Below are 53,827 nucleotides of genomic sequence, written 5' to 3'. Positions count from 1 at the left end.
GCAACCCTTCCAGGCCGCCCTGTGTGTCAACCAGCGGTTGACGCGATGCACCCGCCCAACGCCCCGCCACCACAGGAGCCAGCACCGATGACCCTCACCCTGCCCGCCGAGGTGCCCATGTCCCAACAGCCCCGCACGAAGCGCCCTCTGGGTGTCACCCGTGCCCGCCAGCAGGCCCAGCAGGTGGCCCAGCCGCGCGCCGCCGCCCGCGCCGCCCGTGACTACGCCGAACAGTGGCATCAGGCCCTGAAAGCCTGGAAGACCCGTGTGCCGCAAGTGGTTCTGCCCCTGCTGCGCTACGGTCCCGGCGGCAGCTTTGACCTCAGCACCCTGGGCGAGCATCTGCCCGATCTGCCCAGCAGCCTGGTCACGCCGATGGGCGAGGTGCGCGAGACCGAAGTGGCCGACATCATCAAGACCATGCTGGACAGCGGGATTCCCGACACATCGGCCACAGGCGGCTTTCTGGAGCGCTACCGGCGCGGCCACACCACCCCAGCCAGCCTGACCGACCCACGCGGCGGCTGGGAGTTTCCGAAGCCCCGCAGCGTCGCGTATGCCGTGGCCTGCCTCAGTCTGGCTACCCGCCTCGGTGACAAACACCCAGACCTGCCACGCCACCTTGCCACCTGCCGCGCGGCCCTTCGTGCTGAGGATGTTGCAGAAATCCCTAGGTGACCGCATAATTTAGCTAGGCTGGACAACAAGTCGAAATCACCGCCGCTCCGAAGGGGGCGGCGTTGTCGTCACTGTCGTTTGCAGCCCTCCTTTGTGCCCCTGGTGGGTGGAGCGCGAACGTGCGGACAATTTGGTTCCACGTTGCTGGTAGGTTGAACCCGTGAGACTGTTGTTGACCCTTGCGTTTGCGCTCAGCACCGTTGCTGCTGCTCAGAATCAACCCATCCCAATGCCGACTCTGCCCCCACCGACGGCTGCTCAGAAGGCCAAGGCAAATACCCTCGCTAAAAACTTTACTGGTCGCATCTGTCAAGATGAAGGCCTCGAATTTCGTGAATTTAAGCCCCAGGAATACATGAATAAGAGTCTTGACAAAGAGCGCGTTATGGTCAATCAGATGGTTGATGCCTTTGTCAAACAGTTCAAAATGTCTGGCCTCAAAGTTGTGAAAGACACCAAGACGCCATCCGGTCGATACCTGTATATGCAAGGTGGGGGTCTGGCACTGATCACGATTTATGACATCCGAAAAGAAGGCGGCACAAGCCTTCAATGTGTCCTGAAGTAATTAAACCTTCTAAGAAGGAGGTTCGCCGCCCAGTCCTGGGCGGCTTTGTCGTTGTACTGAAATGATTCGCGCCAGCACCCGTGTCACCGACGCACGGCGAAAGACGATCCCCAGCCGCACCGCCGTGGAATGCGCGCGGCTGGGCATTTCTGGTGACTACTCAAAGGGCACGATGAGTGGATTCAGGGCTGATGCCGCCCCGTGACCCGGTTCAAGTCCGGGAGTTGCCACCAATCAATTTCTTGCACGCAGTTTGTCTTCGAGGCCAGTCGCAATGTCTTCAATCGTGTTGGCCGAGCAGCCGCTCTGGTGCAGGTAGTTCTTGATTGCAGTAGTTGCAGCTCTAGCTGCTTCTTCAGAGGAGGCGCCACCACCGCGAAGGGCGTTGTAATGCAATCCCGCGAAGTACTCAGCTGCATCTCGTCCGAAATCTGAAGTCGTCATGTCGCCAACCTACTCCACGTATTGAAGGAGGTGTGCCCCGCCATGCCCCAAACCCACCTACCCCATGGAAGGGACACGCTCCGGAGTACCCCATGAAGGGGACACCGAAACGCCAGCCCCGCAAGAAACCCACCACCCGCGCCGAACGCACCAAGCTGCCCACCTGCGGCGCCAAGACTCGCAGCGGCAAGCCCTGCAAGAAGCCCGCTGGGCACGGCACCAATCACCCCGGCGAGGGGAAGTGCAAGAACCACGGTGGCGTGGGCCAGAAACCCACCACCCGCTACCAGCTGGTCAACGCCAGCCCCACGCTGCAACAGGCCATCCAGGACCAACAGGCGGACCCTGATCCCCTGAACCTGTTGCCCGACCTGCTGCTGGCCCGCTCGCTGCTCCAAGAGGGAATCGAGCGGCACAGCAGAGAGCAGGCGGCGCTGATCGCCTGGCATGCCAGCCACACGACGGGCTACCAAGAAGCCGTGGCTCTCTGGCGTGAACAGTTGGCGCTGTACCTGGAAGCCGTCCGGGCTGCCCACAGTGAACCGGAGATGGACCCGCCCGCACCGCCCATCCCGGAGCATTTCGAGACCAAGCCCAAGCAGCTGCCCGACCTGTCCAGCTTCATCACCCTGATTGATCGGGTGACGGGCATCGTCGAGCGGATCCAGAAGCGAGAACAGGACCGCAGCATCAGCCTCGCGGAAGTGGACCGTGTGCTGAACGAACTCGGCCTGAAGACCGTGCTGGCCCTGCGGGAGGTGATTGCCGATGACGCAGACTTATCGACGTTCACACCAGCGGAGCTGCGATCTGAACTTGCAGGCGCTGTTGAACGACACGCCCGCAGCGTCCGGTACTGAACCAGTCCTAGCGGCCTCCCCGTTTAGCCGCGGTCTTCAAGCGGGGCTGAATCAGACCATCGCCAAGCCCAAGCAGACCGAAGCTGAGAACCCCTTCCTGCGTTACCAGAACGATCCGGTCGGCTTCGCCACCGAAGTCCTGGGCCTGACCATCTGGGACGCCATGAAGCGCATCCTGACCGCCGTGGTCACTTCCCGCCGCGTCAGCGTGCGCAGCGGCCACAAGGTCAGCAAGTCCACCACCGCTGCTGTGATCGGTCTCTGGCGCGTTTACTGCCGCCCGGACAGCCGCACCGTCCTCAGCGCGCCTACCAGCCGCCAGGTGCGCATCATCATCTGGAAGGAAGTTCGGCGGCTGCACAGCAAGGCCCGGCTGCCCGGCCGCATGCCGCTTGATCCGGGCAGCGGCTTCGTTCATGGGGAGAGCGAGTTGTTCGGCTTCAGCACTGACGAGCCGGAAAAGATGGCCGGTGTCTCCGGGGCCGATCTGCAATTCATCATTGACGAGGCGTCCGGGGTGGACGAAGGCATCTTTGAGGCCATTGAGGGAAATCTGGCCGGCGGCGCGAGTCTGCTGCTGATCAGCAACCCGACCCAAGTCAGCGGGACGTTCTACGACTCGCACACCACCAAGCGGCACTTGTGGAACACCATCCACATCAGCAGTGAGGACACGCCCAACGTCATCAGCGGCGAGATCCTGATCCCTGGCCTCGCCACGCGGGACTGGGTTCAGGAGAAGAAGCTGGATTGGGGCGAGGACAGTCCACTGTTTCAGGTGCGTGTGCGAGGGAACTTCCCGACCCAGGCCGAGAACACCGTCATTGGCCTGGGCCTCGTGGAAGCGGCGCGGGCGCGGTTTGACGCGCAGGACCAGGGGCCCACTGGCGCCTTCACCCTCGGCGTCGATGTGGCCCGGTTCGGGGATGACAGCACTGTCCTGCAGCCACTGTTCGGGAAGCAACCTATCGCCCCTCGCGTGCATGCCAAGCAGGACAACGTGGAAGTGGCTGGCCACGTGATGGACTTCGTGGAGGAGCTTCGGGCAACTCACGACTACCCCGTCACCGCCGGTCCTGTCCGGGTCAAGATTGACGACCTGGGCAACGGCAGCGGGGTCACCGATCACCTCCGGCACAGCAAGCGGGCCCGAGAACTTGGCCTGACCATCCTGCCCATCACGGTGAGCGAGGCCGCCACCAGCGAGGGGTACAGCAAGCTGCGCGATCAGCTCTGGTTTGCCCTTCGCAACTGGTTGAAGGAAGGGGGCCAGCTCCCGCCGGATAGCCATTTGGAAGGCGAGCTGGTGGCGGTGAAGTACTCGTTTGACGCGCAGGGCCGCAGCAAGGTCGAGAAGAAAGAGGACCTGAAGAAGCGTATGGGGCGCTCCCCTGACCGGGCCGATGCGCTGGCACTGGCCATCTATGACCCACCCGCCATAGAAAAACCCACCGCGACAGGGATGCATGCCGTTGCTAAAGCCGCTCTTCGTGCTGCTGAACGGGCCGCTGACACCACCACCCGCACCACACTGGCCGCGCGCCGCGCCGCCCTCGCCCGCCGGAGGTAACCCATGAACCCAGCTGTCCAGCGCCTCCTCGCGGAGAAATACCCACGCGACGACGCGCCCCGCGCCCGGAGCCCCACCGCAGACCGCAGTGCCCTCGTCACTCCCCAGCGCCTCCTGGCCCGCGCTGCTGCGGCCAATCGGCCTATGCCCAAAGGCCGCGTCAGCCGCACCCTGGCCGATGGTGGCTGGACGTGGTTCTGGAGTCCCAGCGTCTTCGGCAGTCGGGGCCGCCGGGAAGCCATTCAGCTCTGCCGCGAGGCCACCGTTACTAATGCCGACGCCAGCGGCGCCATGCAGGACCTCGTGGCGCTGGCCAACCCCCCAGCCCCGGATGGCACACCAGGCGTCCGGGTGGAATTCGAGGGCAGCCCCAGTGCAGTGGTCCGCGCTGAGCGCGAGACCACCCGATTCCTGGATCGCCTGCACCTGCCCCTTCACGAGTTGGTGAATCAGCAGGTGCGCGAGGCCTACCAGGCCGGGGGCTGCGCCGTTGAAGCCTTCCCCAACCGCAGCCGCACTGGCGTGGCCGGCATTGAACTGCTGACCGCTGAGGAGATCAGTCTGCGGCGCAGCGGGGACGTGCGCGAGTACTGGCAGGACGGCAACGCCCAGCCCATGCACCCGGACACGTTCCTCTACACGCCCTACGGTGCGCGCGGCACCGATGAGCTGGGCACCCCGGCCATGATTGCGGCCCTGACCGAAATCGAGCGCCAGGCGGCCATCACGCTGGGCATCGACAAGGTCATCCGCTTGATTGCCCAGGGGGTGTTTCTGGAAGTGGGGGTGCCCAAGCCCACGCTGAAAGAGCTGGGGGTGGAGAGCGAACAGGATCCTTACTACCAGGAGGCTGTGGCCGATCACTACGCCGCCTATCTGGACACCATCACTCAGACCCGTGACCTCGGCGTCGCAGCCGTGGAAGACGGGGCCAGCATCAAGAGCGTGCCCCTGACCGGCAACGTGGGCGGGCTGAGCGACCTAGAAGAGATGAACGCCCTCAAGGTCTGGTCTGGCCTGCTCACCCTGCCCTTCATGCGCGGGAAGATGGACAGCACCACGCAGGCTCTGGCTCAGGTCGTCTACCCGATTCAGCTGGCCCACAGCGCCAACCTGCGGCAGACTGCCGCGCGCGGCATCGTCTTCGCCTTGAATCTGAATCTGCGCTTGGCGGGCATCCCAGCCAAAGCCAGCCTTGCTTTCCAAGAGCCGCCCAATCCCTTCCGCAAGGACCACGCCGAAGCGGCACTGGCCCAGGCGCAGGTGGACGAGAAGTATTCAGTGCTGTACGGGGACAGCTACCTGGAATGGGCGGCAGAGCGAGACGGCTTCGACGGTAAGAAGGTGCTGCGCGACCGGAAGAAGCGCGCGGCTCAAGTTCCAAATCCACCCCCCGGAGGTGATGACCCTGAGCAAGACGACGAGCCCGCCGACGAGTAGCCCGTTCCTGGGCCGCCCGCTGGCCATCCTGCCCAGTGCCCTGAGCGCGCTGGAAGACAGCATTCGGGCTGGACCCGAACACCTGACCCGCCTGGCTGAGACCGCCCCCACGTCCACCCGTGAGGGGCGCGTTGCTGTCATCCGCCTGCATGGCCCCGTGCTGGCCGGCGCACCCAGCTGGTACCGCGAGTACTTCGCCCTGACCGATCCCTATGAACTGGCGGCGGCCGTGCGGGCCGCAGCGGGTGACACTGCCGTGGCTGGCATCGTGCTGGACGTGAACAGCCCCGGCGGCGTGGTGGAAGGGGTGGACCTGGCCGCCGAAGCCGTGCGAGAGGCCGCCAAGGTGAAGCCCGTTATCGCGGCCGTGCGCGACTTGATGGGCAGCGCGGCGTACTGGATCGGGTGCGGGGCCAGCAGCATCCTGACGGGCCGCACGAGCATGGTGGGCAGCATCGGCACGTTCATGCGCTGGACGGATTACAGCGGCATGGCCGCCCAGGACGGCATCAAGCTGCATGTCTACCGCAGCGGCGACCTAAAGGCCCCAGGTCAGCCCGGCGAAGCACACAACGACGCTGTAGACGAGACCTACACCACCCTCGTGGAAGACACCAACGCCGTGTTTCTGCGTGGTGTGGCCCTGGGCCGGAGTGCCACCCCTGAGCAGGTCCAGGACCGCTGGGCCAGTGGCCGGGTGTGGGTGGGTGAACAGGCGATTGCGGCCGGTGTGGCTGACCGTCTAGGCACACTCGCAGACGCCATCACGCTCGCCTCGGCGGGCAAAGCCAAAGGTGGCGCCGCCCGCGCCGCCGCTCTCTCCCCGCCCTCCGGCGGAAAGGTTGGTGTCCCGATGGACGAACTGCTGACCCTGCTCGGCCTGAGTGCCGACGCCACCCCCGAACAGATCAAGGCCGCACTGAACAAGCGCGAGGCGGCTGCGAAGACAGCAGAGCGTGCTTCGCTCTTGGCCGCCATCGGTGTGACCGAGGAAGAGGGCAAGTCCGCCGATCTGGCTGCCGTAAAGGCCCAGGCCGCAGACGGCGCCGCGTACCGCACCGCGCTGACTGATCAGCTCAAGGCCCGCACCATCACGCTGCGCGGCAATGACGAAGCCGGACAGGCTGCGGCTGACCGGGCCGCCAAAGTGTGGGGGAAAGCCGATATTGCTGACCTCAAAGCCGAAGTGGACCGCCTGGACAGCGAGATTGAAGCCGCGCTGCCCGGTGGCCGCATCAGCCGCGCCCCCAAGGAAACGGCGGACCCGCAGCGCCGCCCCGCGCCTGCCGCCGCCTACGGCGTCCGCTGAGCGGCCCGGCCCTTCGCCCTGACTCTCGCCCAGGAGGCACCGCATGAAGCAGATTCGCGTTGGTAAGGCCGGATTCAACGGCCAGGACCCCAAGCTCGGCATCACCTACAAAGTCGCCACCAGTGCCGTGAAAGGCGACATCGTTGGTCCCACCACGAACGCCGGCGAGGTGGGCCGCCCGGCCGCTGCCGCCAAGTTCGTAGGCCAGCTCATCACGAAGGAAGCGGACGGGTACGGCACCGTCGAGCGCGGCCTGGTGAACGTGGCCCGCCGCACCGGCGCCATCAGCGTCGGGATTCAGAACCTGCAAGCTGATGGCACGGGTGGTGTGCAGGCCGGAACGGGCGTGGAATGCCACGTCATCGCCACGGACAGCGACAGCGTCGCGTTTTACATCCTGTAGTCGCCTCGGCTCTCCACCGGCCCCGCAGCCCTGCTGTGCGGGCCTTTCCCTTGCCCCACGGAGGCACCCATGACCATCAAACGACTGGCTCAGCTGGACGACGGCATCTACCAGGACGCCACCCAGACCGGCGCGACCCACAACCGCAGCTACATCAACCTGAACCTCCACCTCCATGAGATGGCCCGCAAGGGTGACATTGCCCCCGACCTCTACGACCCCGAGCTGCGCGTGAACGGCCAGCCGGTCAGTGCCGTGCGCCAGCTGCTGGTGAACAGCGGCGTGGTGCTGGACGGCCCGAACGCCAGCACCTGCGCGGTGTTCACCCCCAATCACCCGGACTACGTGCGCGGCGCGGACGTCCTCTTTGCCGGACTGAGCCAGGAGATGTTCGAGCACAGCATGGGCATCGGCCGCAGCAGCGACCTGTCGTTCAGCACTAACCCCAGCGCGCCGGGTGACGTGGAATACCCGCTGCAGCTGCGCGGCCTGGTGGACCAGCGCGAGGACGTGGCCCAGGAACTGGTGAGCCTGGACGATCTGGTGGACACCACGACTGGGGTGGACGGCGACGGTTACCGCAGCGCCCAGATCACGGAACCCACTTACGACAGTTACAACCTGACCCGCGTGGCGGAGGCCAGCGACATGCTGCTGTACACCATCGGCAGCAGTGAGCGCGAGGTGCACGTCTACAAGCGGGGCGGCCGGGTGCGTGTGTCCTACGAGGTGCTGCGCCGCCTGAAGCTGCCCCTCTTGCAGCTGACCTTCGACACCATCGCGGAGGGCGAGCGCCGCGCGCGCATCAAGGAAGCCGTAGAAACGATGGTGAACGGGGACGGCAACGGGAACGGGTACGTGCTGTACGGCACCACGCCGGCGGACTGGAGCATTCAGGTGGTGGACGAGTACCGCATCCGCCTGGCCGTCAATGGGCGCAGCATTCGCCTGTACGTGGGAGATCTGGTCGAAGTGCTGCGGATCCTGGCGCTGCGTTACCCCGTGGCGAACCAGAGCCTGACGCCGGACCAGCTGGCCATGTACGGCGCCGACATGCGCGCCCCGGACGGCCGCCGGATGCGCGTGGCCCCGACCGGCAGCATTCTGGACGGCAGCAAGACGCTGCTGGCCATCGTGCGCGGCCTGGAGCGCGTGGTGGAGAACGGCAGCCAGATCCAGGAAACGCAGAAGTTCATTCGGAACCAGACCCAGGAATGGACGATGAGCATCAACGAGGGCTACGCCAAGCCCTTTGCGAACAGCGTCCAGGCCATCCGCCGCGCCTGAGCCTGACCCAATCCATCGCCCCTTCCCGGCCCAGCTGACCTGTTCAGGCTGGGCCGTGCCCCTACAGGAGGCCACTCATGGCCCGAAGCAAAAAAGAGCTGGTGGAGGCGATTGCCGCTGCCGGTGGTGAAACCCTGAACCCTGACGACCACACCGCAGCTGAGTTGGAGGCGAAGCTGGACGAACTCGAAGCACAGGCGGAGGAAGTCGCCACCATCACGGTGAAGGTCAACCCGGACAAGGGGAGCGGCAGCTACCTGCACCCGGAGAGCAAGACAGCCATTGAGCGCGGCGGCAAGGCTGTCGAGGTGCCAGACGATGCCTGGACCCAGGACATGGTGGCCAAGCGCTTCTTGCTTGAAGTGCGGAAGTGAGTCGGGATGGCCCTCACCGTTACCCCGGCTGATGTGGCTGCGTATGCCCCGGATGCGCCCGCCGTGACCACGGGGCAGATTGAAGAAGCGGTGGACTGGGCCGAACCGCAGCTGGCCCGGTACGGCGTCGTCTTGGTGCCGAACAGTGCGCAGGAACGGGCGGCGAAACGGGCGGTGATGAACTACGCCCTGCACCTGCGCACGAGTACTGGGGCCAGCAGCAGCCGCACGAAGACCACAGGGGCCGCTACCAAGAAAATCAAGGCCGGCAAGGTCGAATTGGAGAAGGCGGCTGGGCCTTCTGCTGAGGACGTGGCGGCCAATCTGGTGACCAGCGCCGCTGAGTACCTGTCTCGCGCCTGGCAGGCCTTGTACGCCGCTGGGGTGCCACGTCCGGTGCGGGCTGTTGGGGCGTCGCGATGACCGGCGCCATCACCGCTGAATTTCAGGCTGCGCGACCTGAATTTGACGAGCTGTACGCCGAGATGGGCCAGATGCTGCGTGTGTTCAAGGCTCAGGCCGCTACGTCTGACCCCGGTGCCCAGCCCCTGCCCGAATACGACGAGCGCGGGGAACTGGTGACGCCACCAGCGCCTGACCCCACGCCCACCACACCGGGCGCAGGCACAGCTGTAGGTACTTACCCGTGCATCGCTTACCAGCTTGACGCCAAGGACAAAGCCGACCTAGGCGCCGATATGGCGGTGCCGCTCTGGGAAGTCGTGGCGCACTGGTCCGCCCCGTTGCATGACCCTGGCCTGCTGTTCGAGGTGTTCGGTGGCGAGCTGCCGAAACCGCTGCTGCTGTCTCCACTCGGCGACATCGTGGATGAAGGCACGCAGCGGCTGTGCTGGACGTTTACCGCCCGCGCACCAGAAGGCCGGTCAGTGTGAACGCTCAGCTGCGGCTTCATCCCGACGTAGAAGAGCGGCTCCGGCGCCATCTTCAGCCCGCCCTGGAAGTCATCGCCGACACCACGCTGGTCTTTCTCCGCGAGAAGCTGAACCAGACCGGCAGCGGCACCCACCACCCTGGGCTGCCCAATCCCAGCAGCAACCCCGGCGAGTACCCGGCCAAGCAAGGCGGCGCCCTGCTGGCCTGCCTGGGGAAAGAACAGGGCGTCAACGGCTGGGTGGTGGGCGCCCTGAATAGCGTGGCCCCAGTGCCACCCGAAGCCTGGGCGCTGGAGTTTCCAGAGCCGCCGAACAGCCCGATCAGCCGCGCCACGGGGTACGGCGCCCGGCCCTGGCTCTCCAAAGCGGCCAGCGACACGGAACTGGTGGGGCGTATTCGATCTGCTCTGGCCGCCCTGCAGTAGAAATCCACGCTCTGGAGGTACTTCAATGAAGCCAAGCATCGGCAGAATCGTTCACGTTGTTCTCGCAAGTGGCGCACATCGGCCCGCAACGGTCGTCAACGCTTTTGACAATGATCGTCCAAACGTAGCTGTCTTTCTGGATGTGACAAACGATCTGGGTCACTCCGTTCATACCGAAGAAGGCGCTGACATCTTCCCTGAATCCAGTGCGGCGTTTGTCCGGATTGGAGGTGTCGCGCAATTGGACAGCGTGCCTCATGACGAGGACACCAAAGCGCCCGGCACCTGGCACTGGCCTGAACGCGAGTAGCCGGGTGGCTTCTCGTTCATCGGGGCCGGTCCTGCCGGCTGACCCTCAGAAGGCCCACGCCTTTTTCCGGGAACTGTCCGCGCTGTGCACTCAGCACGGCTTCATCCTGGGCCGCGCGGTCTGGGCCGCACCGGAACGCGCTATCGCTCACTTTGAGGTGCAGATCATCGCACCGACCACGAGGTTCATGGATGACCCTGGATCAACTCCTTGACGCGCTAGGCGTGCGCCTGGCCCGTGATGACACCAATGCTGTAGCCAGCCACATGGTCCCCAACCCCCTGCCAGAACCGGGCACCATCTATGCCGTGACCAGCGAGACCGAGGGCGCCCCGGTTCAAGGTCATGGGTTCCAGCAGCGGCAGCGCCTGGTGCTCGTGATGCTCTACGGCGCGGCGCCTACGGCGGCTGGGAAGCGGCAACTCGACCTCTTGCTGGCCCATCTGAAAGCCCGTGCGGGCGAGGTGGACCGGCACCCGACTCTTCGCCTCCGGCAGGGTGGTGCCTCACCGGCTGACACCATGCCGCCCCGTTACGACCTCATCACGCGCACCCATTACGCCGGGCAGCGCTTCGCCCTCACGTACGTGCACAGCACCTAGGAGCCATCATGCAGACCACGAACCTGCCCACTGCCCTGCCCACTGAAACCACGCCCAAGACCTACAGCGCGAACAAGCTGCGCACATTCATTCTGAGTACGCTGGCCACCACGCTGGTCGTGAACGGCACCATTACCAACACGGCCACGGTGAATGCGAATGCCACGACGGCCCAGCTCTCAGCGACGGTCGATACCTTCGTTCCGAGTGGCACGCTGCTGCTGTTCGGCACGGTGCCCATCACGACCACGGCGGACGTGACCATTGGGACCAGTGCCACGGCTGTAAGTATCCAGGCTGCGCCTGTAGGCGGGGTTGCGTCAAGTACGACGGCGACCTACAGCAACCTGTTGGAGATCCCCACGCCGGAAGAAGTCAGCCCCACACTGACCAGCGACGAGGAAACGATCAAGGTGCACGGTCGCAACACCCCCATCCGCAGTGTGAACGGCACGGACCTGACCGCGAACATCCGCACGCTGGCGGCCATTGATGACCCTGTCGTGAAGCGCCTGATCACTCGGGGGATGAGCCTGAGCCCGAACAACCGGGAGCGCATCCTGTGGCTGTATGACGATGGCTTCGCGCTGCTGGCCACGGTCAACATCGGGGCGCCGAACCGTCAGGCGGCCCCTGGGGGGACGCAGCGGTGCATGTTCACGGCGAACCTGAGCGGCGGACTGCACTGGGCCAACCTGAACGAGACGACGCCCACCTGGAAAGCGCTGAGCTAAGCCCCGGAGGGAGGTGAGTCATGCAGATACCACTGATCGTGTTCGGAGAGCGTGGCCGCCTCCCGCAGCTGAGCCTGCTGGGCTGCACCGTGCATCCCGACCGGATTGAAGCCCAGGGCTACATCCTCCACGCGCCCCTGAAGCGCGGGAAGACCCTGGCCCGGATGCAGAAGGCGGCGCACGGCTGGGGGGTGCCGCGTGGTGCCCTGCAAGCCCGCGCGCCCCGCCTGATGCCGCCAGAAGGGCAGGCAGGGGCCGTGAGTATTCACACTGGGCTGACTTTGCCCATTACACGAGGCGGCATCTGATGGACCAACACGAGAAACACCTTTTACGGACAACGGCACCCGAGGCAGCCCTTGGGGAACCCAATCCCGATTTTTCTGAACTGTACGGCGCCGTCTTGGTGCCTTATCTGGCTCCCAGTTGGCGCGAGATGTCGCTGGTGCGTGCCCTGCACGAGCTGGACCTGGGCGACCAAGCGGCTGTGATTTATTCCCTTGTGCAGCGTCGGCTGCCCACGCTGACCTTTGAGCAGTTCTGCGAGTTGACCGGGCCGGACGGCTTCACCGACTGGTGGCAGGCCAACCGGCCGCCACGGGATGCAGAGGGTGGTGATAGCCGCCCCCCTTCGACTGGGCGGGGGCGCTCGGCACCCTCGCCCTGGTCAGTCCTGCTGTCCGGTGGTACGACGCCCCCCTCGATCAAGTCCAGTCCGCCTTGAGAGCGCACGCGGAGGGTGAACAGCGCCAGTGGCAGCGGCAAGTGTGGGCCGGCGCGCTGGCTTGGGGTGCTGAGGCGCCGAAAGACCTACACCAGCGCATCCTGCCCAACTTTGAGGGTCAGGGCCAGGTGAACGCGCCGCGTGCGCTGCCGTATCCGGTGCCTGCTGGCGTGGCGGCAGGGCTGGCTGAGGCCATGCAGTTGGGGCTATTGCAAGGGCCGGTGTGGACCCAGTGGGCAGCAGCGCGGGATGGGCGGCCACTGCTGAAGATTTGGGAGGGGATTGCGGCGGTGGGGGGTGGGTGAAGGGGACAAACAAATGCGGCCACAATCCGAAAGATATTCAGTACGATGCTGAAACGATGAGAGGTTTTTCCGTAGTTGCTGCGTTTTTAATACTCAGTTTTGGGCAAGCCGTCACCAGTTCAACGGTCTTGGCTGAAGGTCAGATTTGGAGCGTGACAACTGATGACGGCACGTTCGTACTCACATCGAGGGTAGGAGCAAAAGAACAGAATTCGAGAGGATTTTACTTTGGGAATTCTAGCGGAACAGACGAAGAATCGTTTCATTCAGGACTTTTCAATGGAAAAGTTGATCAAAATACTATCTCCTTAGTGAAACATGAGGAAGAGAGTGGGGATTTAAAAACATACACCTGCACTATCTATAAGCCATCTGCAAAAATTGGCGTTGCCCAGAAGGGGCTTTACCGTGTGATCCATATCCTAAATACTGAACAAGGATCTAAAATTATGGCGTCTGGCAAAGACGAAGATTTCAAGCGATTTCAGCAGACGGGTAACCTGATGGGTCAGCGCACCTGCACACTCACCCGTACGAAGTAACCGACGCCGCCTCAATTCACCGCCCCCCGTGGGCGGTTTTTCATTCCCCTTCGGAGGCATCCCCTATGACCCAGACCTCTCTTGGTGATCTGGTCCTCACACCCGTCCTCGACATGACCGACGTGCACACGCAGCTGGCCAAGTACCGGCAGTTTGTGGAACGCGAAACCGGCGTCAAGATCACCGTGGACGCCCGTGAGTCGCTGAACTCCCTAGACCGTGTCAAGCGCGACCTGGCCCAGATGGGCGACCTGAACCGCCAGCAGACCGCACAGCAAACCCAGAACGCCCGGCTGCTGGGCGCGCAGTACCAGGCCAGCATGCGTGCCCTTCAGGAACAGAACGCGGCGGTCATCGCGGCCCACCGCGCCCAGACGGCGGCGGGCCGGGCGGAAGCGGCTGCGGCAGCTGAGCGCACCGCGCGCATCCGGGAACAGCAAGCCCAGCTGCGGCTGACGGCGCAGCTCGCCACCCAGGCCGCGCGTGATGAGAAGCAGCGCTCGATGGCCAGCGTCAATGCCCTCTCGAACGAGATGGTCTCGTACCGGAACATGTATAAAGCGCGCCAAATCGGGGAGGCTGAGCTTCTCGAAGCCCAGCGGCGCATTCATAGTCAGGCACTCTTGCAAGCTCAAGCCGTAGACAAGACGACCGATGCCTACCGGCGCTTGACTGAGGTGGCGGCGGGTGCCCAGCGCTCCATTGATCGTGCGGAAGGCGTGAACCCTAGAGGGGGTTTGGCTGAAGGGGTCTCGATGGGCCTGCAATCTGCTCTGGGCCAGTTCGGCGTGGCCGGTGACTTGCTGGGCGGCTTTGTCCAGTACATCGCGGCTAAACGCGCCGCCGCCGTCAATACAGCCGAAACTCTCGGCTCGGACACGATGGAAGGCCTGATCCGGGGCATGAAGTCTGACCAGGCGCAGGTCAAGGACACCGCTGGAAAGGCTGCTGACGGCATTGAAGCAGCGGTGCGCGAGCGGCTGGATATCCACTCGCCCTCTCGTGTCATGGAGTACCTGGGCCGCATGGTGGGCGACGGCTTTGTCAGTGGTATCCGGTCTCGCTGGGACGATGCCAAGCGCGCGGCCAACGGCCTGAGTGATGCGGCCCGCAGCGGCATTGCCACGAACCTGGGCAGCGGGACCGTGACCGGCAACCTGGGCGGCATGCTGCTGGGTGGCGCGGCGGGCGGCATTCTGGAGTCCGGCAAGATCTCGAACACCTCTCAGGCCCTAGATGGTCTCAACAAGCAGCTGGAGCAGAATGCCGCCGCAAGTGCAGCAGCGGCCACAGCCGGCGCGGCGACCGAGGTGGCCACGGAAGCCCTGGGCGGCGCAGTGGAAGGCGCGGCGGAGCACGTCCAATCGTTTACCGACGCTCGCCGTGAGCAGGACGCGGTGCAGCGTGAGGCCGCCATCAATGACGCCAAGACCGCGCTGGCGTTTACGGCGGTGGCCGCTGCTGCAACGGCCGCCGCTGTCGCCTTGGCTGTCAACTTCAACGCCGCAGCCGACTACGAAGCAGCCATGCTCAAGGCCCAGGCCACGACCGAAGCCACCACGGCTCAGATGCAGCAGCTGAACGACGTGGCCCGCAGCAACAGGCTGGCCAATCTGGGGATTGACGGGATTCAGGCGGCCAAAGGCATCGAGGAACTGGGGAGCCAGGGGCTGAACACGGCGCAAATCATTGACGGCGGGCTGGTCAATAGCATGACGCTGGCCAAAGCGGTGAACACCGACGTAGCCACTGCTGCGGGCGTCGCAGCCTCCAGTACGAAAGCCTTCGGTCTGGAAGCGAAAGAGCTGGCCCGCGTAGGCGACGTTGTGACCAATGCGGTCAACGGCACCTCCGTCAAAATCGACAATTTCAGCGATGCCATCGGGGCCGGTGGGGCTGTGGCGAAATCTGCTGGTGTTGAGTTCGTCGAGTTCACGGCGGCCATCAGCTTCATGACCGACAAGGCCATTGGAGCGAGTGACGCGGGGACCAGCCTGAAGTCTTTCCTGCAAGCCCTGACCCCGAACAGTGCAGCAGCGAAGGTCGAAATGCAAAAACTGGGCTTCAGCGCATTCACGGCTGACGGCCAGTTCAAGGGTTTGGGCCAGATGATCGAAGAGCTGCGCGCGGCTTTCCTGAAGCTTAGTCCGGAACAAAGAGCCGTCACCTCAGAGCTAATTTTTGGGTCAGACGGGATTAGGGCTTTTAACATCCTCGTGGAGCAGGGCAGCGCGGGGCTGGAACGCCGCATCGACATGCTGGACCGCACAGGCAAAATGACCGACGCGGCTAATAAGAAGCTGGAGGGCGTACGCGGCGAACAGGAGCGGTTTAACGCAGCTCTGAAGAACTTTCAGATTCAGGCCGGCGAAGCGTTCCTGCCGGCGGGCGCCAAGATGCTGGAATGGTCAGGGAACTTCCTCAAAGACCTGGTGGCCATCAACCGCGAGTACGGCAACCTCTTCAAGGGCAAGGCGTCGTTCGGCGCTGAGACGCTGGATCTCCCAACCTGGCTGAAGCAGACTGGCCTGCGCGAGAGCGACCTGACGCAGGCCGAACTGGAAAAGGTGAAGCTGAATCTGCAACTGATGCAGAACACCGTCAACCTGGCGGCCAAGAATGCCACGCAGTACCGCACCCTCGGCCTGGAAGGCATGGCGCAAGGTGTAGAGCAGCAGGCGCTGAAGGTCCTGGGGACGCTAGGCGCCACGCTGGGCAAGATTCAGGCCGCCGCCAGTCAGCGCCCCCGCGCCATCGGGCCGGAGCAGGGCGGTACGGGCTCTGCGTCTGGCGTTCCCGATGGCGCCGCGCTGGTAAGCGGAAAAACCCTTGTGACCCTGCTGGGCATGGGTGGGCGCAAAGTGTTGAACGAATATGGCGTCAGCGGCGCCGATTACCACCACGACGGCGCGGTCTCGGCCAATGCCACCCACAACGGGATTGATTACGCAGCACCCAGAGGTGCGCCGATCATTGCCCCGTTCACAGGGCTGCTGACTGTCCGAGAAGACGCCAAGAACGGCAAAGTCTTTGAACTGGTGGACGCACTGGGCCAGAAGCTACTGGGCATTCATCTGGACTCGTTTGATAAGGGCGTGCTGGAAGCGCTGGAAGCCGGTGGAGGAAAAGCCATTATCCAGGCTGGCCAGAAGATCGGCGGCGTGGGGAATACCGGCACGACAGCTGGAAAGACGCCGCACTTACATCTGATGGGGTATGACCGGAGCGGCAACGTGGTCAGCCCTACCTTGCTCCAGTACCAGAGCAAGACCGAAGAGGGCTACTACCAGGGCAGCGGCTATGGCCGTGACGCCCCGACCGTGCCAGAGAAGGGCTTTGACGCCTACATCAAGGAAGCCCAGCGCCTGACTGCTGCCGTGGAGAAATACGCGCCCCGTGGCGCCGCGCCTGACGCTGAGAAGTGGAAAGCGGCCAACGAAACGCTCAAGAAGTTCCGCGAATCCAACGATCTGGCCGCCCAGGCGCTGGAATGGGTGAGCCTTGAGACGGGCAAAAGCGAGAAGGCCGTCTCTCAGTACGGCCAGACCTTCGACCGCCTCAAGGGCCAGCTGGACATTACTCAGGCCTTCAAAGACAAGGGGGGCAGCACTGCCGACTACCTGAAGAACCTTGACGCCATTGCGAAAGCGGCAGAGGCAGCCGCCAACGCTGAACGTGACCGCAATGGGGTGACCAGTGAGAAGTACAAGCAGCTCCTGTCCCTCAGTGCGGATGCCGCCAAAAAAGCACAGGGGGAGCGCGACCGCCAGAACCGCGAACAAGACGCCGCCGACCGCGAAGCCGAACAGCGCCGCAACGAGGCTCAGCAGCGGGCCGCCAAGATCAATGAAGCCCTGCGCCAGGGGCGGATCGAAGCGGCCCGCCTAGAGCTGGGCCGCCTCGACACCATGCGCGAGAACGATCTGCGCGCGGCCGGCGACAACGCCCAAAAGGTTGCCCAGGTGGAACTGCGGTACGCGGAACTGACCTATCAAGCCAGGAAAGCAATTGCTGAGAAAGAGCGTCAGGACCGGGATGCGGAAATCAAGAACAACACGGGCTTGAACGATGCGGCCCGCAAACTCGCCCTGAGCAACAGCAAAAAGGTCTATGACAACGCCATTCTCTCGGCGGACTCTGCTCTGAGAGCGGCCCAGAGCAAGATTGCGGCGGACCTGACCCAGCTCAGCATCGAGACCGGCGGCGCCTTCGCCGTCGCCTTCGCCACTGGTCTGAAAGACGCCCTGGAACTGGACGAGCAGGTAACAGCCGCCGCGATCAAGAACTCCGCCCCCATTCCCCTTGACCTCTCCGAGCTGCGAGACCGTTCCCTGGCCGTCCTCGACATTCAGCGTCAGGGCAATGAAGCCCTGGCCGAAGAGGCCCTGGACTTTGCCGACCAGCTGACCAAGAAGGAGGATTACAGCGGTGCCCTGGGCGTCTTAGAAGCCGCCCTGGAAGCCGTGTTTACGGCCGCTCAAGGCGGTGAAGACGCTGGTGAGGCCATCAACAAACTGACCGTGGCCATCGAAAAGCTGAACGCCACCCGGCGGGAGGCACTGGACCTGCAACGTCAGGAAAACGCCCTCCAGATGGCCGGCGAGTCCCCGCTGAACCCCAACCCGGCGCGCAATCCTGGCCCAATCACGGGACCGGCTATGGAGGGCACACCCGTGGCCGCGCGCGGCACCCGCGCGCCGGAGCCGGCCACGCCTGACCCTGGGGTAGCGGCGCGCGACCCTGGCGCGGCGGAGCGGGCCGAACGCTGGGAAGCCACGCTCCGCGCCGAACGGGTAGACGAGTACCGCGCTTCCCTAGAGCTACTCACCCTGGCGGAGCTGAATGAAGCCAAGGCGAGGGCTATTCAGGGCCAGGACAGTGAGCGGTACGGCCTCATCCTGGCCGAGATCACGCGGCAGACCGAGGCCAACCGGGTGGCCATTGAAGCGGCGGCGCAGGCTGCTGTGGACCTGTACCGCAACCCCGATGAGGACCGCCTGGAGAGCTGGAATGCTCGCCTGACCGATCTGGTCGAAAGCTATGAAGCTGGGGGCATGACCGCGGTGCAGTTTGGGGAACAGGTGCAGGAACTGGCCCCTGAGCTGGACCGCCTGGCTGATGCGGCTGAACGTCAGGGCCAGACCGACCTGGCCCAGATTTACCGGGACGCAGCGGCCGGTCTGCGCGCCATGACCCCCGAGGTCAGCAAGACCCTGGCCAGCTTGAACAAGGTCAGCGAATACGCGGGCTATGTGCGCGACCTCTCCAGCGCCCTTTCCGGGCTGGCCAGCAGCACAGGGAACGATGACCTGGCCGCGAATCTGGATGGGGCCGCCAACGCCGCCAGTCGCATCGGGGACATGGCGGTGGACGTGGCCAAGCTGGTGGCCAGCAGCGGGGCCGACATCGGCGCCTGGGTCAGCCTGAGTGTGAAGCTGATTGGGAGCGTCTCAGACGCGCTCAACGGGTTCCGCCAGGCCTATGAAAAAGCCGACAAGATGCGGGAAGACTTCAACAAGCGCTTCACCCTGATCCGAGGTGACGACTTCGCCAAGACGTTCGTGCGCTCGCGCGGCTGGCTGGCCGATACCTTTGGCGGCGGGCCCGAGGTCCGGCAAGAATTAGACGAGTTCGGTCTGAAGATTGCCCAAGCCATCGAAGGCGGCGTGCTGGGGGCATCAAGAACGGCATGAAGCAGGCCCTCATGACCGGCGACTGGTCAGGCTTCAGCAACACCTTCAGAGAGTCCGCCTACAGCGGCGTGGTGGACGGGTTGATTGAAGCCATCTTCAACGACGCCTTGAAAGAAATCCTGGCGCCGGGCATTAAGGCCCTCACCGACGCCGCAAAGACGGAGGGGACAGCTGACGATGATGCGGCGATGGCCATGGTGGAACGGCAATTAGGCCAAGCGGAGCAATTCGTGACGGGGGTGGGCCAGCGGCTTCAGCCCGGTCTGGACCGGCTGCGCGACAACCTGGGGGTGAAAGTGGACCCCAGCATGACCCGAGGCGTGGACACCACCGGCCTGAGCACCCTCCCAGAACCCATTCAGTTCACACTGGCCACGCCGCTACTGGAAGGGGTGAGGGGCATCAAAGACGCCGCTGGTGTCCTGCTGGAAGGGGCCACGATCATCCGGGACGCGGCCAAAGCGGGCTTCCGGGTCACAGTGGATGGCCCGGCCACCACCGGCGGCTACCGCAGCACCACGGGCACGCTCGTTTGAACTGGGCTTACTCGTAAAACGAAGTTCGGTACGCTGTTATTTGACCCACCCGAAGGAAGTGAAAACCTATGTCCAGACACGGTGAACAGAAGCAGCGCTCTGGCGCATACCTCGAACGGCTCAAGCCCCACGAGCAGGCGGTAGCGGAACAGCGCTTGACCTGGAATTGGACTGAGCAAGCGAAGGACTTGCTGACTCGTTATCCTCGGCGAACAACGATTCACGATAGGGTCTATCCAACATCTGAAGCCATAGAACAGCAGCTCATCGAGCAGTGGGGCAGGACGTTTCCAACAGTGGTTGAGTTTCAACGAGAACTCTGTGGAGTGACCTTCCCTACAGCTGGTCCTGATGGTGATTGGCTCACCTGGGGCTTGAGCCAAGGTTCAATCGATCCGCCACGGTTTTTTGAACCCCAAGAAATTCCTGGCTTCTCGTGCTCCGAATTCAGCACTGCTAGACCGGACTATTACGTCATCACACTGGACGGAAGGCTAACTCAGGGGATCTACATCGCCCAAAGTGCACAGACTGAAATTGAACGACTGGCCTTTCAGATGCATCGTCGGGAAACAATGGAGATCTGCCAGTGGTGGAGTATCTCCATCGAACAACTGCCGCTGAGCATCCACAGTGTCTTCCAGGCTGTTGAGGCTGTGCTGCCGGAAATTGGGTGGTCCGTCTATGCCCCCGGTTCCGACGATTACCACCGGATCTACAGCGGAGGAACAGGGTATGCCAGCTGCCGGTATGGGTTCGAGGATCAGGAGCATCTCTTCTTCCGCTTGAGTGCTCACCATCCTGAGATTGCCGCCCTGGTGTATGCCAGTATCTCCAAACTGATTGACCTGCCGCCACTCAAGTTTGGAGAATCGTTTGGTGCACATACATTTCATTGTGGGTTTCGACGCTGAATGAGGAACAACTCCGCCACACAACCGCCCCACTGTGGGCGGTTTTTCATTCCCCTTTGGAGGTGAGGCATGGAAGAGTACCGAATCCGCGTGCTGTCCCCAGACGGCACGGAAAAACATGTCCGTGAACTGGACCCGCCTACGGGCACGCCCCTGTACCTCGTGGGCGGCCCGCGCCGCATGGAAGTCGGGCCCCTGAACGACTGCCGCGAAGCCACCTTTGAAGGTGATCCCGCCACGCTGGGCATCGGACCCAGGGACACCGTGCAGGTCCAGTACCGGTCAGCAGGCACAGGCCCCTGGCTGAACAAGTACGCCGGCACAGCGGTCATCACGGGCAGCGCGCGCAGCGAGGTGGGCCGCTACAAGCTCCAGGGCTTCAAGATTCGGCGCCTGACCGAAGTGGAAGCCCGCACCCTGCTGCCTGAAGCGGACTTGGGCGCCCAGGTGCGGCAGCTGTTCACCGACCTGATCAGTTCTGGTCAGCTGGGCAGCACGCTGCTGGCCCCCACCACCAGCACCATTCCCAATCTCAGCATCACCAGTGCAGCGCTCCAGTCGAACTTCTGGAAGGTCAGCAAGCTGATCGAGGAGCGCTTGCGCGGCCGGTCCCGCCAGACCCGCACCTATCTGAACCCAGACGGCACCACGCAGTCGAAAGACGTGAATCCCGACTGGGGCGTCAACCCCGATCTGCGCCCGGTGTTCGGCTATCCAACCGGCACGCTGACCATAGACGAGGCCACTGAAGGCGTCGAGATTGACGGTCTCGATACCGACAGCACCCTGCTGGTCACGGACGTTCGGGTCACGTTCGCGCAGACCGTGCTGACCAACGGGGTGGAAAACTTTGCGAATGGTGCGGGCATGGTGCCCTACCGCGATGCCCGCGCGCCGCTGACCCACGCGCTGAACGTGGCCCCTCACAGCTATGGCGAGGCGTGGCGAGGCCTGCCCCTGCCGGCAGACCCCGCGCTGTTTGAGCGCCTGACAGCCAGTACCGTGGAGGTGTACGCCACCGGCTTCGTGCGGCAGGGGGCACCGAACCCGCCAAATACCACCGTGGGGGTCAGTGGGCCGAATAGTGCGCTCTGGGACGGAGACGCCGGTACCAGCCTGACCCTCACGCCCCCGCCGGACATCGTGGTGAGCTACTACAACGTCCTGCTGACCTTTCCCGAGACCGCGCCGCTGCCAGACGGCTGGGAAGTGAAAGCCGAGGGGGGCACCGTCTCTGGCCTGAACATCAGCGCCACGGACGGCAACCTGGCGCCGAACAATGGCGCGCGGCTGGCCAGTGTGGCCAGTGAAGGGCCGCCGACAGCTGCAGGCCTGGCGCTGATGGGGGACCAGAGCCAAGCTCGGCTGGCCGGTGCCTGGACCACGGGCGGGCTCTACGACAAGACCCGCAGCGCCAGCTTTCTGGTCAAGCCCAACGATCCGGACAGCACCGTGAAGCTCTCTGCTGGCACCCTGATCCGCGCCAGTCCCTCGCTCATGGCCGCCAGCGCTACGCCGCTGGCCCGTGTGCCCACCCTGAACCCGGTGGTGGCCCGCTTGCCTGGCTGGAACTACAGCCCAGCAGCGAAGGCCAGCCTCACCCTGCGTGATCCGCTGGGCGCGGTGCTCGAAACCAGGGAACTGCCGATTGAGCTGCTGGTCTATGACACCGCTGACGACGGTGAGCTGTACACGGAAGTCCGCTGTGGGCAGCGAGACGAAGCTGAGGCACTTTCGTTCACGGCCGCCATCAGCACCAAGGACCAGGACGCCACCACGGACGCGGTGCGGGCCAGCACCTGAGGAGGTCTATGAACATCACCCGATTACCGGCGATTCCGCCTCCCCCACAGCCCAGCCAAGCCTTGCCCCCCGCGATCACCTCGGGGGGCGTGACGTATCCCCTCAGCGGTGGGGCGGTAACGGTCACGCGCGGCGCCATCACCACGCCGCTCAACGTGACGCCACGCCAGACCGCGCGAGGCCGGACCTGGGCCAGTGGCAGCCGCACCGCCAAGCCCGTCACGGTACAGCTGACCTTTCAGGTCGAAGCCAGCAGCGCCGCCATGGTCTCAGCTCTGGCGAACCAGTGGCATGCGCTGGCATTGCTGGCTACGGCCTACTGGGAAGGCATCAGCGCCCTGCCCATCCTGGAACCGACCGAATCCCAGGAACCGTTCGGCGAGGGACTGACCCGGACCTTTACTGTCACCTACCTGCTGGCTGGGCCGCTCTGGGCAGCGGAGGGGCATGACCCGCATCCCGCGCCGCTGGCCGGGGACTTGAACCTGCCGCCAATTGGGTCTGGCACACCGCAGTGGGGGAACCTATGGACGTGAAGGCCACACAACTGGATGCCCTGCCTGGGGTGCTTGAGCCGGGCACGATGTACTTCATTCGGCAGTCGGATGGCACGGCCGCGCTGCACGTCACAGGTCTGAACGGCATCCCCTATCGCGTGGTAGGTCCAGCTGACGGCGGAACCCCACTCCCCACCTCGGTGACCCGCAGCGGCCCGATCACAAACCGCCTGACGCTGACTGGCCCCAGTGACGTGCGGCAGATCATCCGGCCTTCGGTCAACATTCCCCTGACCAGCGTGCTGATCGAGAACGCCAGCAAATCGGGCAACGTGGCCATCGCCCTGATCGCCGTGAACAGCGCGGACCCCTCTTATGCGGCAGCGGCGGTCACTGAGGGCGGCAACCTCCGAGGCACCATGCCCACTGGGGCGGTGTTGCTGGCCGGACACGATTACTACCTGCATGTCGGCCAGTTGGGCAACGGCATCAACGGCACCAGCTATGGAGGCTACCTGACCAGCATTCAGCTCTCTGCCGGGCATACCTGGACCGGCCTGGCCACCATTGCCAACCCCAGCTACTACAGCGGTACCGCGCAGACGGTGCCTGCCCCCGACGCCCAGATCATCGCGCAGTACGCGACCGACACGACGGGGGGGGACACCGACACCCCAGTAACGCCTGCCGTTGCCCCTGTAGCCCTCCGCACTGGCCCGGTCACGCAAGCCAGTTTTGGGGCCGCTGGCAGCAGCAACTGGAGCAACGTGGTGGGTGGCTACAACGTCATCCCCATCACCCTGACTGCGGCGCTGACCATTAACCAGATCAGGGTCAGTGCCTACAACCTCACCGAGTTGCGGGTGCGGAACAGCAGCGGCGGTGTGCTGGCCTCCGTCAATCCCCCCGATACGGCGGGCGCTTACTGGGCGCCACAGACCATTGACCTGGGCACCGACCTGACACTGCCGCCTGGGGACTACACCATTGAGACCGCATCTGCGCTCTCGATGGCGCTCTATGGGGCTGGCGCTGTCCCCGCGGCCCCCTACGTGTCGGGGCCGCTGATTTTACGGGCTGTCCCCGACCAGCCATATGGGCGCACGCTGCCGCTGCTGGGCCTCGTGCGGCAGCTAGAAAAGGGCGTTGTTGGCTCGTTGGACCCTGGCGACTTCCCGGTGGTCCCTGACGCCTCAATGGTGCCATCGACCGGTGGCGCCGCCATCGTGGACAGTGGCAGCGGCACACCGCTGCTGGTGTATCAGCGCCCCGGCGGGGGGCGGTACAGCATCGCATTGCCAGAAATGTAAATCACCGCCCCCGCCCCCGTCCTGCCAGCACGGGGGCGTCGTCATTCCTGCTGGCTTGGAGGCCTGATGCACCGAATCCTGTTCCTGGTTGCCCTGCTGTGTGCAGCGGCCGTCGCCCAGCCCATTCCGCCTACGCCTCCCACAGGGACCTACTGTCAACCCGTGGCCCTGCGGGACTTCGCCGTCGTCATCGGTTACCAGGCCGTCGTACAAGCCGCGCCGGGCTGCAAGAAGCCCGCCCTCATTCGCAAGGAAAGCCGCATCAACCACTTCTCAGAGCCGCCCATCCTCGTGCCCGTGGGTCGCCTGCAGCGCATCTGGCTCCTGACCCACCGCCTCTCTTACACGATGGACGGCCAGACCTGGCGTCCGCTGGCGGTGCGCTGATGCAGCGCGCCTTCCTGTTTAGCCGCTGGGACCCGGTCAATCCCACCAACATCATCGCCGCCGTCCTGCTGGGCTGGGCTTGGTGGGTTTATCACCGGCCCTTCCTGCCGGAGCTGCTGCCCTCCTATAGCGCCTTTACCCAAGTGCTGCCCTGGGCCCTGTGGGGCTGGTTCGCCCTAGGTTTTGCCCTGCTGCTTCTTTTTACCCCACGGGGCAGTGTCTGGCGCCTCGGCGCACATCTACTGGCCAGCTTGTATCTCGGAGCTGTTGCTTACGCCTTTGGGGCTGGAGCGGGTGGCACCAGTGGCGTGTCGACCAACACCATCCTCAGTTACGTGTCCCTGGTGCTCATGGCCCGCACAGCGGTCCATCTGGCGGCCAGCAGCGTGTGGTGGGCGCGACTGGTGGACAGCCCGCCACGGTGGCTCCGGCGTCTGGCCCGCATTGACGACGAGGAGCAACGTGGAGGGGTTTGACCTGGCACCAGTGCTGAACCTCGTCACCAAAAGTGGGCCAGCCGGCATCGTGCTGGCCCTGTTCTTCGGGCTGGCCGCGCTGGTGCGCGAGGTGCGAGGGGGGAAAGTCAGTGCGGGGAAAGAAGCGGACTTGCAGGCGCAGGTCGCACAGTTGCGAACGGAGCTACAAGACTTGCGCACCGCCATGACCAAGCTGGAAACCGAATTGGACACCTCTCTCGACCTGAATCACAGCATGCGTTACCAGCGGGACCAGGCACGTGTGCGGGTTGAGTACCTGGAACAGACTTGCAACATTGAGCCCCGCACCGTCTGGCCCCCTGAACTGGGTGGCACTGGAGCCCTGCCATAATTACCCCCCAGCTAATTCGTGTCCTGGTCCCGCAGCACCCCACCGCTGAAGTGACCGCCGAGAAAGCCCAGCGCGCCGCCGATCTGTTCGGCATTACGGACCGCAAGAGTGTGGCCGCCTGGCTGGCCAATATGGCCGTAGAAGCGGGCATCCAGCCCAAACGCGAGAACCTGTTCTACACCACACCACAGCGCCTTCGGGCGGTCTGGCCCAGCCGGTTTGACCCCAGGCACGGCGGCCGTCATGACCCGAACGCTTACCTGCGCAACCCAGAGCGACTGGCCAATCTGGTCTATGCCGGGCGCCTGGGGAACGGGGACACGGCCAGCGGGGACGGCTGGGCCTTCCGGGGCTGGGGCCATCTCCAGATCACCGGGCGGGCCAACACGCTGGCCGTCGAGCGCGCCGTCGACCTGCCCCTCACGGCCCAGCCGGACCTGCTGGAACAGATGGGGGTGGGGCTGCTGGGCGGCGCTTATTACTGGGCCCGCATGAGTCAGGCCAACAGATTGGCAGCCGCCGGGGAGATCTGGGGGACGCGGCGCGCGGTGAACGGGCCAGCCATGCTACATGCCGACGAGATGGTGGCGCTGTACCAAAAAGCCCTGCCACATTTGTAGCTCTCGGACAACTTGCGACGAATCGCCCCGCCCTGGCCAGTGCCAAGAGCGGGGCGCTTTTTCTGCTCGTCAGAGTGCTGCCCTCAATTCTTGAGCACCTCATCCAAACGACCCTCAAAGTTGCTGTCCACCGACCGCTGCGCCCCTTCCAAATAGGAACGCGCGGCGTCGCCCACCAACCCCAAATCACTCAAGTAAATTTCCGCTTGCCGCATCCCAATCACGGCGGCATCCTTCGACGTCTTTTTCTGGGTCAACGCGATGGCATACCACGTTGCGGCCACTTGACGCACCGACGCATAAATCAAACTGTCCATGGCACTCCCTCCCACCTCAAGCAAAGATCAGATAGCCCTGAAAATAAGCGGTTGAAAGCCACGCAGGGGACATCTGCGTCAGCCGCCCTGTCATTCGGCCCAGTTGGGTGCCCACTGTGATCTCGCACTCACCGGCCTGCGCGCAGGCGGAGACAAGATCCAGATAATCCTGATCATTGGACGCCGCTCCTGTCACGATCAGTAAACGATTACGGGCGAGATGATGCCAGGTGCGCAGATGAACCATCGTGCTCCTCCAAGGTGTGCATGAGGGTGCTAGTGACCATTCGAAGGCTGGGATCAATTCATGGCGCTATAGGGTGTCAATTCACGGTACCGCCCTTGAACGGACGCCGCAAATTCTTGGGCTGCGACGGTATTCCACTCGCGAATTGCAGCTGGCAATGACCGTGCCTGATCACCGGGGACCCGCTGCCAGACACCTGCGCCCCAGTCAGGTCCGCAGCCTTTCGTCTGAACGCAAAGTGCAGCTGGATAGCCCCGCGAAGTCAGGCGCACCCTGAGGAGCCCAATGCCTCGTCCAGGCCGTGCGGTCCAAGTCAGGGAGGACAGGAGATCGTCTTCAGCGGCCGAGGTTCCAACGGGCTGGGCTTCGCGGTGAGTCTTCGTGGTCAGGGCCAAATGGCCAGTGAGCTCGGCGAAATGGGCAGCGGTGATGTGGAGGAGGACTCGACCTTTGAGGTAGAGGGCAGCGGCACTGTGGACGTTGGGGCGCTGCACGTCTTTGAGGAGGACCGTGTAGGTGCGGGCGCCCGTGGTGAAGCGCACCTGGTCGGTGGTGCCGGGGACCCAGGAAAACATCAGGGAAGACGAGGGGGGCATGGGTGCCTCACTTTGTTGGAGTCATGAGTTGAAACTCGAACACTTCAGTGTAGGCCCCGTCTGTGAGGGGCAGTGTTGCGGGGACCGTTGATGAGCGTCAAGAGTGACGTAAACCTTTGTTATTGGTTGGGACCATCTGGTCCTGGCAGGCGCCTAAGCTGGCCGGATGATGGATGACGAAGCCCGCACCCTGGACGCTCTGGCCCGCATGAACGAGACGGCCCTGCCCCCGTACGACGGCGCGGACATCTCGGCCATCATCCGCCGTGTGGTCCAGCGCCGCACCCGCATTCAGCAGGACCTGATGGCCATGACCCACGACCTCGCGCTCGTCGCCGCCCAGCTGCGGGTTCTGAGCACCGCCCCCGACGCGGAAGCCTTCACCGCCCGCGAGCAGATCGCCGTGGATTTTGCGGACGGTGCGCTGGCGTTGGAACGCGCCCGGCTGTCGCTGGATATTGCCACCAAGGATCTGGAGTACTTGCGGTACGTGCTGCTCTAAGTGGCTTAGCCGCCCAAGGTGATCTAAAGGGTTGACCTGCCCCTCTTGACCGGTGGCCGCCCCAACGTGATGCCCAGGCGCGTCTGCTGAGGGATGCGACACTTTTAGCTCAGCCCGCTGTTCCTCGGAATCTGCGCGCTGGGCGTGATGTTGTGGACTGAGATGGCCCCGGAGGATCAGACGATCAAGACCTCATGGGCCATGCGGCTGGTCCTGCTGCTGTGTTTCGTGCTGCCGCCCTTGTGGCTGTGTGTGAAGCTGATGGGCGAGCGTTAGCGGACGCTCTGCACGGAGAACCAGCGCTGGGGCGTAGGCTGCCCTGTGATCAGAACCGTCGTGTTGCTGAAAACCGGCGTGTTCTTGTCGGGCGTTCGCGTGGAAGACCGCAGCCTCCTGTGGCTGGTGGACTGGGAAGGCCTGCGCCTGAACCGGATTCTGGCCTTGAGGGACGTGCTGATGCGGGTTCGGGGGTGGGATGAACCGTACGCCAGCGAGTTGGCCATCGCGCGGCAGGACGTGCTGGCGCTGCTGCCGTGGAAGGCGGAAAGAGCCTGAGGCTTGCTTCACGACTGCACCTCACCTTGTGGCTTGCCCGGCACCGCTCCAGCGCAGGTGAAAACCCGCGCCGATGTCAGGTCAGACGACCTGAATCTGCGAGTCCCAACGAGGAAAATTCATGGATACTCTGTTTCATTTCATTCTGACGTATCTGCCTACGGGCGAGTTCCGTACATTTGAAACAACGGCGATGCGTTCGGAGGTGATCCATCATGGATTATTCTCGTGCGCATCCTTCAAAGAATCTTCTGAAGTGGCTCTGCCGCTGCTCAGTTACACGGATCGGTCGCTGATGGTCAGAGGCTTTGAGAAAGGGGATACAGTGGTCAACCTGCCGCGCTGGCAGCTCAAGGTAGAGTCAGTGAACTCACTACGTCATTAAGTGGGTGCGAGAAAGTTGTTGAGGTGGCCTGAATTTCAGGCCACCTCCTCACTGTCCTGCACCAGTGGCAGGGCCTTCTCAGTTCAGGGCGTGCAGCTCAGGCTTCGAGAAACTCTTCCGCCTCAATATCTTCCATCACGGTCCCAACCATTTCGCCAATCGCCTCGCGCATCGCAGTCGGCTTCTCCGGCTTCCATCCCTCAAACCGGACGTCCGCCGCCCGGCTTTCTATAACACTCAGTTCAATGTCTGGGAACTGCTGTGCGACCAGCGGGGCCAGGCCGACTTCCAAGAACTCAATGAGTTTGTCCGTTTTCCAGGCACGCAGGCGTGAAGTGCCTTTGCCAGTGGACACTTTCACGGGTGCGGGTGGAACAAATCGCACAACCACTCTTTTGTTCATGGCGTAATGGTAGCAGGCTGAAATATGCACCTTATATATAAGGTGTATTCGTCGGTACGAGAGCTTTGCTACACGAAGCCGCTACAAAAAGACGAACCCCGGAGAGAATCCGGGGTTTTCTTCGTCTCACTTGGCGCGCTCTCCGTGACTCGAACACGGGACCGACCGCTTAGAAGGCGGTTGCTCTATCCAACTGAGCTAAGAGCGCAAAAAGCCCCCTGAACGGGGGCCAGTTTGGAGCGGGATCACGGATTCGAACCGAGGCCAGAAGCTTGGAAGGCTGCTGTGCTACCACTACACCAATCCCGCACGGCGCGTGGAGGTGCCCAGGATAGGGTCACTGGGCTGCATGGTCGAGGCGACAGGATTCGAACCTGCGACCCCTTGGTCCCAAACCAAGTGCGCTACCGGCCTGCGCTACGCCTCGAACCATCCACGCGCAGGGGGCACTATAGCAGAAAGCTGCCCGCCTCTGTGCGCGCTATGCTGCGTGGTCGTGAGTGATGGCGCAGCCCGCGTAAAAACCTACCTGGACCTGGTGAAATTCGAGCACACGGTATTTGCCCTGCCGTTTGCCTACGCTGGGATGCTCCTGGCCAGTATGCAAACGCGCGGGAGCGGGTGGCCTGGCTGGGAGGTGCTGCTGTGGGTCACCGTGGCGATGGCGGCGGCCCGCACCGCCGCGATGGGTGCCAACCGGGTGATTGACCGCTACATCGACGCCCGCAATCCCCGCACGGCCGGGCGTGAAGTGCCCAGCGGCAAGGTCAAACCTGCGCAGGCCTGGGCGCTGGTGCTGGTCAGTCTGGGCCTCATGGCTTTTGCCGCCGCGCAGCTCAATCCGCTGTGCCTGGCCCTGATGCCCGTCGCCGTCATCTTCCTGATTGGTTATCCCTACACCAAGCGCTTTACCTGGCTGTGCCACGCCTGGCTGGGCGTGACCGACGGTGCGGCGGCGGCGGGCGGCTGGATTGCCGTGACCGGGGAGTTTGCGCCGCCGGCCTGGGTGCTGTGGGCCGTGGTGATTTTCTGGATGATTGGTCTGGACGTGATCTACGCCACGATGGACCGCGATTTCGATGTGGCCAACGGCATTCGCAGTATTCCGGCCCGCTTCGGGATTCCCAGGGCGCTGCGCATCGCGGCCCTCAGCCACGGTCTGACATTTGCCCTGCTCCTGGTGGTCGGTGCGGTCACGGGCGCGAGTGTGTGGTACTACCTGGCGGCGCTGGTGATGGGCGGCATTCTGCTGTACGAACACCGCATCGTGAATCCGCAGGACCTGGCGCGCGTGAACGTGGCCTTTTTTGACGCCAACATGTGGCTGGCCCTGACCATGCTGGCCGGTGTCATTCTGGATGTGACGTGGCGCACCCTGACCTGAGCCTCAGCTGGATTCCCCTGGACGCAGCCCAGGCGTTTGTCGGCGGCGATGAGCGCCTGGCCGCCACCCTGCTGACGCGGGCGCGGGATAGGGCCGCGCCTGGCAGTCTGGTCTGGGCCGTGCTGGAGCGCCTGCACGGCCTGGTACTGATTCATGTGCAGCGCGAAGTTGAGGGTACCTTTGCGCTGGAACGCGCCGACGCCCTGCTGGACCAGGCTGGCGCGCCCCACCCGGACCTGGAGTGGCTGAGCCTACGGGCAGCCCAGTAGAATGCCCAGAATGGTCCACGACCCTGTGGTAGATGGCGGGCAGAGCCGGGCGGTGACACTCACTGTCAGGCTGACTCGTGGGCGCCTGGAGCATGGCTGGACCCAGCCTTTATCCCCCAGACCCAGAGGTCAGGAGTGACGCTCGAAACGTCAGAACGGGAATTCGGCGCGCGGTTCGCCGCCTACGCGGCGTCAGGCATGCTGTACCCACAGCGCGAGGGCAGTCCCCTGCTGGAGTTCGCGGTAGGTGGCAGGGTCCTGTACCTTTTTGACCGGAGCGGGCCGTATGCCGCACGCCCAGGGCCAGCGCGCCTTGTGGTGCATGGGGTGCTGGACCCACATCACACCCAGGTGTTGCCGGCTGGCACCCATTCAGAAAGCTTGCAGGTGCTGGGCGTATCCGCTGTGGAAGGACAGGGCGAGGTGTTATGGGCCCAGCGCGGCGTGCTGGTGGTCCAGGCCCGGCTGCCGCTGGTGCTGGCCATGCTTAACACACCAATCAGCGCGCAACCTGGCGACTGGCTGAGCTTCCGCACGCTGCCACCCCTGCACGGCTTTCTCGTGGGCCCGCCCTGAGCTTGGGAGTTCATTGCGTCAAGAGCGTGCTACGAGCGTCCTGTTAAGTTCTATAAGGCGCTGTCCTCGCTCGGCACGGTGAGTCCTGACTGGATTATCTCGGTACCAATTTTCCTGCAGTAGTTGGAGGCCTCGCACTCTTTACGAACTAGTCAATCGGTCGGCTGCAGCAGAGAGAAGGCTTTGAGAGTCCTTCTTTTTTACATCCGTCTAGCTATAATGGACGTGGCCTCATTGTGAGATTTTATATGTCTGAGTTCCCGCGACGTTGATTCAATCTCACCTTCCCTTCTGACCTATCTTCAGGCATCATAAAGACCGCTTTCTTATGCCTGACCTCCTGCTGCCCCTCCCCGGTCCCCAAGACGACACTGTCGCCGCATGCATCGTGCTGGTGGACCTCGTGGGCAGCACCGCACTGGCCCAGCAGCTGACCCTGTCCCATTACATGGCTCTCATGCAGGAATTTGTGCAGGTGATGCTGCTGAGTTTTGAAGCCCGGGGGGGCCAGGTGCTGCAGCATCAGGGTGACGCGGTGCTGGCGTGGTGGCCTGCACAGCACGCTGGCCAGGCGTGCGCCGCCGCACAGGACGCGCACCGCCGCGCCTCACGCCTGAATCTGGCTGGTCAGCTGGGGGTGCAACTCCACCTGCGTGCTGGGGTCTCGGCTGGGCCGGTGCTGATGGGCATGGTCGGTGGGCAACTCAGTGCTTACGGTCTGCCCGTCAACTACGCCAAGCGTCTTTGCGACGCCGCGCGCCCCGGCGATACCCTGATTTGCGATGGGGTCAGCAGCCGGCTGCCCCAACATCTCACCTGGCCCTGCGCGCCACTGGCGCTGGCTGGCTTTGGTGCCCAGTGCAGCGCGCACCACCTGCTGGACCTTTCTGCCGACGAAAGCCGCATGAAAGTTGATTAAGCGCGTGGGCGGGCTTCTCATGAGAGCGCTCCCTAGACTGGCCGCATGGAACGCAAGCCCCTGGTACTGGTCATTGAGGACGAGAAGGACATTGCACGCTTCATAGAACTTGAATTGGCTGCCGAAGGTTACGCCACTGAAGTCGCCTTTGACGGCGTCACAGGCCTGTCTAAATTTCGTGAAGTCAACCCCGACCTGGTGATTCTTGACCTCATGCTCCCGGTACTGGACGGTCTGGAAGTGGCCCGCCGCATCCGCAAGACGAGCAATACACCCATCATCATTCTGACCGCCAAAGACGGTATTCAGGACAAGGTCGAGGGTCTGGATTCTGGCGCCGACGATTATCTCATCAAGCCGTTTTCCATTGAGGAACTGCTGGCCCGCGTGCGTGCCCACCTGAGGCGCGTCAACCCGGCCGTGACGGGTGAGGTGCGCGTAGCCGACCTGGTGATGAACCTGGACGGCCGCGAAATCTTCCGAGGTGGGCGGCGCGTGGAACTGTCGGCCAAGGAATTTGAGTTGCTGGAACTGCTGGCCCGCAACCCTGGCAAGGTGTTTTCGCGCTTTGAAATCGAGGAAAAAGTCTGGCCGGAATACACAGGCGGCAGCAACGTGGTGGACGTGTATATCGGCTATCTGCGCCGCAAGCTGGAAGAAGGCGGCGAGCGCCGCCTGATTCATACGGTGCGCGGCGTGGGGTACGTGCTGCGCGAGGAGTAAGACCTTGCTTGGCAGCTGCGGTCTCCCGGCGCTGTTGGCCTGGAGGCCTGCTCTTATGAGCGGCGCCGCTACACTGCCTGACATGAGTGCCGCCTCTTCCCGGAGTCGCCCGTGACCCTGCGCTGGCGGCTCACGCTGTTTTACACCGCGCTGCTGACTTTTTTGCTGACTGCCGTGGGCATCATCACGCTCTACGTGATGCGCGTGAGCCTGATTGGCAGCATTGACCGGGACCTCAACTCCACCTACGAGCAGTTTGTGCCGGTCGCGCCCCGGTTGCCGCTGGATTCTCAGGTCAATCCGCTGGATGAGGCCAAGCTGGCCACCCGGTATTCCTTTTCCAACTACAGCCTGGCGGTCGAGGAACTGACTTTTTACAGCCAGCAGTCGCTGCTGGACGAACTGGCCGCCGCGAATACGCCTCAACAGAAAGACCAGTTGTTTCTGTCCATCGACGCCCTGCGCCAGGCCACCCGCCGTTCTCTGGCAGTAGACACCCAACGCCCCATCGAGCTGTCGCAGGCAGAGTTAGAACGGCTGATCAACTCGCCGGATGGCCGCCTGACGCTGAACCGCTCCGTGGCAGTGGCGGCCAACGTTCAGCCCACCCTGATGCGGCTGCTGGTGCTGCTCGTGCCGTTTCAGGCGCCGGAACTGACTGTGGGGGAGCCGGCCAAGTTGCAAGACCCGGCGACTGCGGTGGGCCTGCGTCTGGTCTATGTGGGCCGCAACCTGAGCACCGTGCAGCACCTGCTGGACCAGCTGAAAAACGTCATGCTGCTGCTGTTTGGTGTCGGTCTGGTCACGGCAGGCACGGGCGCCTACGCCCTGGCGGGGCAGGCGCTTCAACCTCTGCGCCGGGTCCAGCGCGCCGCCGAGCGCATTGGCGGTCAGAACCTGACTGACCGGGTGCCAGTGCCCACGACAGGCGATGAGGTCGAGTCGCTGGCCCGCGCCCTGAACGCCATGCTGGGCCGCCTGGAAGGCAGCTTCGAGGCGCAGCGCCGCTTTACCAGTGACGCCAGCCACGAGCTGCGTACGCCCGTGACGGCCATCAGCGGCCACGCCGGGTATCTGCTGCGGCGCACCAACCCCACAGGGCAGCAGGCCGAGAGCCTGCGCATCATTCAGAGCGAATCGGCGCGGCTGACCAACCTGATTGCCAGCCTGCTGCAACTGGCCCGTTCGGACAGCGGCGCGCTGGTGCTCAGCCGTCAGCCGATCCTGGCCGCCCTGTTTCTCTCGGACATCACGCGCGAACTGGCGCCGCTGGCCCAGGCCCAGCAGACCACCCTGACGGCCGTGGGCGAGGACGTGACTTTCGAGGGTGACCCCGACCGCCTCAAACAGGTCATGATTAACCTGGTCAGCAACGCCCTGAAAGCCGGCGCCCAGACGATTACTCTGCGTAGCGCGCAGGTGGCGGGCGAGGTGCGCCTGAGTGTGCAGGACAATGGGCCTGGCATTCCCGCCGATCAGCTGGAGCGCCTGTTTGACCGTTTTTACCGCTTGGAAGACAGCCGCAGCCGCGACCAGGGGGGCGCGGGCCTGGGCCTGAGCATTGCGCGCGGCATCGTGGACGCCCACGGCGGGCGCATCTGGCTAGAAAGCGAATCCGGCCAGGGCACCACCGCGCATGTGCAGTTGCCGATTGGCAATGTGCCGGTGCTGGACGAGGACGACGTACCGTAAGGGGTGTGGGACGTAGGCTGTGGGTAAGGCAAACTTCCTGATCTGTCCTACGGCCAACACCCCACGTCCCACACCCTCCTTACCCCAGCATCAGCGCGTGGAACTCTTCCATGATGTTCTCAGCGTCTGTGGTGGTGCGGGCCACCACAAAAATGGTGTCCTCACCGGCAATGGTGCCCACGATATCGTCGCGGCGCACGCGGTCCAGCAGCAGGGCCACCCCGCTGGCGTGGCCTTCGGCAGTGCGGATAACCAGCATGTTCTCGCCCCGGTCCACGTCATGCACGAAGTTCTGAAAGAGGCGGGCCAGTTCTTCCTCGGCGCCCGTGTGGCCGGCGGTCTGGGCCAGGGCGTAACGGTGGCGGCCTTTGCCCACCGGCAGGCGCACCAGGCGCAGCTCGTTGATATCGCGGCTGACGGTGGCCTGCGTGACCCGGATGCCCTCGGCGCGCAGGCGCTCGACCAGATCGCCCTGGGTGCTGACGCTCTCGCGGGCGATGATGTCCTGAATGCGTTTTTGCCGTTGTTCCTTGCTGAGCGCGCCTGCCATTCCTCACATGCTATGAATATTCATCCCATTATGCAATCGGGGCCTATGGGGTGGGGGGCAGCAGCCGAACGGCCTCGGTCAGGAGCTGCTCGGCCACCTCGCGCTTGCTGAGGCGGGGCCAGTCCTCGTGGCGGCCGTCTGGCCGCACCAGGGTCACCTGATTGTTGTCGCCGCCAAACGCCGTCCCCTCGCGCGTGGGGTAATTCAGCAGGATAAAGTCGGCGTTCTTGCGCTGCGCCTTGCCGGCGGCCCGTTCCACCCCGGCGTGCGTTTCCATGGCAAAGCCCACCAGCACCCGGCGCCCCTTGTCCCGCCCCAACTCGGCCAGGATGTCGGGGTTGGGGGTCAGGTGGATGGTCACGTCGCCGGCAACTTTCGCCTGTTTTTCGCCGCTGGGGGCGGCGGCCCGGTAATCGGCCACGGCGGCCGTCATCACCACGAGGTCGGCGGTCTGGGCGGCCGCGACCACGGCGTCCCGCAATTCCAGCGCCGACTCAATCCGCACCACCTTCAGCCCTGCTGGGTCAGGGAGGTTGACCGGCCCGGTCACCAGGGTCACCTGGGCGCCCCGGTCCCGCGCGGCCTCAGCCACAGCAAAGCCCATCTTGCCGCTGCTGGGGTTGCTGATAAAGCGCACCGGGTCCAGGTACTCGCGCGTAGGACCGGCGGAGACCACCACCTGGCGGCCTGCGAGGTCGCAGAGGGCAGGGGAGGGGGGCGTCACGCCTCCGGGCTGAGCGATGCCTGTCCTGGGCAGCAGCGCCAGCACGGCCCTGGCAATGTCCTCCGGTTCGCTCATGCGGCCCAGGCCCGACCCCTCGCCCTGGGTGCCGAACGCGCCCATGGCTGGCCCCAGGAAGGCGTGGCCCCAGCCGCGCAGCTGCGCGGCGTTGGCCTGCACTGCCGGGTGGGTCCACATGGCCTCATTCATGGCGGGCACCCACAACACGGGCGCGCGCACGCTCAGCAGGGTCGCCAGCGCCAGGCTGCCCGCGTGACCGTGGGCGGCGCCGGCCAGCAGGTCGGCGGTGGCGCCCACCACCACAGCGGCGTCCACCTTCGCGCTGTGCAGGTGCAGGGCGTCCGGGCGGGCCTCGAACCAGTGCTCATCCGTGCCCACCAGGCCCGCAGCAGCGGTGCTGAGGGCCAGCTCGGTAGTAAAGCTCAGGGCGGCGCGCGTGGCGATCACGCGGACGTGGGCGCCCCGCTCACGCAGCCTGCGCAGGACCGCTGGGGCCTTTACGGCGGCCACGCTGCCCCCCACAATCACAAGTACGTCCGGCGCCTGTTCGCTCATCAGGGCAAAGTGTAGAGGATGGGGGAGGGGCCGCCGCTCAAGCCTGGCAGCCGCCCCGTCAGCTGGGCTCATCTCCGAATTCCGTCCCATTCTGGAAGAGAAAAGGAGAGCGGATGTTCGCTGCCTCCGGCGCGTTGCCAGCTCAACGGCCCGACATTCCCTTTGCCTCTCTCTGGCCGGAAACAGGCCAGAAGTCTTCACATCGAGTCTTACCCTTCGCGCTGGCCAGTCACCCAGTAGCGCACGCGCTCGGCGATATTTTCCATATGGTCGCCCACCCGCTCCAGGCTGCGGCCCACACGCATCAGCATCAGGGCCTTGCTGATGTTGCGGGGGTCTTCAAGCATGTAGGTGACCAGTTCGCGCTGAATCTGCTCGTAGAGGTCGTCCACCTCGTCGTCCATCTGCACGGTCGCCTCGGCGCGGCTCACGTCGCGGTCGGCGATGGCGGTGCGCAGGTTCTGGCTCATTTCACCCAGGCGGTCCAGCATCCGCGAAAGGTTCACGTAGCGCTTGAGGGCCGGGGCCTGGGCCAGCTCGGCGCCGTCCTCGGCCACATGCACCACGTAGTCGCCCATACGCTCAATGTCGCTGAGGCTCTTGAGAATCAGGGCCACCATGCGCAGGTCGCGGGCCACCGGCTGGTGCAGCGCGATAATCCGCAGGCACTCGGCCTCAATTTGCGCTTCCTGGGCGTCCACCTCGCGGTCCAGGGCCTTAACCTCGCCTAGGCGCTCGACCTGCTCGCGCAGCAGCACGTCGCCGGCCACCGGCAGCATCTGCTCGACGGTGCCCAGCATATTGAGGGCGCCGTTCAGAACGGCACGTAAATCGTTTTCCAGGGCTTCGCGCATCGGGAACTCCTCGGGGAGGTGGGGGCAGAGACTCGGGTGGGGTGCCGGACAAGGGGCCAAGGGGACGGAAGGAGGGTGCTTTGAGACGGACTCCGGTTAAAGCGTGTGCAAAAACGGTGGAGTCCGTCTGACCCCTGATGAGAGCGACCCTAGCACCCGGCAGCGGGGCAGGTGTCAGGGGGATGTCAGCCGGGGGCCTACCGGCTTACAGGCCCCCCACGCCCGGCAGCGTGAAGCAAAAGGCGTTCTGGCTGCCCTGGCGTTCGGCCCAGGCCTGCCCGCCCCAGCCGTGCACAATCGAGCGCACGATGTACAGGCCCATGCCACTGCCCTGGCCAGTGGCCGACGGGCCGCGGGTGTGGGCCCCGAACAGGCTCTCGGTGTCGGCGATAGGCGGGCCGCCGTCTAGCACGCTCACCTCGATCCAGGTGCCCCGCTCGGCAGTCAGCACCTGCAGCGGCTGACCGGCCGGGCCGTACTTCAGGGCGTTTTCCACGAGGTTGAGGAGCACCTGAAGCAGCTTGTCGGGGTCGGCGCGCACCAGAAAGTCCTGACCAAAGGTCACGGCGGCGCGCCGGGCAGTCAGTTCTGCCGACAGCAGCCGCTCGGCGCGGGCAAACGCCTCGCTCAGGGGCAGGGTCCTGGCGCGCGTGGGCCGGAACCCCACCGCCAGGTCCTCGACCAGCCGGGCCAGCCGCTCGGTTTCTTGCAGCCCCTGGCGCACAAAATTTTGTGAGAGGTCGCGCGGCATGTCGTATTCCAGGGCTTCGAGCACCCCGCGCAGCGCCGCCACGGGCGTACGGAATTCGTGCGACAGGACGGCGGTGGCCTCGCGCAGTTCGGCCTCGCGGCGGCGGTGGTCGGTCACGTCCTCCACAATCAGGGCGCCGCTGCTGCCGTCGCGGGTGGCCTGGCAGCGCAGGGTGCGCCCCGAGACCTCCAGTTCCAGCTCGCCGCCGCGTTCGAGCAGCGTTTCCAGGGTGTGGCGCCGCACGACCTCCAGCACCGGACGTCCCTGGGCCCGGTCCTGGGACAGCCCCCACAGCCGCGAGGCGGCGGCGTTCACCCGCGTAACCTGCCCGCCCTGGGTCAGCAGCACCGCCTGGGGCAGGGCGTCAATCCAGCGGTCTGTGACGGGCTCGGCGGCCAGGCCCTCTGCGCCCGTCACGGGGTTTCCGTCCAGGGGCGCATGCGGTAGCCCTTGCCGCGCACGGTTTCCAGAAAGCCGGGTTTGCCGGGGTCATCGTTCAGGTGGGCGCGCAGCTGCGTGACGTGCTGGTCCACCGTGCGCTCCCCGCCCAGAAAGTCCGCGCCCCACACCCGGTCCAGCAGCTCAGTGCGCGCGTAGACCCGGCCCACATGCTGGGTAAAAAAGGCCAGCAGGTCAAATTCGCGCCGCGTGAGGTTCAGGCGCTGGCCGCCCAGACGCGCCTCGGCGGCGCTCATGTCCACGCTCAGCGGCCCGTTGGTCATCAGGGGCGGCACGTCTGGCTGACTGCGCCGCAGCAACGCGCGTACCCGGGCCACCAGTTCGGCCGCTGAAAAGGGCTTGGTCAGGTAGTCGTCGGCCCCTGATTCCAGGCCCTCGACCCGCTCGGCCTCGGCGGCGCGGGCGGTCAGCATCAGCACCGGCAGGCGGCGCAGTTCGGCGTCGGCGCGCACCCGCCGCAAGAAACTCAGGCCGCTTTCGCCGGGCAGCATCCAGTCCAGCACCAGGGCGTCGGCTTCCGGCAGGGCGGCCAGGGCCCCGGCCACCGAGTCCAGGGCCGTGACGCGCAGCCCGGCCCGCTCCAGGTGAAAGCGCAGAACGTCGCGTACCGTTCCCTCGTCCTCGATGACAACGACGTGGCTCATTGCCTTTCATTCTGACTGGCCACGTCAGGCGGATGTCAGGCGCGCGGGTCAGCCGGACTGGACAGGGGCGGGCGGCTGTCCTTTCCGCGCCCCGGAACGGTGGGTTACGCTGCACAGGCCGGTCGCCGGAACGCAGAGAGTCTGGGCCCGGCCGTATGGGAACCGCAGCGACATCCCTCTCCAGGTGGTTCTGTGAGACGCCCTCCCACGCGCAAGGAGCAACTATGCGGAAGTACTACACCTCGGAATCGGTATCCGAAGGGCACCCCGACAAGCTGGCCGACTTCATCTCGGACAGCATTCTCGACGAGTTTCTGCGCCAGGAACCCGGCAGCCGCGTGGCCGTCGAAACCCTGCTGACCACCGGCATGGCCGTGGTGGCGGGCGAAGTGACGGCCAAGCACGCGCGGGTGGACGTGCAAAAAACCGTGCGCGACGCCGTGATGAAAGTGGGCTACACCCGCGCCAACTACGGCTTTGACGCCGAATACAGCGCGGTGCTGGTCAGCCTGCACGAGCAGAGTCCCGAGATTGCGGGCGGCGTGAACCACAGTGAAGAGTGGCGCGGCATGACCGGCGACGAGCGCGCCCGCCCCGAGAACGCCCACTCCGAGGTGGGGGCCGGTGACCAGGGCCTGATGTTTGGCTACGCCACCGACGAGACCCCGGAGCTGATGCCGCTGCCGGTCTCGCTGGCCCACCGCCTGACGCGGCGCCTGGCCGAACTGCGCAAAGCGGGCACCCTGCCGTACCTGCGCCCCGACGCCAAGGCGCAGGTAACCGTGGTGCGTGACGGCGAGCCGCACGAGGCGGGCCTGACCCTGGTGGACACCGTGGTCATCAGCACCCAGCACAGCGAGGACGTGACCCAGGAGCAGATTCGCGCCGACATGCTTGAGCATGTCATCGGGGCCGTCATTCCCGCCGAGTTGCTGACCAGGGACACCAAATACTTCATCAATCCGTCGGGGCGCTTCGTGATTGGCGGGCCGCACGGCGACACCGGCCTGACCGGGCGCAAGATTATCGTGGACACCTACGGCGGGGCCGTGCCGCACGGCGGCGGCGCCTTTTCTGGCAAGGACCCCACCAAGGTGGACCGCAGCGCCGCCTACTACGCCCGCTTTATCGCCAAGAACATTGTGGCGGCGGGGCTGGCGCGCCGGGCGCTGGTGGAAGTCGCCTACGCGATTGGCCGCGCGCATCCGGTCAGCTTGCGGGTGGACACCTACGGCACCGGCACCGTGAGCGACGAGCGCCTGGCCGAACTGGTGGGGAGGCACTTTGACGCCCGCCCCCAGGCCATCATTGCCGAGCTGGACCTGCGCCGTCCCATCTACGCGCAGACGGCGGCTTACGGCCACTTTGGCCGCCCCGAGTTTCCCTGGGAAGGCACCCACAAAGCAGAGGCGCTGAAGGCCGCCGCGCAGGGCTGAACCGGGCAATAGAGGAGGCTGGGAGCGTAATGCTTTCAGCCTCCTTCTCGTTTGGGGTTCTGGTCGCTGCGGAGGCAACGGGTCGCCTCCGGGCAGCTGCGTCCGGCAACGTCGTTCAAGAAGTTGAACAACCAAGCCGCCGTCGCCGCTGGCAGGTCCGAAGGGCCGCCCGCTGAGCAGAACTGCTCTGCTCACCACGGCCCTTCTGTTCAGTTCAGAGAGGCTGGTGGGGCACTGGCCGCCGGGGGCATCAGCAGCCCCTCAGCTTCGGCGGCGGGCAGTGGGCGCGTGAGCAAAAACCCCTGCATGCTGTCGCAGCCCAGTTCGCCCAGCAGGGCCCGCTGCTGCGAGGTTTCGACGCCCTCGGCCGTGACCAGCAGGTTCAGGCCGTGGGCCAGGGTAATCATCACGCCGATAAAGACCCGGTTGGCCTCGGGGTCGGGCGCCGCCTGCAGAAACGAGCGGTCAATCTTCAGGAGGTCAATAGGCAGCTGGTGCAGCAGGCTCAGGCTGCTCTGGCCGGTGCCGAAGTCGTCCAGCGCAATCTGCACCCCCAGGCCGCGCAGACGGGCCAGTTGCTGCGCGGTCGCTTCCGGGTGGCGGGCGGCGGCCTGCTCAGTCAGCTCCAGAATCAGGTGCTGCGGTGCCAGCCCGGAAGCTTCCAGGGCCTGCTGCACGGTGGTCAGGAACCCTGGCTGCTCGAACTGCAGGGCACTGACATTGACGCTGATGGTCAGGCCAGGGGCGCGGGTTTGCCAGGCCGCCGCCTGCCCGCAGGCTTCGCGCAGCACCCAGGCCCCGACCGGCAAAATCAGCTGGCTGTCCTCGGCGATCCCGAGAAACTCGCCCGGCGGCAGCAGGCCCTGGGTGGGGTGCTGCCAGCGCAGCAGGGCCTCAAAGCCGGTCAGCGCCTGGGTGCGGACATCGTACTGGCCCTGGTAGTGCAGCACGAACTCGCCGCGCACCAGGGCGCCGCGCAGGTCGCGTTCCACCTCCAGATGGCCGGGCGGCTGTGGGAACGCCTCGTCGGGGCCAGGCTGGAAGGTGCGCACCCCGTTCTTGCCACCCTGCTTGGCGCGGTACATGGCCAGATCGGCGTGTTTTTGCAGGGTGCCCACATCCTGACCGTCGCGCGGCGCCACCGCCACCCCGATAGACCCCGTGACCTGCAGGGTGTGCCCGCAGACCAGAAGCGGCTGGGCCAGGGCGTTCAGAATCTTGTGCGCCACCCGCTCGGCGTCGCGCGGCTCGCGGAGGCTCCGCAGCAGGATGGTAAATTCGTCGCCGCCCATCCGCGCCACCAGGTCACCCGAGCGCACTGCCCCCCGGAGCTGCCCAGCGACGGCCTTGAGCAGCTCATCTCCGACCTCGTGCCCCAGGGTGTCATTGACCTGCTTGAAGCGGTCAAGGTCAATAAACAGCACGCCAAACGGCGCGGGGCTGGCCGCCTGCACGGCGCGCTCCAGCTCGGCCTGAAAATGAGCGCGGTTGGCCAGTCCCGTCAGGGCGTCGTGGGTGGCCCGGTACGACAGCGCCTCCTGCGCTGCCTGAAGTGCGGTGTTGGCCTGAGTCAATTCAGCGCTGCGGCGGCGTTCGGCGTCGGCCTCGCGGCGCAGAATCTCCACCTGCATTTGCGCGCCCATCACCTGCGCCTTGCGCGCCACCGCCTCAGCGTGCAGCGTCCGGTTCAGCGCCTCGTAGGCTTGCAGGCGCTCGTAGGCCTGCTGCCATTCGCCCCGCGCGGCGTGCAACTCGCTCAGGTGCTGCAACACCGTGCGCTCCGAGAGCCGGGCGCCGTGCTGCTGGGCCTCGGCCAGGGCCAGCAGCAACTGCTCCTGCGCCGCGTCCAGCCGCCCCAGCTGCGTCAGGGCCTGCCCATAAAAGGCCCGGATATACGCCACATATTCCCGGTCATCCACCGCCTGGGCCAGGGGCAGCAGGTCCTCGGCCTGGCGCGCGGCGTCGCCGGCCTGGCCAGTCTGAATCAGGCAGGGCAGCAGCCAGGCGCGCAGCACCACCTCATGCTGCCGGACACCCAGCGCGCGCACGACGGGCAGGTGGGCGGCGCCCAGCGTCAGCGCGTCGGCGTAGCGGCCCACATGGTAGTAGGACAGGACGAGGTTGATGGTCGAGGAGGACTGAGACAGCGCGTCCTGGGCCTCTTCGGCCAGCGCCAGGACTTCCTGAAAGACTTCCAGTGCCAGTTCGTGTTCTCCCAGTTCCAGGTGAATCAGACCCACGTTGCTCAGGGCGCGGGTGCGGCCGTCCTCGTCGCCGCAGGCCTGGGCCAGGCGGAGGCTTTGCTGGTAGTACTCCATGCCCTCGCCGTAGTTGCCCAGCGCCACCTCGCAGTTGCCCAGGTTGTTCAGAACGCGGGCGGTGACGCGGTCATCCTGCGCGCGGGTGGCGGCGGCCTGCGCCTGCCCCAGCACCTGAAGCGCCGTCGGGTACTGAGAGCGGAAGAAAAAGGTGGCTCCCAGCAGTGTTAAGGCCAGGGCCTCGCTGCGGGCGTCGCCCAGTGCGCCCGCCAGCTTCTGGGCCTCACGCAGGGCCGCCTCGGCCTGCTCGGCGTCCGACACCACCAGAGGCTCGGCCAATTGCAGCAGGTCGCGCAGCCGCGCGGCGGCCCTGCTGGGCACCGGGTCCAGCGGGGCGCCCTGCGGGGGCAGGTCCGGCCGTGGGTCAGGAGTGGACACGCCCTCAGGGTAAGGAGAGGGGTCTTACGGCGGTCTTTACCTTAAAGTTGCACAGGGTAGGCCTGAGCTGCTGTCTTCAGGAAGGGCGCCGGGCGGCGGCCAGGGCCGCTTCTCGCTCGGCGTACACGTCGTCGTGTTTGCGGCGCAGGGCGGCGGCGCTGGCGCGCGGCACCATCTCACTGATGTCGCCGCCGTAACTGGCAATTTCGCGCACCATCGAGGAGCTGACAAAGCTCCAGCGGGTCGCCGCCATGATGAACACGGTTTCGGTGTCGCCAATCTGGCGGTTCAGGTGGGCGATTTGCAACTCGTATTCATAGTCCGACACCGCCCGCAGCCCCCGAATGATGATGCCCTGCTGCTGCTGCGCCATGTAATCCACCAGCAGGCCGCCAAAGGTGTCTACGCTGACGTTGGGCAGGTGTGCGGTGGCTTCACGCAGGATGTCCAGCCGCTCGTCCAGGGTAAACAGGTGGCGGCCCTGCTTGCGGGCGTTGTGCATCACGGTGACGGTCACCTGCTCGAACATCTTGGCGGCGCGGGTCAGCACGTCCATATGTCCACTGGTAATCGGGTCAAAGGAGCCGGGAAAGACGGCGTTCATGGCCCCGTTACCTTAGCGGCCTCGCCCGCTCAGCTCAAGTCGGCTGTGGGGTTAGGGGATTCAGGGCCAGTGCCCTCCGGTGAGAGGGCCTCAGGGGCCGCGCGCCAGTAGAGCGTCAGGCTGTTGCTGCCGTATTCCCGGACCTCGTGGCTGTAGCCTTCATGGGGCGGCAGCTGGGTGCGGTCCGGGTGCTGGCAGATCAGCAGGCCGCCTGGCCCTACCACGCCGCTGCCCAGCAGTTTCTGCGTCAGGGCCGGAATATTGGCCTCGTAGGGCGGGTCACTGAACACCACGTCAAACTGGCCCAGGCGCGGCAACAGGGCTTCGGCGTCCCCACGCAGGATGCGGGCCCGGAGGTCCAGCGCTCGCGCGTTGGTTTCCAGCGCCCTCACCGCGCGCGCGTCCTTTTCCACCAGGGTCACCGCGTAGCCCCGGCTGGCCGCTTCCAGGCCGATGGCGCCGCTGCCTCCGTGCAGGTCCAGAAAGGTGCCTGAGGGCGCGCGGGCCGCCAGCAGGTCAAACAGGCTTTTGCGCACCCGCGCGCCGCTGGGCCGGGCACTGTCCGGCACCTGAAGCGCCCGGCCCTTAGCGTGGCCCCCCAGAATTCGCAGACTCATGAAACCACCGTCACTGCCCCAGGATATCCGGGTCAAGGTACTGGGCAGCGGCCTCAAAGCCGCCCAGGGCACCGGCGGCCAGCTGCCAGTCGTCGTCCTCACGGGTGGCCTGACCCGCCTGGACCAGCCGGTTAAGTTCGGCCTCGACCCGCTGCTGCACGCGGCGCAGCGGCATCTCCTGGGCGCTCTCGACGCCCCGCCAGGTCAAAAAGGCGCGGTGAAAGGCGGGCAACTGGTCCAGGCCCACGCGGGTTTCCAGGGCGCGCCAGCTGGTGTTAGGGGAGGGGTTGGCCGTCATGCGCTCCATTCTCCACCCTGCGCGGCGCGTACAATGCCCCCATGACCGCAGACCTGCCCGGCGAAGACGCTGGTGACGCTGCTCTCCCGGCCCCACCCGAACTGGTCCGGGCGCTGGAGGCGCTGGGTGGCCAGCTGGTCTGGCGTATGGGCAAGGACGAGGCCAGTGACGACGTGGTGGTGCGGCTGGGCTTCGCCTCGGCCACGCCGCGCTTTGCCCACCTGCCCCGGCTGCGCAGCGCCGGCGACGCCGAACTGCAAGCTGCCCTGAATGAAAACCGCGTGGTCATCGAATGGGTCGAGTAGGGACGGCAGCGCCTTGAAGGTCGAGGCGGCCCAGACCTTTACCGTGCCCTGGTCCGGCGCGCCGGACGCGGCCCTGGCCTTTGTGCAGGCCCCAGCCCGCGCCTTGAGCCGGGTGCGCTTCTTGCGGGATCTGCGGACAGAGGGCGCGATGGTGCGGGGCGAATTGCTGGTGCCGCTGCCAGGGCTGGGGGACGTGGACCTGCCGTTTTGCAGTGTGGTGCAGGCCACCCCGGACGGGGCCGAGTTACGTCCCCAGGCGGTAAACGGCGAACGCGCCTGGGTCGAAGTGGCGGGGCAGGCCCGGTGGGCAGGTGATGAACTGCACTTTGCCTTTCAGTTTTGCGCCCACCTGGCCACGCCAGACGCCCAGGGCTGGGGCGGCGCCGCCTTTGAAAAGATGGTGCGGGCGGCGGCGGGGCGAACCCTGGAGCGCGTGGCCCGCGAATTGCCTCTGGGCATCGGACAGGCCGCGCAGGCTGAGGGCTGAGGGCAGCTGCCCAGTCCACCGTGGGGCAAACAGTCCTTCCATTTCACTTTTGCCGCAATTGCTTGCGATCACGGCCTCTGCTCGTCCCAGAGTGGTTTCTCGTTGTCTCGGTAGAGCCTCACACGGCTCCGCCGCTTGACAAGTTTGTTCGCCCAGCGCCTTTGGGGGATGAGACTCAGGGTAGTGCTGGATGCTGCTCTGGGCGCCGCCCCTGGAACCGCCCTGGGACCAGAAGACTGGTGGGTTGGCGAAGTCCGCCCCCAGGCCCGGCAAGGCGCATATTCGGGCGACGCTTCAGGGCTCCTGCGTTACCCTGCCAGGATGACGCCGTTTTGCCGTGGCAGGTTCAGATGACGGGCCTGCTGACCCTGGTCAGGCATGGCCGCACCGCGCACAACGCGGCGGGCCGCTTTCAGGGCTGGACCGATGTGGCCTTGGACGAGCAGGGCCACGCCCAGGCGCAGGCGCTCGCTGCGCGGCTGGCGGCGCATGTCGTGCGGCCCACCCACCTGTATGCCAGCGACCTGAGCCGCACCCGGCAGACGGCGGCGCCGCTGGGCAAGCAACTCGGGCTGCCGGTGCAGACCAGCCCCGCGCTGCGCGAAATCAACATTGGGACCTGGGAGGGACGCACCCTGAGTGAACTGGACGCCCTGGACCCGGCACGGTTCCGGGCCTGGCCGCTGGTGGCGGCGCCGCAGGGTGAAAGTCTGGAAGCCGTGACCGGGCGCGCCCGCACCTTTCTGGACCGCGTGGCCCTGACCGAGACCGATCACGCGGTTGTCGTGACGCACGGCGTGGTGATCACGGCCCTGCTGTGCGACCTGCTGGGCTGGAACTTTGAGGAGGCGTGGTCCACCCGGCGCGGCCTGCATGACAACACGGCCCTGACCTCGCTGCGGCGCACAGGAGGCGGGGTCAGTGTGGAGGTGCTGGCCTGTGGTGCCCATCTGGCGACGTTGACCGTGGCCGCTTCCTGAGAGGGCCTCTGGCTTGACCGTTGTCAGACACGAGTCAAGTCAAGCAGACCTGGAAAGCTGCTGAGCAGCCAGAAACCGCCTGATTCCAGTGTGTTTCGTGTCTGTGGGCGGCCCAGAGGGCTCCCATTTGACAACCAGAAGGCCGCCTCCGACCACGCTGGTCCGGGGCGGCCTCTGTGCAGGCGCTTACGCCTGAACTTCGGGGAAGTCCAATACGTGGGCGTCGCTCCACAGGCCCTCAAGGTCGTAATACTCGCGGGCGTCTTTGGTCATGATATGCACGACGATGCTGCCCCCAAAGGCCAGCAGCAGCCAGCGCTCGCTGGGGCCCTCGACACTGGGACGCGGCAGGCCCGCCGCCTGCGCCTTCTCGCGGATGTTTTCCTGAACGGCGTTCAGCTGCAGGCCCGCTGTGGCGGTGCAGATAACAAAGTATTCGAGGGTGCTGCTGACTTCGGTCAGGTCGAGGACCAGCACGTCCTCGGCGCGGCGCTCGCGGGCCGCGTCCACGATGGCGCGCAGTTGGGTGTGGGTGGTGGGGTCTGGGGTCATGGGGTCTCCGGGAAAGAGGGGGAACGGGACGGTCAGCAAACGGCCGCGCGGGAAGCCAGGGGCGTGGGCTGAAGCCTGTGGCCGCCGGGTCGTTGGCAGCTCGGGGAAGACGCGGGGTCTCCCGGCGCCATATCGGTGCAGTCTACAGGGCTGGCTGGGGCAGGTGCCTTGAGGGTTCAGTGATGAGGCGGCGTTCAGGGGCTGGCGGGGCGGGGCGGCGTAAGCCCACGGAGGGCGGCCAGCGTTCCCTGGGCGTCCTGGCCCAGGAAGATGCCCACCTCGTCGGCGCCTACGGCAAAGCGCTCGCCCTGAAGGCGCGGCAGATGCAGGGCCTCGGCCAGCAGGTTGGCGTCGGTCAGGGCCAGCTGCGTGAACACCTGACTGGCCTCGCGGCTCTCAGGGGCTACGCTGACCTCGACCTCGGGGTAGCCTAGCGCGCGCAGCGCCGCCGCCAGCGGGAGACCCAGGGCCGCGCCGCTGGCGTCCACCACCTGCACCTTCGCCTGGGGAGCTGGGGCCGACGACGTGCCGGCGGCCGACCACAGCCCCGCCAGCCGCTCGCGGTTGACCGCCAGATTGAAGGTGCCGGGAATCTCGTCGGTGGGCAGGGTGGCAAAACTCAGTTTCATCTGCCCCAGGTGGGGCCGCAGCGCCGAGAGCAGCGCCGGGTCGGCGTTGGTTTCCACGCCGTTGCCAATGCCGCCCAGAATGGTGGGCAGCGCTGCCAGCCCCTGCGCTGACCGCAGCCGCCCGGCCAGCTGGGTCAGCGCCTGTTTCTGGTGGTCAATGCGGCCGTAATCGTCGCCAAAGCCCTTGCGCACCCGCAAGAACAGCACGCCCTGGTCGCCGCTCAGGTGGTGGGGGCCAGGGGCCAGCCGCAGGTCCACGCCCGCCGCCCGGTCCACCCACTCGATGCCGCCCTCGGGGACGGTGACGTCCAGGCCGCCCAGCGCGTCAATCACGCGCGCCACGTAGTCGGTGCGCACAATCACGTAGGAATCCACCCGCTCGCCGGTAATCGTCTCGACCGCGCGGGTCAGGGCCTCGGGGCCGCCGGTGTGATACTGGCTGTTCACCTTCTGGGCGCCCACGGACCGCCAGGGGTCATAAGGGCCCACGTTGGTGTCGCGTGGAATATTCAGCACCCGCACGCCCGCACTGTCCACCTTGACCAGCATCAGGGTGTCGGTGTTGGGCGGCTGCACCAGGCCTGTGCGCTGCTCCTGGTCCTTGCACGGCTGCTGGTAGTAGCAGTACACGATGTCGCGCCCGGCCACCAGCACCGTGAACTGCGGGGCCTGCCCGGCCGCCGCCGCCGCCGCGCTGACGGGCCCGGCCCCGCTGAGCAGGGCAAAGGCCCCCAGGCACAGGCTGGCCAGGCTCAGGCCAAATGCCTGCAGGGCGCGCAGCCCGGCAATCCGGGGCGGGGGCGCCACCGGAAGAGAAGGGTCCGGCGTCACGACTCGAACGGCAGGGGAGGCTGTGGGCGCAGCGGGACTGGGGACGCGGCGGCCTGCGCCACACACGGCAGCGCGTGATACGCCTGCAAGGTGCGCGGATGCACCTGAATCCCCCGCCCCTGCAGGTACGTGACTTTCGAGACGATGGCGCGTTCCAGCGCGGCCCCCAGGTCGCACAGCGCCAGCTCGCGGATGTCGTGGTTCACGCCGCGTCCCGGCTCGGAGACGTCGGCGATATACACGCAGGCCGACACCGGGTTGCCGCCGCGCGGCCCGGTGGTGTGGTCCTCGACGGCGTCCAGCACCACGCGGTCCTGATACCCCCAGCGCTCCAGCAGCACGCGCGCGGCGCGGCCGTGCAGCGCCAGCGGATGCGCGGCGTCAATCTCACATTCGGGGGGGGCCAGGCGCAGCAGTTCGGCGTCGGGGAGGTCGCGGGCGATGTCGTGCAGGATGCCAGCGGCATAGGCCCGCATGTCGTCCAGGCCGTTGGCGCGGGCAATCTGCGCGGCCAGGTCGGCGACGCGCAGGACATGTTCGTAGCGGCGCGGCCTGACCATCAGGCGCACGCGCTCCTCCCAGCCGGTCCAGGCGGCGACGGCATGCCTGGGCACGAGAAGCTGGGCTATCACGAATGGCTGTGGCCGCTTGCCCACATCATGACCAAGACTGTACACCTTCAAGGTGTGAGTCGGCTGACTTCCGGGTCACCTTCTGGGCCGGGCGGGCTAGGCGCGGCTTCAGGGAACGGGGGGGGTAAGGACCGGGCGCGCCGCCACCGTCAGGCGCACGCTGACCGCTTCCAGGGCCTGCGCGCCAGCTGGCACCGACAGCCGCACCGGCACCGTGGAGGTGCCCACGCGGTAGGTCACGGTCCCCGAGACCTCGCGCAGCCGCCCCAACAGTTCAGGGGCCGCCACCACGCGCACGGTGCTGGGCTGCACGCTGATGGCCGTAACAATCAGGGTGGGCGGTGGGTCGTTCAGGACGACCGGCAGCGTCTTGACGGGCAGCTCGCCGGTGTCCAGGCGGCGCACGGTCACGGTGGCGGGGCGCAGCGTCACGCCGGTCACGGGGAGGCCCGCGCTGCTCAGGGCCACCAGCGGCACCTCCTGCTCGGCGCCGGCCGCCAGCGCTGCCGGGCTGGTGATGATGCGGGTGACCTGGGCCAGGGTCTGCCCGGCGCCAGTCACGCTGGCCTCGGTGGGCGAGACCACGTAGCGCGGCACGCTGGATTCAGGCGGCGAGGTCACGCTGAGGGTTACGGGCAGGGTGCGCTGCACCTGGGTGTCCACGAAGCCCTGGACGCGCGTTGGCGTCAGGCGCTGCACGGCCGTGCCGGTGGGTGGGGTTACGGTAACCGGCTGGGTGAAACTGCCTTCCGGAATGCCGGTCACGTCCACCACGGCCTCAATGTTCTGGGCTTCCAGCTCGCGCAGCCGCTCGGGGCGGCCCGAGAGAATCACGCGCACCGAGGGCGGCGTGAGGCTGCCCACCGCCCGCTTTTCCTGGCCGTTGCCGGTGGTGTCGCGCACCGTGACCGGCACGTCAAAGCCCTGGTCCACGTTGGCGCGGCGGTCGGCGGTGGCCAGAAACCACAGGGTCAGCGCGACGCCCAGCGCCAGCAGTTTTGGGCCCAGGTTGTGGGTAAAGCGCGCCCAGGCGTAGCGGGGGCTGAGCCAGCGCCGCCAGCGGTCCAGCGGCGCGCTCACCGGACCTCCTGCGGCGCGGCGGGGCCGGGTGGCGTCAGGTCCGGCACGCGGTCATACACCAGGGCGCGCAGCTGCTCGCGCAGTTCGGTGCCGTTCAGGTCCGGGCCCAACCGGCCCCCCAGGGCCAGGCGCATGCTGCCGCGTTCCTCACTGACGACGAGCACCACGGCGTCGGTCAGTTCAGAGAGGCCGATGGCCGCGCGGTGCCGGGTGCCGTAGCGGCGGTAGGTGCCGTCACTGGACTGCAGCGGAAACAGGCAGCCGGCGGCCACCACCCGCGAGCCCTGCACGACCACGCCGCCGTCGTGCAGGGGCGCGTTGCGGGCAAACAGGGCCTCCAGAAACGGCACGCTGACCAGGGCGTCCAGGCCCACCCCGGTGGCGGCGTATTCGCCCAGCGGCGTGCGCCGCTCGATGGCGATCAGGGCGCCGGTCTTGCGCTCGGCCAGGCGTTCCATGGCGCGGGCCAGATCCTGAAGGGCAGCGCCGCTGGCCCCGGCGCCCGCGCCCCTGGGGCGGCCGATGCGTTCCAGCGCCGCGCGCAGCTCTGGCTGAAACAGCACGATCAGGGCGAAAATCCCCACCGTGCCCGCGCGCCCCAGCAGGTAGCTGAGGGTGGTGAGGTTCAGGAGCTGCGCCGCCACCCACACGCCGGCAAAGACCAGAATGCCGCGCACCACGTTGACCGCGCGGGTGCCGGCCACCAGCAGATAGCCCTGATACACCAGAAACGCCACCAGCAGGATGTCCAGGGCGTCCCGGACACTCACCTGACCAAATGGCGTGGATAGCAAAAGAGAGGCACTCCTTGACGAGAGGCGGCAGGGCGCAGTGTTTGCGCGCCCACTATACGGCCTGAACGTCAGTGGGCGTCCCGGCTGCTCCTCGGCCCCGGCCAACGATGGACGCTCGGTAAAGGCAAAGGGGCCGCATACCCAGGTGAAATACCCCTGTTCTGCCCGGAGGTTTCCTATGAAGATTCACTTTCTTGGCCACAGCGCCTTTCTTCTTGAAGCCCAGGAGCACCGCTTGCTGCTCGACCCCTTCCTGTCCGGCAACCCTCAGGCCAGTCTGGGGGTGGAGGAGGTTCTGGCGCTTAGGCCCAGCGCGGTGCTGATCAGCCACGCGCACGGCGACCACTGGGGCGACGCGCTGACATTTGCCCGCCAGGGCATTCCGCTGGTGGCCACCGCCGAGATTGCGGGATACGCCCAGAAACACGGCGCCACTGCCGCCACCGGCATGAATATCGGCGGCACCTTCCGCGCCGAGTGGGGCAGCGTTGCCTTGACCCCCGCCTGGCACAGTTCCTCGTTTCCTGACGGCACCTATGGCGGCATGCCCACCGGCTTGGTCATTGAATTGGGGGGCCAGCGCGTCTACTTTGCGGGCGACACCAGCCTCTTTTCGGATATGCGCCTGATTGGTGACCGGGACCTGGACGCCGCCCTGCTGCCGATTGGCGACCATTACACGATGGGCCCTGAGGAAGCCGCGCGCTGCCTGGAGTTGCTGCGGCCCCGTGTGGCCATTCCCATGCACTACGGGACCTTTCCTCCACTGACCGGCGACCCAGCCGTCTTTGAACGGGAAGGCAAGGCGCGCGGCGTGGACGTGCGGGTGCTGAAGCCTGGGGAGGAAACGGACCTCTAAGACGGACTCCGGTTGAATCGTGGGCATCAACGATGACATCCGAGTGGGCTTGTAAAGCTGCGCCGCAGAGCGAGAAGAACAACGGGTTCCGGACGTGGGGTTGGCAAATCGGCGTTTTCCCCATTTGTCAACAAAACAAACGGAATCCGTATGACATGGAGGGGGTGGGCAGCCAGCGCCCGGCGGCTTCAAGCCTCTCGTTGGTGTCCACGGAGCCATTGAGGTGGACTTGAGCAATGCCGCTGAGGCGCCGCAACAGCGAACTGCTGGGCGTGCGTCAGCCGCTGCGCTTGTGGTGCAGAGGCAACGCACATGGCAGGCCCTGCGACAGCCGGACGCCGAGCGGACTTGAAAAGCTGCGCCGCAGTGCGAGTGAGAGCAAAACGGATTCTGTGCTTTATCTACGAACCAGACGGAATCTGTATTCAATCCCTGAGCCACGCCAGGCTCATGCAGAAGCCGCTCTGAGCGGTGGACTGGCTGGCTGACGCTTGAAGCAGGGGCGCAATGTGCTGCGTTTGACCGGCGGCCCGATGCGCCCCGAAAGTCCGTGCATCTCGCCTTCAGGGCGGCGCCAGACCGCTGTGGAAGGTCAGCCCTCCTAACCAACTGGTTCGCGCACGTTCAGATCATCCTGAGCGGGTGTGCGGGTCTGGTTGGGGGTGGGATCGGGGAAATCGGGGTTGGCTTTACGGGCACCCTCTCGCGGCCAGGTGCGGGCGTCCACGTGGGGCTCGGTGGGCGGGCGCAGCTTGAGGCGAGTGGTTCGGGCGGGCAGGCCCATGGCGATGCCGTGCGGCGGAATGTCGCCTCGCAGCAGGGCGTGGGTCGCCAGCATGGCGTCGTCGCTGACCACACTGCCCGCCAGCACCGTGGAGTGATAGGTGATGCGCGCGCCCCGGCCAATCACTGTTCGGCGCAGGGTCACGTCCGGGCCGTCCAGCACGCTGTGGGTGTGGCTGTAAATGTTCACGTAGTCGCTGACCGAGGCGCCGTCGTGCAGCTCAATGCCGCCGATGTCGTCCAGCAGCACATGGCGGTGCACCACCACATCGTCGCCTACTTCCATGTTGTAGCCCACGCTGAATTCCACGTTCTGCCAGCATTTGAAGTTGCGCCCCACCCGCCTGAAGATGTGCTGGGCCAGCGCGCGCCGCACCGGAATGCCCAGCACCGGATTCTGGCCCAGTGGGGTCAGGTCCAGGTTCTTCCAGAGCCACAGCAGGGGCTTGACCTGGGCAAAGCGCTCCTGATCGGTGGCCATGTAGTACTCGGCCTCAAAGGTGACGTTGCCCGCGTCCAGATTCAGGGCGGCCAGCGGGGCGTCCGAGAGCAGCTGGGCATAGGAGCGGCCATACATGGCCTCGGCCAGCACAGAACAGGTCAGGGCGGCGCGGTTGGTGGTGGGGTCCGCCAGGCGGGTCTCCAGATCACGCACGAAGTCGTTGAAGGTCGCCTGCGCGCCTGCACCTATGTCTACTGGCTTGAGCCACGTCACAGCATCACTGTACCGCGTACAGTGAAAAACAAAGTAGGGAAGAGGGGAGGGACGTGCAGACGAGTGTGGGTGATGCAAGAGGGGACGAAGGCCGGACGCGCTGTGCCTTCGTATTGACGCTCATTGTCAGCTCTGTGGTCAGCCGGAGAGTTGCATAGAATGCCGACTCACTGACAACTCTGGCGGGCGACCACCCTCACGGTTCGGTCTGACGGCGCCGCTTGACCAAGGTTCACCAGGCCTTTCCCCGAGGCAGGCTCAGGAGAGTTCTCTTGAGTGTTACGGTCAGGCCCTCAGGTTCGGAGGCTCAGGCGAAAAGGCCGTTGGGGCCTCCCTCTTTTTACCGGTGG

At 65.5% G+C, this 53,827-nt stretch carries 63 protein-coding genes and 3 tRNA genes (1 of these 66 cut by a window edge); 43 read left to right on the top strand and 23 right to left on the bottom strand.

The window, feature by feature from the left end:
* Positions 1 to 85, bottom strand: partial view of a hypothetical protein gene (locus tag GO986_RS08660; protein ID WP_157458884.1) — the 5' portion only. It extends 275 nt beyond the left edge of the window; the window shows 85 of its 360 coding nt (coding positions 1-85); it begins with the start codon at positions 83 to 85; its stop codon lies off the left edge, out of view.
* A 2-nt stretch (positions 86 to 87) separates the two neighbouring features.
* Here GO986_RS08660 and GO986_RS08655 point away from each other — a divergent pair, with 2 nt between their 5' ends.
* Both GO986_RS08655 and GO986_RS08650 read left to right on the top strand, forming a co-directional pair.
* Positions 88 to 678 (top strand): hypothetical protein, encoded by a 591-nt coding sequence (locus GO986_RS08655; RefSeq protein ID WP_157458883.1) that lies wholly within the window; start codon positions 88 to 90, stop codon positions 676 to 678.
* Positions 679 to 850: 172 nt separating this feature from the next.
* On the top strand, positions 851 to 1,246 hold the full coding sequence (locus tag GO986_RS08650) for a hypothetical protein (protein WP_157458882.1): 396 nt from the start codon (positions 851 to 853) through the stop codon (positions 1,244 to 1,246).
* A gap of 234 nt (positions 1,247 to 1,480) precedes the next feature.
* On the opposite strand, the gene GO986_RS08645 is transcribed toward GO986_RS08650, so the two are convergent.
* A complete protein-coding gene (locus GO986_RS08645) occupies positions 1,481 to 1,690 on the bottom strand; it encodes a hypothetical protein (protein ID WP_157458881.1) in 210 nt (69 codons plus the stop codon).
* A gap of 92 nt (positions 1,691 to 1,782) precedes the next feature.
* Between GO986_RS08645 and GO986_RS08640 the strand changes: the two genes are divergently transcribed.
* From GO986_RS08640 to GO986_RS08510, 27 genes are all read left to right on the top strand, one after another.
* On the top strand, positions 1,783 to 2,550 hold the full coding sequence (locus GO986_RS08640) for a hypothetical protein (RefSeq protein WP_157458880.1): 768 nt from the start codon (positions 1,783 to 1,785) through the stop codon (positions 2,548 to 2,550).
* Positions 2,519 to 4,120, top strand: coding sequence for a DEAD/DEAH box helicase family protein (locus tag GO986_RS08635; RefSeq protein ID WP_157458879.1), 1,602 nt, complete (start codon positions 2,519 to 2,521; stop codon positions 4,118 to 4,120). The genes GO986_RS08640 and GO986_RS08635 overlap by 32 nt, the downstream gene beginning before the upstream one ends.
* Positions 4,121 to 4,123: 3 nt before the next feature.
* Complete coding sequence (locus tag GO986_RS08630; protein WP_157458878.1) at positions 4,124 to 5,560, top strand: hypothetical protein; 1,437 nt, start codon at positions 4,124 to 4,126, stop codon at positions 5,558 to 5,560.
* Positions 5,523 to 6,869: a S49 family peptidase gene (locus tag GO986_RS08625; RefSeq protein WP_157458877.1), complete on the top strand. Its 1,347-nt coding sequence runs from the start codon at positions 5,523 to 5,525 to the stop codon at positions 6,867 to 6,869. Before GO986_RS08630 ends, GO986_RS08625 begins: the two co-directional genes overlap by 38 nt.
* Before the next feature lie 43 nt (positions 6,870 to 6,912).
* The gene (locus GO986_RS08620) at positions 6,913 to 7,272 is read left to right on the top strand and encodes a hypothetical protein (RefSeq protein ID WP_157458876.1); all 360 of its coding nucleotides are present in this window, start codon (positions 6,913 to 6,915) and stop codon (positions 7,270 to 7,272) included.
* A gap of 69 nt (positions 7,273 to 7,341) precedes the next feature.
* Complete coding sequence (locus tag GO986_RS08615) at positions 7,342 to 8,559, top strand: hypothetical protein (RefSeq protein ID WP_157458875.1); 1,218 nt, start codon at positions 7,342 to 7,344, stop codon at positions 8,557 to 8,559.
* Between the two features lie 77 nt (positions 8,560 to 8,636).
* The gene (locus tag GO986_RS08610; RefSeq protein WP_157458874.1) at positions 8,637 to 8,933 is read left to right on the top strand and encodes a hypothetical protein; all 297 of its coding nucleotides are present in this window, start codon (positions 8,637 to 8,639) and stop codon (positions 8,931 to 8,933) included.
* A 6-nt stretch (positions 8,934 to 8,939) separates the two neighbouring features.
* The gene (locus GO986_RS08605; protein WP_157458873.1) at positions 8,940 to 9,356 is read left to right on the top strand and encodes a hypothetical protein; all 417 of its coding nucleotides are present in this window, start codon (positions 8,940 to 8,942) and stop codon (positions 9,354 to 9,356) included.
* Positions 9,353 to 9,826 carry a hypothetical protein gene (locus GO986_RS08600; protein WP_157458872.1) on the top strand — a complete coding sequence of 158 codons (474 nt, stop codon included), beginning with the start codon at positions 9,353 to 9,355 and terminating at the stop codon, positions 9,824 to 9,826. Before GO986_RS08605 ends, GO986_RS08600 begins: the two co-directional genes overlap by 4 nt.
* Entirely contained in the window at positions 9,823 to 10,251 is a 429-nt protein-coding gene (locus tag GO986_RS08595) for a hypothetical protein (protein WP_369409257.1), read from the top strand. The genes GO986_RS08600 and GO986_RS08595 overlap by 4 nt, the downstream gene beginning before the upstream one ends.
* A gap of 25 nt (positions 10,252 to 10,276) precedes the next feature.
* Positions 10,277 to 10,561 (top strand): hypothetical protein, encoded by a 285-nt coding sequence (locus tag GO986_RS08590; protein WP_157458871.1) that lies wholly within the window; start codon positions 10,277 to 10,279, stop codon positions 10,559 to 10,561.
* Between the two features lie 191 nt (positions 10,562 to 10,752).
* Positions 10,753 to 11,163: a hypothetical protein gene (locus GO986_RS08585; protein ID WP_157458870.1), complete on the top strand. Its 411-nt coding sequence runs from the start codon at positions 10,753 to 10,755 to the stop codon at positions 11,161 to 11,163.
* An 8-nt stretch (positions 11,164 to 11,171) separates the two neighbouring features.
* Complete coding sequence (locus tag GO986_RS08580) at positions 11,172 to 11,897, top strand: hypothetical protein (protein ID WP_157458869.1); 726 nt, start codon at positions 11,172 to 11,174, stop codon at positions 11,895 to 11,897.
* A gap of 20 nt (positions 11,898 to 11,917) precedes the next feature.
* Positions 11,918 to 12,205: a hypothetical protein gene (locus GO986_RS08575; protein WP_157458868.1), complete on the top strand. Its 288-nt coding sequence runs from the start codon at positions 11,918 to 11,920 to the stop codon at positions 12,203 to 12,205.
* Positions 12,205 to 12,621 carry a hypothetical protein gene (locus GO986_RS08570; protein WP_157458867.1) on the top strand — a complete coding sequence of 139 codons (417 nt, stop codon included), beginning with the start codon at positions 12,205 to 12,207 and terminating at the stop codon, positions 12,619 to 12,621. Before GO986_RS08575 ends, GO986_RS08570 begins: the two co-directional genes overlap by 1 nt.
* A complete protein-coding gene (locus tag GO986_RS08565) occupies positions 12,618 to 12,926 on the top strand; it encodes a hypothetical protein (RefSeq protein ID WP_232337640.1) in 309 nt (102 codons plus the stop codon). Before GO986_RS08570 ends, GO986_RS08565 begins: the two co-directional genes overlap by 4 nt.
* A complete protein-coding gene (locus GO986_RS08560) occupies positions 12,923 to 13,468 on the top strand; it encodes a hypothetical protein (protein ID WP_157458865.1) in 546 nt (181 codons plus the stop codon). The genes GO986_RS08565 and GO986_RS08560 overlap by 4 nt, the downstream gene beginning before the upstream one ends.
* 65 nt (positions 13,469 to 13,533) lie before the next feature.
* Entirely contained in the window at positions 13,534 to 19,161 is a 5,628-nt protein-coding gene (locus tag GO986_RS08555) for a phage tail tape measure protein (RefSeq protein ID WP_157458864.1), read from the top strand.
* Entirely contained in the window at positions 19,158 to 19,697 is a 540-nt protein-coding gene (locus GO986_RS08550; protein WP_157458863.1) for a hypothetical protein, read from the top strand. Before GO986_RS08555 ends, GO986_RS08550 begins: the two co-directional genes overlap by 4 nt.
* A gap of 68 nt (positions 19,698 to 19,765) precedes the next feature.
* Complete coding sequence (locus GO986_RS08545) at positions 19,766 to 20,611, top strand: hypothetical protein (protein ID WP_157458862.1); 846 nt, start codon at positions 19,766 to 19,768, stop codon at positions 20,609 to 20,611.
* 69 nt (positions 20,612 to 20,680) lie between these two features.
* Positions 20,681 to 22,414: a hypothetical protein gene (locus GO986_RS08540; protein WP_157458861.1), complete on the top strand. Its 1,734-nt coding sequence runs from the start codon at positions 20,681 to 20,683 to the stop codon at positions 22,412 to 22,414.
* Positions 22,415 to 22,422: 8 nt separating this feature from the next.
* On the top strand, positions 22,423 to 22,950 hold the full coding sequence (locus GO986_RS08535; protein WP_157458860.1) for a hypothetical protein: 528 nt from the start codon (positions 22,423 to 22,425) through the stop codon (positions 22,948 to 22,950).
* Entirely contained in the window at positions 22,941 to 24,221 is a 1,281-nt protein-coding gene (locus tag GO986_RS08530) for a hypothetical protein (RefSeq protein WP_157458859.1), read from the top strand. The genes GO986_RS08535 and GO986_RS08530 overlap by 10 nt, the downstream gene beginning before the upstream one ends.
* Before the next feature lie 66 nt (positions 24,222 to 24,287).
* A complete protein-coding gene (locus GO986_RS08525; RefSeq protein ID WP_157458858.1) occupies positions 24,288 to 24,608 on the top strand; it encodes a hypothetical protein in 321 nt (106 codons plus the stop codon).
* Entirely contained in the window at positions 24,608 to 25,084 is a 477-nt protein-coding gene (locus tag GO986_RS08520; RefSeq protein ID WP_157458857.1) for a hypothetical protein, read from the top strand. The genes GO986_RS08525 and GO986_RS08520 overlap by 1 nt, the downstream gene beginning before the upstream one ends.
* On the top strand, positions 25,071 to 25,436 hold the full coding sequence (locus GO986_RS08515; RefSeq protein WP_157458856.1) for a hypothetical protein: 366 nt from the start codon (positions 25,071 to 25,073) through the stop codon (positions 25,434 to 25,436). The genes GO986_RS08520 and GO986_RS08515 overlap by 14 nt, the downstream gene beginning before the upstream one ends.
* Before the next feature lie 50 nt (positions 25,437 to 25,486).
* Entirely contained in the window at positions 25,487 to 26,056 is a 570-nt protein-coding gene (locus tag GO986_RS08510; RefSeq protein WP_157458855.1) for a glycoside hydrolase family 19 protein, read from the top strand.
* A gap of 83 nt (positions 26,057 to 26,139) precedes the next feature.
* On the opposite strand, the gene GO986_RS08505 is transcribed toward GO986_RS08510, so the two are convergent.
* Together GO986_RS08505 and GO986_RS08500 are read right to left on the bottom strand one after the other, a co-directional pair.
* Positions 26,140 to 26,373, bottom strand: coding sequence for a hypothetical protein (locus tag GO986_RS08505; protein WP_157458854.1), 234 nt, complete (start codon positions 26,371 to 26,373; stop codon positions 26,140 to 26,142).
* 16 nt (positions 26,374 to 26,389) lie between these two features.
* Positions 26,390 to 26,620 carry a hypothetical protein gene (locus GO986_RS08500; RefSeq protein ID WP_157458853.1) on the bottom strand — a complete coding sequence of 77 codons (231 nt, stop codon included), beginning with the start codon at positions 26,618 to 26,620 and terminating at the stop codon, positions 26,390 to 26,392.
* Positions 26,621 to 27,382: 762 nt separating this feature from the next.
* On the opposite strand from GO986_RS08500, the gene GO986_RS08495 reads away from it, so the two are divergent.
* From GO986_RS08495 to GO986_RS08485, 3 genes are all read left to right on the top strand, one after another.
* Positions 27,383 to 27,718 carry a hypothetical protein gene (locus tag GO986_RS08495; protein ID WP_157458852.1) on the top strand — a complete coding sequence of 112 codons (336 nt, stop codon included), beginning with the start codon at positions 27,383 to 27,385 and terminating at the stop codon, positions 27,716 to 27,718.
* A gap of 321 nt (positions 27,719 to 28,039) precedes the next feature.
* The gene (locus GO986_RS08490) at positions 28,040 to 28,273 is read left to right on the top strand and encodes a hypothetical protein (RefSeq protein WP_157458851.1); all 234 of its coding nucleotides are present in this window, start codon (positions 28,040 to 28,042) and stop codon (positions 28,271 to 28,273) included.
* Between the two features lie 121 nt (positions 28,274 to 28,394).
* The gene (locus GO986_RS08485; RefSeq protein WP_157458850.1) at positions 28,395 to 28,658 is read left to right on the top strand and encodes a hypothetical protein; all 264 of its coding nucleotides are present in this window, start codon (positions 28,395 to 28,397) and stop codon (positions 28,656 to 28,658) included.
* 97 nt (positions 28,659 to 28,755) lie between these two features.
* On the opposite strand, the gene GO986_RS08480 is transcribed toward GO986_RS08485, so the two are convergent.
* The 4 genes from GO986_RS08480 to GO986_RS08465 form a co-directional block, all read right to left on the bottom strand.
* A complete protein-coding gene (locus tag GO986_RS08480; protein WP_157458849.1) occupies positions 28,756 to 29,061 on the bottom strand; it encodes a hypothetical protein in 306 nt (101 codons plus the stop codon).
* Between the two features lie 131 nt (positions 29,062 to 29,192).
* A tRNA-Arg gene (locus GO986_RS08475) sits at positions 29,193 to 29,269 on the bottom strand.
* 27 nt (positions 29,270 to 29,296) lie between these two features.
* Positions 29,297 to 29,370 (bottom strand) — tRNA-Gly (locus GO986_RS08470).
* A gap of 41 nt (positions 29,371 to 29,411) precedes the next feature.
* A tRNA-Pro gene (locus GO986_RS08465) sits at positions 29,412 to 29,488 on the bottom strand.
* Positions 29,489 to 29,557: 69 nt separating this feature from the next.
* Between GO986_RS08465 and mqnP the strand changes: the two genes are divergently transcribed.
* The 6 genes from mqnP (at position 29,558) to GO986_RS08435 (ending at position 34,624) form a co-directional block, all read left to right on the top strand.
* Positions 29,558 to 30,445: a menaquinone biosynthesis prenyltransferase MqnP gene (mqnP, locus tag GO986_RS08460; protein WP_224575672.1), complete on the top strand. Its 888-nt coding sequence runs from the start codon at positions 29,558 to 29,560 to the stop codon at positions 30,443 to 30,445.
* The gene (locus tag GO986_RS08455) at positions 30,427 to 30,714 is read left to right on the top strand and encodes a hypothetical protein (RefSeq protein WP_369409256.1); all 288 of its coding nucleotides are present in this window, start codon (positions 30,427 to 30,429) and stop codon (positions 30,712 to 30,714) included. Before mqnP ends, GO986_RS08455 begins: the two co-directional genes overlap by 19 nt.
* Positions 30,715 to 30,912: 198 nt before the next feature.
* On the top strand, positions 30,913 to 31,290 hold the full coding sequence (locus GO986_RS08450) for a hypothetical protein (protein WP_232337633.1): 378 nt from the start codon (positions 30,913 to 30,915) through the stop codon (positions 31,288 to 31,290).
* Positions 31,291 to 31,618: 328 nt separating this feature from the next.
* Complete coding sequence (locus GO986_RS08445; RefSeq protein ID WP_157458847.1) at positions 31,619 to 32,209, top strand: adenylate/guanylate cyclase domain-containing protein; 591 nt, start codon at positions 31,619 to 31,621, stop codon at positions 32,207 to 32,209.
* A gap of 45 nt (positions 32,210 to 32,254) precedes the next feature.
* Entirely contained in the window at positions 32,255 to 32,932 is a 678-nt protein-coding gene (locus GO986_RS08440; protein ID WP_010887388.1) for a response regulator transcription factor, read from the top strand.
* Positions 32,933 to 33,043: 111 nt separating this feature from the next.
* Entirely contained in the window at positions 33,044 to 34,624 is a 1,581-nt protein-coding gene (locus GO986_RS08435; protein ID WP_369409255.1) for a sensor histidine kinase, read from the top strand.
* 79 nt (positions 34,625 to 34,703) lie between these two features.
* On the opposite strand, the gene argR is transcribed toward GO986_RS08435, so the two are convergent.
* The 5 genes from argR to GO986_RS08410 all read right to left on the bottom strand — a co-directional run bounded on the left by argR (position 34,704) and on the right by GO986_RS08410 (position 39,179).
* Positions 34,704 to 35,174 (bottom strand): arginine repressor, encoded by a 471-nt coding sequence (argR, locus tag GO986_RS08430; RefSeq protein WP_157458846.1) that lies wholly within the window; start codon positions 35,172 to 35,174, stop codon positions 34,704 to 34,706.
* Positions 35,175 to 35,217: 43 nt separating this feature from the next.
* The gene (coaBC, locus tag GO986_RS08425) at positions 35,218 to 36,471 is read right to left on the bottom strand and encodes a bifunctional phosphopantothenoylcysteine decarboxylase/phosphopantothenate--cysteine ligase CoaBC (RefSeq protein ID WP_157458845.1); all 1,254 of its coding nucleotides are present in this window, start codon (positions 36,469 to 36,471) and stop codon (positions 35,218 to 35,220) included.
* 209 nt (positions 36,472 to 36,680) lie between these two features.
* A complete protein-coding gene (phoU, locus tag GO986_RS08420) occupies positions 36,681 to 37,325 on the bottom strand; it encodes a phosphate signaling complex protein PhoU (protein ID WP_157458844.1) in 645 nt (214 codons plus the stop codon).
* Positions 37,326 to 37,530: 205 nt separating this feature from the next.
* Positions 37,531 to 38,493, bottom strand: coding sequence for a sensor histidine kinase (locus GO986_RS08415; protein WP_369409254.1), 963 nt, complete (start codon positions 38,491 to 38,493; stop codon positions 37,531 to 37,533).
* A complete protein-coding gene (locus GO986_RS08410) occupies positions 38,490 to 39,179 on the bottom strand; it encodes a winged helix-turn-helix domain-containing protein (protein WP_157458843.1) in 690 nt (229 codons plus the stop codon). Before GO986_RS08410 ends, GO986_RS08415 begins: the two co-directional genes overlap by 4 nt.
* A gap of 224 nt (positions 39,180 to 39,403) precedes the next feature.
* Here GO986_RS08410 and metK point away from each other — a divergent pair, with 224 nt between their 5' ends.
* The gene (gene metK, locus GO986_RS08405; protein WP_157458842.1) at positions 39,404 to 40,615 is read left to right on the top strand and encodes a methionine adenosyltransferase; all 1,212 of its coding nucleotides are present in this window, start codon (positions 39,404 to 39,406) and stop codon (positions 40,613 to 40,615) included.
* A 209-nt stretch (positions 40,616 to 40,824) separates the two neighbouring features.
* On the opposite strand, the gene GO986_RS08400 is transcribed toward metK, so the two are convergent.
* The 4 genes from GO986_RS08400 to GO986_RS08385 form a co-directional block, all read right to left on the bottom strand.
* Positions 40,825 to 43,311: an EAL domain-containing protein gene (locus GO986_RS08400; protein ID WP_369409253.1), complete on the bottom strand. Its 2,487-nt coding sequence runs from the start codon at positions 43,309 to 43,311 to the stop codon at positions 40,825 to 40,827.
* Between the two features lie 76 nt (positions 43,312 to 43,387).
* Positions 43,388 to 43,915 carry a pantetheine-phosphate adenylyltransferase gene (coaD, locus tag GO986_RS08395; protein WP_157458841.1) on the bottom strand — a complete coding sequence of 176 codons (528 nt, stop codon included), beginning with the start codon at positions 43,913 to 43,915 and terminating at the stop codon, positions 43,388 to 43,390.
* A gap of 29 nt (positions 43,916 to 43,944) precedes the next feature.
* The gene (locus GO986_RS08390) at positions 43,945 to 44,532 is read right to left on the bottom strand and encodes an RsmD family RNA methyltransferase (protein ID WP_157458840.1); all 588 of its coding nucleotides are present in this window, start codon (positions 44,530 to 44,532) and stop codon (positions 43,945 to 43,947) included.
* A 10-nt stretch (positions 44,533 to 44,542) separates the two neighbouring features.
* A complete protein-coding gene (locus tag GO986_RS08385) occupies positions 44,543 to 44,830 on the bottom strand; it encodes a hypothetical protein (protein WP_157458839.1) in 288 nt (95 codons plus the stop codon).
* A 41-nt stretch (positions 44,831 to 44,871) separates the two neighbouring features.
* On the opposite strand from GO986_RS08385, the gene GO986_RS08380 reads away from it, so the two are divergent.
* From GO986_RS08380 to GO986_RS08370, 3 genes are all read left to right on the top strand, one after another.
* Complete coding sequence (locus GO986_RS08380) at positions 44,872 to 45,135, top strand: DUF3248 domain-containing protein (protein ID WP_157458838.1); 264 nt, start codon at positions 44,872 to 44,874, stop codon at positions 45,133 to 45,135.
* Positions 45,101 to 45,622 (top strand): DUF3809 domain-containing protein, encoded by a 522-nt coding sequence (locus GO986_RS08375; protein WP_157458837.1) that lies wholly within the window; start codon positions 45,101 to 45,103, stop codon positions 45,620 to 45,622. The genes GO986_RS08380 and GO986_RS08375 overlap by 35 nt, the downstream gene beginning before the upstream one ends.
* A gap of 350 nt (positions 45,623 to 45,972) precedes the next feature.
* On the top strand, positions 45,973 to 46,602 hold the full coding sequence (locus GO986_RS08370) for a histidine phosphatase family protein (protein WP_157458836.1): 630 nt from the start codon (positions 45,973 to 45,975) through the stop codon (positions 46,600 to 46,602).
* 186 nt (positions 46,603 to 46,788) lie between these two features.
* Here GO986_RS08370 and rsfS read toward each other — a convergent pair whose 3' ends face one another.
* The 5 genes from rsfS to cdaA all read right to left on the bottom strand — a co-directional run bounded on the left by rsfS (position 46,789) and on the right by cdaA (position 51,120).
* Entirely contained in the window at positions 46,789 to 47,154 is a 366-nt protein-coding gene (gene rsfS / locus GO986_RS08365) for a ribosome silencing factor (RefSeq protein WP_157458835.1), read from the bottom strand.
* Positions 47,155 to 47,348: 194 nt separating this feature from the next.
* Complete coding sequence (locus GO986_RS08360) at positions 47,349 to 48,614, bottom strand: LCP family glycopolymer transferase (RefSeq protein ID WP_369409252.1); 1,266 nt, start codon at positions 48,612 to 48,614, stop codon at positions 47,349 to 47,351.
* Positions 48,611 to 49,174, bottom strand: a complete 564-nt coding sequence (gene yqeK / locus GO986_RS08355; protein ID WP_157458995.1) for a bis(5'-nucleosyl)-tetraphosphatase (symmetrical) YqeK — start codon at positions 49,172 to 49,174, stop codon at positions 48,611 to 48,613. Before yqeK ends, GO986_RS08360 begins: the two co-directional genes overlap by 4 nt.
* Before the next feature lie 180 nt (positions 49,175 to 49,354).
* The gene (locus tag GO986_RS08350) at positions 49,355 to 50,326 is read right to left on the bottom strand and encodes a CdaR family protein (protein ID WP_369409251.1); all 972 of its coding nucleotides are present in this window, start codon (positions 50,324 to 50,326) and stop codon (positions 49,355 to 49,357) included.
* Positions 50,323 to 51,120 carry a diadenylate cyclase CdaA gene (gene cdaA, locus GO986_RS08345; protein ID WP_157458834.1) on the bottom strand — a complete coding sequence of 266 codons (798 nt, stop codon included), beginning with the start codon at positions 51,118 to 51,120 and terminating at the stop codon, positions 50,323 to 50,325. Before cdaA ends, GO986_RS08350 begins: the two co-directional genes overlap by 4 nt.
* 178 nt (positions 51,121 to 51,298) lie before the next feature.
* Between cdaA and GO986_RS08340 the strand changes: the two genes are divergently transcribed.
* Entirely contained in the window at positions 51,299 to 51,979 is a 681-nt protein-coding gene (locus tag GO986_RS08340; protein WP_157458833.1) for a metal-dependent hydrolase, read from the top strand.
* A gap of 601 nt (positions 51,980 to 52,580) precedes the next feature.
* Here the strand turns inward: GO986_RS08340 and GO986_RS08335 are convergent.
* The gene (locus tag GO986_RS08335) at positions 52,581 to 53,477 is read right to left on the bottom strand and encodes an acyltransferase (protein ID WP_369409249.1); all 897 of its coding nucleotides are present in this window, start codon (positions 53,475 to 53,477) and stop codon (positions 52,581 to 52,583) included.
* Positions 53,478 to 53,827 lie beyond the last annotated feature (350 nt).

Origin of the sequence: Deinococcus arboris (assembly GCF_009755355.1) — a bacterium.
GTDB classification, from domain to species: Bacteria; Deinococcota; Deinococci; order Deinococcales; family Deinococcaceae; genus Deinococcus; species Deinococcus betulae.
Note: the sequence above shows the minus strand (reverse complement) of the source record. Positions and strands in the feature narration are given on the sequence as shown.

Coding starts and splice junctions, on each gene's coding strand:
- GO986_RS08520 (WP_157458857.1), top strand. CDS start 24,608: ATGCAGCGCGCCTTCCTGTTTAGCCGCTGGGACCCGGTCAATCCCACC.
- GO986_RS08625 (WP_157458877.1), top strand. CDS start 5,523: ATGACCCTGAGCAAGACGACGAGCCCGCCGACGAGTAGCCCGTTCCTG.
- GO986_RS08385 (WP_157458839.1), bottom strand. CDS start 44,830: ATGACGGCCAACCCCTCCCCTAACACCAGCTGGCGCGCCCTGGAAACC.
- GO986_RS08370 (WP_157458836.1), top strand. CDS start 45,973: ATGACGGGCCTGCTGACCCTGGTCAGGCATGGCCGCACCGCGCACAAC.
- GO986_RS08555 (WP_157458864.1), top strand. CDS start 13,534: ATGACCCAGACCTCTCTTGGTGATCTGGTCCTCACACCCGTCCTCGAC.
- phoU (WP_157458844.1), bottom strand. CDS start 37,325: ATGCGCGAAGCCCTGGAAAACGATTTACGTGCCGTTCTGAACGGCGCC.
- GO986_RS08530 (WP_157458859.1), top strand. CDS start 22,941: ATGGACGTGAAGGCCACACAACTGGATGCCCTGCCTGGGGTGCTTGAG.
- GO986_RS08580 (WP_157458869.1), top strand. CDS start 11,172: ATGCAGACCACGAACCTGCCCACTGCCCTGCCCACTGAAACCACGCCC.
- GO986_RS08655 (WP_157458883.1), top strand. CDS start 88: ATGACCCTCACCCTGCCCGCCGAGGTGCCCATGTCCCAACAGCCCCGC.
- GO986_RS08645 (WP_157458881.1), bottom strand. CDS start 1,690: ATGACGACTTCAGATTTCGGACGAGATGCAGCTGAGTACTTCGCGGGA.
- GO986_RS08550 (WP_157458863.1), top strand. CDS start 19,158: ATGAAGCAGGCCCTCATGACCGGCGACTGGTCAGGCTTCAGCAACACC.
- GO986_RS08600 (WP_157458872.1), top strand. CDS start 9,353: ATGACCGGCGCCATCACCGCTGAATTTCAGGCTGCGCGACCTGAATTT.
- GO986_RS08570 (WP_157458867.1), top strand. CDS start 12,205: ATGGACCAACACGAGAAACACCTTTTACGGACAACGGCACCCGAGGCA.
- GO986_RS08535 (WP_157458860.1), top strand. CDS start 22,423: ATGAACATCACCCGATTACCGGCGATTCCGCCTCCCCCACAGCCCAGC.
- coaBC (WP_157458845.1), bottom strand. CDS start 36,471: ATGAGCGAACAGGCGCCGGACGTACTTGTGATTGTGGGGGGCAGCGTG.
- GO986_RS08505 (WP_157458854.1), bottom strand. CDS start 26,373: ATGGACAGTTTGATTTATGCGTCGGTGCGTCAAGTGGCCGCAACGTGG.
- GO986_RS08485 (WP_157458850.1), top strand. CDS start 28,395: ATGGATACTCTGTTTCATTTCATTCTGACGTATCTGCCTACGGGCGAG.
- GO986_RS08380 (WP_157458838.1), top strand. CDS start 44,872: ATGACCGCAGACCTGCCCGGCGAAGACGCTGGTGACGCTGCTCTCCCG.
- GO986_RS08445 (WP_157458847.1), top strand. CDS start 31,619: ATGCCTGACCTCCTGCTGCCCCTCCCCGGTCCCCAAGACGACACTGTC.
- GO986_RS08410 (WP_157458843.1), bottom strand. CDS start 39,179: ATGAGCCACGTCGTTGTCATCGAGGACGAGGGAACGGTACGCGACGTT.
- GO986_RS08340 (WP_157458833.1), top strand. CDS start 51,299: ATGAAGATTCACTTTCTTGGCCACAGCGCCTTTCTTCTTGAAGCCCAG.
- GO986_RS08585 (WP_157458870.1), top strand. CDS start 10,753: ATGACCCTGGATCAACTCCTTGACGCGCTAGGCGTGCGCCTGGCCCGT.
- GO986_RS08450 (WP_232337633.1), top strand. CDS start 30,913: ATGCTGTACCCACAGCGCGAGGGCAGTCCCCTGCTGGAGTTCGCGGTA.
- GO986_RS08610 (WP_157458874.1), top strand. CDS start 8,637: ATGGCCCGAAGCAAAAAAGAGCTGGTGGAGGCGATTGCCGCTGCCGGT.
- GO986_RS08590 (WP_157458871.1), top strand. CDS start 10,277: ATGAAGCCAAGCATCGGCAGAATCGTTCACGTTGTTCTCGCAAGTGGC.
- GO986_RS08630 (WP_157458878.1), top strand. CDS start 4,124: ATGAACCCAGCTGTCCAGCGCCTCCTCGCGGAGAAATACCCACGCGAC.
- GO986_RS08500 (WP_157458853.1), bottom strand. CDS start 26,620: ATGGTTCATCTGCGCACCTGGCATCATCTCGCCCGTAATCGTTTACTG.
- coaD (WP_157458841.1), bottom strand. CDS start 43,915: ATGAACGCCGTCTTTCCCGGCTCCTTTGACCCGATTACCAGTGGACAT.
- GO986_RS08390 (WP_157458840.1), bottom strand. CDS start 44,532: ATGAGTCTGCGAATTCTGGGGGGCCACGCTAAGGGCCGGGCGCTTCAG.
- argR (WP_157458846.1), bottom strand. CDS start 35,174: ATGGCAGGCGCGCTCAGCAAGGAACAACGGCAAAAACGCATTCAGGAC.
- GO986_RS08605 (WP_157458873.1), top strand. CDS start 8,940: ATGGCCCTCACCGTTACCCCGGCTGATGTGGCTGCGTATGCCCCGGAT.
- GO986_RS08545 (WP_157458862.1), top strand. CDS start 19,766: ATGTCCAGACACGGTGAACAGAAGCAGCGCTCTGGCGCATACCTCGAA.
- GO986_RS08495 (WP_157458852.1), top strand. CDS start 27,383: ATGATGGATGACGAAGCCCGCACCCTGGACGCTCTGGCCCGCATGAAC.
- GO986_RS08615 (WP_157458875.1), top strand. CDS start 7,342: ATGACCATCAAACGACTGGCTCAGCTGGACGACGGCATCTACCAGGAC.
- GO986_RS08540 (WP_157458861.1), top strand. CDS start 20,681: ATGGAAGAGTACCGAATCCGCGTGCTGTCCCCAGACGGCACGGAAAAA.
- GO986_RS08480 (WP_157458849.1), bottom strand. CDS start 29,061: ATGAACAAAAGAGTGGTTGTGCGATTTGTTCCACCCGCACCCGTGAAA.
- GO986_RS08640 (WP_157458880.1), top strand. CDS start 1,783: ATGAAGGGGACACCGAAACGCCAGCCCCGCAAGAAACCCACCACCCGC.
- yqeK (WP_157458995.1), bottom strand. CDS start 49,174: ATGGTCAGGCCGCGCCGCTACGAACATGTCCTGCGCGTCGCCGACCTG.
- GO986_RS08525 (WP_157458858.1), top strand. CDS start 24,288: ATGCACCGAATCCTGTTCCTGGTTGCCCTGCTGTGTGCAGCGGCCGTC.
- metK (WP_157458842.1), top strand. CDS start 39,404: ATGCGGAAGTACTACACCTCGGAATCGGTATCCGAAGGGCACCCCGAC.
- GO986_RS08620 (WP_157458876.1), top strand. CDS start 6,913: ATGAAGCAGATTCGCGTTGGTAAGGCCGGATTCAACGGCCAGGACCCC.
- rsfS (WP_157458835.1), bottom strand. CDS start 47,154: ATGACCCCAGACCCCACCACCCACACCCAACTGCGCGCCATCGTGGAC.
- GO986_RS08440 (WP_010887388.1), top strand. CDS start 32,255: ATGGAACGCAAGCCCCTGGTACTGGTCATTGAGGACGAGAAGGACATT.
- GO986_RS08375 (WP_157458837.1), top strand. CDS start 45,101: ATGAAAACCGCGTGGTCATCGAATGGGTCGAGTAGGGACGGCAGCGCC.
- GO986_RS08575 (WP_157458868.1), top strand. CDS start 11,918: ATGCAGATACCACTGATCGTGTTCGGAGAGCGTGGCCGCCTCCCGCAG.